Source organism: Paralimibaculum aggregatum, from assembly GCF_030270585.1.
In the GTDB taxonomy this organism is placed as follows: Bacteria; Pseudomonadota; Alphaproteobacteria; order Rhodobacterales; family Rhodobacteraceae; genus Thermohalobaculum; species Thermohalobaculum aggregatum.
Map to the genome: position 1 here is coordinate 1 of NZ_BSYI01000024.1, position 54,775 is coordinate 54,775.

Here is a 54,775-nt window from a genome sequence, read left to right on the forward strand (position 1 = left end):
ACCGGCGGCCCTGCCGTGGCCAGGGGCCGCTGCTTCGGGGCCGGTCGTCTGCAACGGCATCGGGTGGCGGCGGAGGCTTCGGGCGATTCGCCCGGGGTCGGCGCCTCCTGCAGCCGCTGCCCGGATGGCGCGCCACATCTGCGGGGGCGAAGGACGGCGCGGCGGGCGGCTCGCCCTTCGCGCGGGAACCCCGGACGGCGCGAGGGGCGGCGCGAGGCTGCGGGACGGGCTGCGGCCGCCCCGCGATTCACCGTTGCAGCCCGGGGGCAAGGCGCGCTAGGACCGCCTCTCCCGGCAGGAGGAGACACGGCATGGACGAGCGCAGCGAAGAGATCTCCGCATCCGGCACGGCGAACTTCTCCGTCGGCCAGCTCCGCGCGATCATCGAGCGCATCGAGCGGTTGGAGGAGGAGAAGGCCGAGATCGCCGACCAGATCAAGGAGGTCTATGCCGAGGCCAAGGCGCATGGCTTCGACACCAAGATCCTGCGCAAGGTGGTCTCGCTGCGCAAGAAGGACCCCGAGGACCGCGAGGAGGAGGAGATCATGCTCGATACCTATCTCTCGGCGCTCGGCATGGCGCGCGGCGCCTGAGGGCCGCCGGCGGGGCTCAGCGCTCGCCGCAGCGGGCCGGGCCGCGGGCCTCCGCGTCCTCGGCGGCGAGGCCCATCTCGTCGATCTTGCGATACAGCGTGGAGCGCCCGATGCCGAGGCGCCGCGCGGTCTCCGACATTCGTCCGCGGTAGCGCGACAGGGCCCGGCGGATCGCCTCGCTCTCGATCTCGTGCAGCCGGCGGACATGCCCGTCCGGCCCGAAGAAGGCGGCGGCGGGATCGGCCGTAGCCGGCTCGGGCGCGGGCGTGGCGGCCGGCGGCGCATCCGGCCGCGGCTCCGGTGCCGGCGCCGCGGCGCGTGCCGTCGGCGCCCCGGCGGCGATGCCGCGCAGGTCCTCCGGCTGGATCCGCGGCCCCTCGGTCAGCACCACGGCGCGGTGCACGATGTTCTCGAGCTGGCGGACATTGCCCGGCCAGGGCGCATCGCGGATCGCCTCGATGGCGGCCTGGGAGAAGCCCTCGAGCGGGATCTCCTCGGCCGCGGCGAAGCGCGCGAGGAACATCCGGGCCAGTGCGGTGAGATCCTCGCGCCGCTCGCGCAGGGGCGGCAGGGTGAGCGGGAACACCCCGATCCGGTAGAACAGGTCCTCGCGGAAGGCGCCCTCGCCGATCATCGCCGAGAGGTCGCGGTTGGTGGCCGAGACCAGGCGGATATCGACCCGCACCGCCTCCGAGGCGCCGACCGGGTCGACCTCGCCGGTCTGGATCGCGCGCAGCAGCTTGACCTGCGCCTCCGCCGGCAGCTCGCCGACCTCGTCGAGGAAGAGGGTGCCGCCCGAGGCCTCCTGGAACTTGCCGGGGCGGCGGGTGACGGCGCCGGTGAAGGCGCCCTTCTCGTGGCCGAACAGGATCGATTCGACGAGCTGCGCCGGCAATGCGCCGCAGTTGACCGCCACGAAGGGCCCGCCGGAGCGCTCCGAGGAGCCATGGATCGCGCGGGCGAAGACCTCCTTGCCGGTGCCGGATTCGCCGAGGATCAGCACCGGGATGTCGGAGCGCGCGGCGCGGCGGGCCAGCGCGATGGCGCTGCGGGTGGCCGGGGCCTGGGCGATCAGCTCGTCGAAGGAGAGCTCGTTGGTCTCGCTCCTGGCGAGGCGGCGGACCTCGGTGCTCAGCGTCGAGAGGGCGAGTGCATTCCGAATCGATACCGAGAGCCGCTCCGGCCCGATCGGTTTCACCAGGAAATCGGTGGCGCCGGCCTGCATCGCCGCCACCGCGCGGTTCACCGAGCCGTCGGAGGTGAGCACCAGCACCGGCAGGCCGTGCCCGGCGGCGCGCAGGCGCCTGAGCACGGTGATGCCGTCGAGATCCGGCATGTTGAGATCGAGCAACAGCAGGTCCGGCACCGGGCCGCCCGGTGCCAGCAGCCGGTCGAGCGCGGCCTGCCCGCCCGGCGCCTCGATCACCGCATGACCCGAGGCGGTCAGGCTGGCGGTGACGAAACGGCGCTGGGTCGCATCGTCGTCGGCGACGAGGATTGCAGGTTTCATACCACACTCGCAGGTTGATCGAACTCGAATGGGCGAAGCCAAGCATGCGGGTATTGATAAACCGTCAAGTCCACCTAGGAGTCAGCCTGTGGCGCTAGTCGCGGTGCGACTGTTGTGAAAACGCGACTGCGCGGCTAAAGTCGTTGGGCCTCCGGGTTTTCCCGAGACTGCGCATTGTGAATCACGCCTGTTCGTGCCATGGGGTGAGGGCGTGCCGGTGCAGGGGCCGGAAAAAACACTAGATCCGGGTCCGCGAGTTGGGGGGCCCGATACGGAACGGAGAGAGGGATGAAGACTGCTATTCGTCTGGTGCTGGGATTCTCGGCGCTCGCCGTCGCGGGCTGCTCGCAGCTCCCGGGCGCGAATCTGGGCAAGACCTTCTATGCGGAGCCCTACCTGGCGGCCGATCACGGCGGTCCGGGCTTCACCGGCGCTCTGGCGTCCGAATATACCGAGCTGGGCCGTAACCAAGCGAAGATGGTGCGCTGGATGAACGCCACCGCCTTCATCACCAAGGCCGAGCAGGCCGAGGCGGGCGGCGAGCCGCAGCCCTGGACCCCGGACCAGCTGGGTGTCAACGGCGATGCGTCGGCGCTCTATCAGGAGGTCGTGGCCTCGATCGCCGAGAACAAGGCCGAGCGGCCCGTCGAGTGCGCCCGCGCGCAGGCGATGTGGGACCAGTACCTGACCGTGCTGCGTGCCGAGGCCGCCGGCGCCAAGTGCCCGCTGACCTCTGCCGATGCCCGTGCGATGCTGGACGAGGCGGTCGCCGCCTGTGATCCGGCGCTCGGCCCGGCCGACTACGTGGTCTACTTCGGCTTCAACAAGTCCAACCTGACCGATAACGCCCGCGCGGTGATCGACGAGGTCGTGGCGGCCTACGGCTCGATGGGCGCAAGCGCCGTGTCGATCGTCGGCCACACCGACACCGTCGGCAGCGTGCAGTACAACCAGGGTCTGTCCGAGCGCCGCGCGAACCGCGTCGCCCAGGCGCTGGTCGACCTCGGCGTGCCCGGCAGCCAGATCGCGACCGCCGGCCGCTCGGAGCTCGAGCCGGCCCGCGTCACCGGCGACGGTGTCCGCGAGCAGCTGAACCGCCGCGCCGAGATCAGCCTGTCGCAGTAAGCGGCACGGCCCGACCGGAACGAGAGCGCCCCGTGCCCCCGGCACGGGGCGCTCGCCTTTTGAACGCACCGGCTCCTCGCCGCGGAGCCGTCGGCGCGCCGCCCGCGCCCGATGCCGCGTTGTGCATCGGCGCCGGCTGATTATCTCTCTGTCTCGACACCCGATCCGTGCCCCAGACAGAGCCGAGGAGAGCCTCCATGTTCCACCGCCCCCCCTTCGCCCTTCGCCCGCTCCGCGACACCGTGCAGGAAGGGGGCGGGCCGGCGTCGGAACTCGGGCCCCTGCCGGAATGGGACCTCAGCGACCTCTACACCTCGATGGAGGCGCCCGAGCTCGCCGCCGACATGGACTGGTCCGCCGCCCGCAGCAGCGCCTTCGCCGCGGATTACGAGGGCAGGCTGGCAGATCTCTCCGGCGAGGGGCTGGCCGGCGCCATTGCCGCCTATGAGGCGATCGAGAACAAGCTGACCCGGATCATGACCTTTGCCGGGCTGCTCTACAGCCAGAACACCGCCGACCCGGCGCGCGCCAAGTTCGTCGGCGACTGTCAGGTCAGGGTCACCGAGATCACCCAGCCGCTGGTGTTCTTCACGCTCGAGCTCAACCGCATCGACGAGGCGGCGCTGGCGGCGAAGCTGGCCGAGAGCCCGGCGCTCGCCCGCTACCGGCCCTGGCTCGACCGGATCCGCGCGCTGCGGCCCTTCCAGCTTTCGGACGAGCTGGAGAAGTTCCTGCACGACCAGTCGGTGGTCGGCGCCAGCGCCTGGCACCGGCTGTTCGACGAGACCATGGCCTCGCTCGAGTTCGAGGTTGAGGGCGAGGATGCCCCGCTCGGCCTCGAGGCGACGCTGAACCTGCTCTCGGACCACGACCGTGCCCGCCGCCAGGCCGGCGGCGAGGCGCTGGCCCGGACGCTCGGCGAGAACCTCCGCCTCTTCACCCTCGTCACCAACGTGCTGGCCAAGGAGAAGGAGGTCGAGGACCGCTGGCGCAAGCTGCCGGCGCCGGACCATTCGCGTCACCTCGCCAACCAGGTCGAGCCCGAGGTGGTGGACGCGCTGCGCGAGGCGGTCTGGGAGGCCTGCCCCCGGCTCTCGCATCGCTACTACGCGATGAAGGCAAAATGGCTCGGGCTCGACAGGCTCGAATACTGGGACCGCAACGCGCCGCTGCCGGAGTCGGACGACCGCCGCATCGGCTGGGAGGAGGCCCGCGACACCGTGCTCGGGGCCTATGGCGCCTTCAGCCCGAAGATGGCGGAGCTGGCCCAGCCCTTCTTCGAGCGCGGCTGGATCGACGCCGCGGTGAAGCCCGGCAAGGCGCCCGGGGCCTTCGCGCATCCGGCGGCGACGGATGTCCACCCCTTCGTGCTGCTGAACTTCCTCGGCAAGACCCGGGACGTGATGACGCTGGCGCACGAGCTCGGCCACGGCGTGCACCAGCGGCTCGCGGCGAAGCAGGGCGAGCTGCTGAGCCAGACCCCGCTGACCCTGGCCGAGACCGCCAGCGTGTTCGGCGAGATGCTGACCTTCCGCCGGGTGCTCGATGCCGAGACCGACCCCTCCCGGCGCAAGGCGCTGCTGGCCGGCAAGGTCGAGGACATGATCAACACCGTGGTCCGCCAGATCGCCTTCTACGAGTTCGAGCGGCAGGTCCATGCCGAGCGCCGCGGCGGCGAGCTGACCTCCGAGCGGCTCGGCGAGATCTGGCTCGACATCCAGACCCGCAGCCTTGGCCCGGCGCTGAACCCGCGCGAGGGCTACGAGACCTTCTGGGCCTATATCCCGCATTTCATCCACGCGCCGTTCTATGTCTATGCCTATGCCTTCGGCGACGGGCTGGTGAACGCGCTCTATGCGGTCTACGAGGAGGGGCTGGAGGGCTTCGAGCAGAAGTATTTCGACATGCTGGCCGCCGGCGGCACGCTGCACCACAAGGAACTGCTCGCGCCCTTCGGGCTCGACGCCTCCGACCCGGCCTTCTGGCAGAAGGGCCTGGGGCTGATCGAGCGCATGATCGACGAGCTCGAGGCGATGGGCTGAGATGGCGGGCCCGGCGCCGCGTTTCGCACAGGCGCTGCTGGCGGTGCTCGCGCTGCCGGTCAATGTCGCGATCACGGTGCCGGTGCTGATCCTGCTGGCCGCCCGGCCGGCGGGCGCGGCCTTCGCCCTCGCGGGGGCGCCCTGGCTGCTGGCGGCGGGCGCCCTGCTGGCGGCGCTGGGGCTCGGGCTCTTTCTCTGGACCGTGACGGCCTTCTGGCGGATCGGCCGGGGCACGCTCGCGCCCTGGGCGCCGCCGCGGCATCTCGTGCTCGCCGGGCCATACCGGCACAGCCGCCATCCGATGATCACCGGCGTGATCTGCGTCCTGGCCGGCGAGGCGTGCCTGTTCGGCGCCTGGCCGCTCGCCGCCTGGGCGGGGGCCTTCCTCGCGGCCAATGCGGTCTACCTGCCGCTGAAGGAGGAGCCGGATCTCGTGGCCCGGTTCGGCGGCGCCTATGCGCGCTACATGGCAAACGTGCCGCGCTGGCTGCCGCGCCGCAGCCCCTGGGAGGGCACCCCGTGAGCGCGCCGACCCGGCGGCGTTTCCTCTCCGGCGCGGCCGCGCTGGCGCTGCCGGCGGTTGCTCCGGCGCTGCCTGCGGCGGCCGGGCAGCCGATCCGCCGGGTGCTGTTCGTCGGCAATTCCTTCCTGCTCGAACACGGGATGCCGGGGCGCGTCGCGGCGCTGGCCGAGGCCGCGGGCCGGCCGATCGACACCTTCCTGGTGGCGCGTCCGGGCGCGACGCTCGCCGGCCATCTGCGGCAGAAGACCTTCGCGGAGGTGCTCGCCTGGGGCTGGGAGGCGGTGGTGCTGCAGGGCCACAGCCTCGAAGGGCTGACGGAGGCCGGGCGGCGCGCCTCCACCGCCGCGGTCCATGCCATCGCCGACCGCACCGGCAAGGCGGCGCTGGTGCTCGCGGTACCCTGGTCGCGCGCGGCGGGCCACGGGCTCTACGCCGATCCGGACTATGACGTGGACGGCCCCGCCGCGATGACCGCCGCCAACACCGCGCATTACCGCAGGCTGGCGGCCGAGACCGGCGCCCGCCTCGCGCAGATGGCCGCCGCCTTCGATACCGCAAGCGCCGCCGGCCGCCGGGTCCATGCCGCCGACGGCTATCACGCGAGCCCCGCGGGCGCGGATCTCGCAGCCCGCGTCATCTGGGACAGCCTCGCGCCGCTGCTGCCCTGAGCCGCTGCCGCCCAGGCCTCAGCGGGAGGCGGTGGCGATGTCGCGCAGCACGTGGGCTTCCAGCTCCATCTCCTCGAAGCGGTGCTTCACCACGTCGCCGATGCTCACCAGCCCGACCAGCCGCCGCCCGTCGACCACTGGCAGGTGGCGGATGCGGTTCTGCGTCATCAGCCGGGCGATCTGGGCGATGCTGTCCGCCGGTCCGCAGGTGACGACGCGGCTGGTCATCAGGTTCGACACGGCCATGGTCAGGCAGTTGGCGCCGTATTCGGCGAGCCCGCGCACCACGTCGCGCTCGGAGATGATACCGTCCATGCGCGCACCGTCCTCGCTGACGATCATCGCACCGATTCCCGCCATGCGCAGCCGGTGCGCGAAGGTGGCGATCGACTCGGAGGGCCGGACGGTGACCACCTCCTGGCCCTTGGCTTTCAGGATCTCTTCGACCTTCATCGCGGTCCTCCCCTGGCGCGGGGCCGGCGGGCCGCGATGGCCGCGGTCGCGCGCCATTGTCATCTGCCTGACATCATACGCCAGAACCGGCGGAACCGCCATCATCCCGAAACCGCGCGGCGGGCGCCGATCTTGCATTTCGGCGGCCGCGTGGTACCACCCGGCGCGGTAGCGATCTCCGGGAGGCACCGATGCAGGATCTGCAGGATCTCGAGCCCGTCCGGGCGAAATATCTCGCTCAGGTGGCCGAGGCGGCCGACGAGCCGGCGATCGAGGCGGTGCGCATCGCCGCGCTCGGCAAGAAGGGCGAGGTGGCGCTGATGATGCGCGGTCTCGGCAAGATGACGCCGGAGGAGCGCCAGGCCGCGGGCCCCGCGCTCAACGCGCTGAAGGACGAGATCAACGCCGCCATCGCGGCGCGCAAGGCGGCGCTGGCCGAGGCGGCGCTGGAGGCGCGGCTGGCCACCGAGTGGCAGGACATCACCCTGCCGGCGCGGCCGCGCGCCGAGGGCAGCATCCACCCGGTGAGCCAGGTGATGGAGGAGGTCACCGCGATCTTCGCCGACATGGGCTTCGCCGTGGAGGAAGGCCCGCAGATCGAGACCGACTGGTACAATTTCGACGCGCTGAACATCCGCGAGGAGCACCCGGCGCGCACCGAGATGGACACCTTCTACATGCACCGCGCGGAGGGCGACGAACGCCCGCCGCATGTGCTGCGCACCCATACCTCGCCGGTGCAGATCCGCGGCATGACGGCGCGCGGCGCGCCCTGCCGCTTCATCTGCCCGGGCCGCGTCTACCGCGCCGACTATGACCAGACCCACACCCCGATGTTCCACCAGGTCGAGGGGCTGGCGATCGACACCGACATCTCGATGGCCAACCTGAAATGGGTGCTCGAGGAGTTCTGCCGCGCCTTCTTCGAGGTCGAGGGGGTGGAGCTGCGCTTCCGCGCCAGCCATTTCCCCTTCACCGAGCCGAGCGCCGAGGTCGATATCCGCTGCTCCTGGGAGGGCGGCGCGCTGAAGCTCGGCGAGGGCGACGACTGGATGGAGATCCTCGGCAGCGGCATGATCCACCCGCAGGTGCTGGCCAACTGCAACATCGACCCGGAGGTCTATCAGGGCTTCGCCTTCGGCATCGGGATCGACCGGCTGGCGATGCTGAAATACGGCATCCCGGACCTGCGCGCCTTCTTCGACTCGGATCTGCGCTGGCTGCGCCATTACGGCTTCGCCGCGCTCGACATCCCGACCCTGCACGCCGGCCTCAGCCGCTGAGGGGGCCGGGCGCCCGCGGGGCGCCCGGTCGGCGCGGGGACTACTCGGCGTAGCGCCCGGTCGGCTCGGCCAGCCAGAACTGCTCCGGCGCGTCGTCGTCGCAGGGCTCGAGGATCAGCAGCCCGTCGAAACGGCCGCCCTCGGAGAAGCTGAGGCACATGGTGCCGCCGCGATGGCGGTTGTGCACCCAGGCAAAGCCGTCGCCCTTCTCGAGCACCGTCCATTGCTGGCTCGCATCGCCGGTGCAGGGGTTCATCGCCGGCATGTTGTTGAGCTCGCCATGCAGCCAGAGATCGAGGCACTGGTCGGGCCCGGTGAACTCCGAGCTCAGCGCGAAATAGCCGGGCACGCCGATATCGCGCATCAGCCAGAACTGGCCGCTGTAGTTGCCGCGCTGGGCAAGCGTCAGCATGCCGCCGAACTCGCCGCCATTGACCACGTCGATCACCACGTCGGTGCCGAACATGGCGTTGCTGAGGCGGGCGAATTCGAGATCCTGCGCCGCGGCGCCCGTGGCGAGGCAGGCGGCGGCAATGGCAGCCGGGACAGTCCGTTTCATGTAGCGATTCCCCACTTTGTTTACGCAACGTCAGAATTGCGCGCGGGGGGGCGGGTGTCCAGCGCCGGCGTCAGGCTTTCGTCAACCATGCCGGTGAACCGCGTCTTGAGGGGCGGCGGGCCAGGTTACGTCAGGTGCGGTACGGATTCGCGGTTCCCTGGCCGGGTTCCGCACCGTCCGGCCGGGATCGGGTGACGCGGATGAGCTTCTGGAGGCGAGTGCGGGACGGACTGGGCAGCTTCCTCGCGGCGGAGGAGGGGGCGGCCTCGCTGGAATTCGTCGTGACGCTGCCGCTGCTGCTCGGCCCGCTCGTCATCACCGCGGAATACGGCCAGGCGCTGGCGCAGCGCGAGCGGCTCGACATGAGCCTTGCCGATGCCGCGCAGATGCTGAGCCAGGCCCCCGCGATGCCGGGGCTGACAGCCGAGGACGCGCCGCTGCCCTACAGCCATTTCGTCGACAAGGCGCGCGATATGGTGCGCGCCAATCTCGGGCCGGACGCGACGCTCGCGAGCTTCGCGGTGTCGATCTCCGGCGATCTCTCGCAGGGGATGCTGTCGCGGCCGTTCTACCGGGTCCGGCTGCGCGCCGAGGTGGCGCTGGACCTGCGGCTGCTCTCCTTCGTCAACGCCTTCACCGCCGAGCGCGACGTGCCGCGGATGCTGACGCTGACCGCCCATGACGAGATCCGCTATGCGCCCGCGGTGCCACCGATCGACAACATCGACTGCGGCTGGGACGATCTCTACGAATGCGCCGACCAGATCATGGCGGCGACGCCCGAGCTGCCCTGGGCCGATGCGCGCAGCGGCGTCGGGCTGACGATCTGCCTGCCCGGCGATCTCGCCTGCATCGACTAGCCGCCGCGGACCTCGACGCCCTCCCAGCCGAGCGCCTTGCGCACCGCCCAGATGTACCAGCGGTTCGGCAGCAGCCCGATCAGCCGCAGCATCGCCGCGAACTGCCAGGGGAAGCGGATCTCGAAGCCCGGCCGCTGCAGCCCGGCGACGATCTTCGTCGCTGCCGCCTCGGGCTGCATCAGCATCGGCATCTCGAACGCGTTGACGCTGGTCGCCTCGGTCTCGACGAAGCCCGGATTGATCACCGAGATCCGCACGCCGAGATCCACGAGGTCCATCGCCAGCGCCTCGGCCATGGCGATCAGCCCGGCCTTGGTGGCGGAATAGGCCGCCGCATCGGGCAGCCCGCGATAGCCCGCGACCGATGCGGTGAGCGCGATATGCCCGGTGCCGCGGGCGCTCATGTGGGCGAGCAGCGGCTCGAGCCCGTTGGCGACCCCGGCGAGATTGACGTCGAAGGTCTGGCGCGCCCTGGCGGCGGAGAAGGTCTGCGCCCGCATCGGGTGGTAGACCCCGGCATTGAGCACCGCGAGCGCGAGGGGGCGCTCGGCGGCGATGCTCTCCACCGCCCGGGTCATCGCCGCGGCATCGGTGACGTCGCCGGGCAGGGGGCGGATCTCGCCCGGGCCCTCCGCCTCCGCCGCCAGCGCCTCGAGCCTGTCGGCGCTGCGCGCGGTGGCATGGACGCACCAGCCCTCGGCCGCCAGCGCGAGGCAGAGCGCCCGGCCGATCCCGCCCGAGGCGCCGGTCACCCAGGCGGCGCCGTCGGCGGGCCGCATCACCTTGGAAAACACGCTCATGCGCTCACGACCCGCGCCAGAGCGGCACGATGCGGCCCGACTGCGCCACCAGCTCGTAGGAAGCGGTCTCGCCGCCGGCATCGAACTCCGAACCCATCCACTCGCCCCGCCCGTCATAGAAGAGCGTGGTGTCGAGCTCGCCCGAAACCGCCCAGCGGCCCGGCCCGGCGGGTGCGACTTTGACGGCCAGGGGCGTGCCGCTCTGCGTCGAGATCCAGATCCGGCGGTCGAGGAACTCCGGCACGAAATAGCTCGTGGTGGCGGCATCGAGCGGGACCCGGCCGGTATGGCCCGAGCCCTCCACCGCCAGCGCATCGGCCTCTCGGCGGATGCGGGCGAAGTTCTCGGTGCCGTCGTCATTGGTGGCGGCGTCGAGCTCGACGAGCCGGCCGCCGGCCCAGCGCTCGCGGTTGCGGAGCCGGTAGCGATAGGCCGCGATGCCGAGCACGCGGACCACGATGTCGATCTCGATCTCGATCTCGAAGCCGTCCGGGCCGGCGCGGGCGGCGAGGCTGTGGCTGCCGATCTCCGAGCCGTCGCGCAGGATGCGGAAGCTGCGGCTCGCGCTGCCCGCGGCCAGGGCCGGACCTGAGGGATAGAGCGGCAGGGCGCAGGCCGCGAGGCCCGCGATGAGATGGCGTCTGTTCATGACAAGCTCCGGTATTCTGTCGCCAGAAGGCTCGGTCAGAGATAGTTGAGCGCGCGCGAGAAAAGGCCGGTGAAGCGGAGCGAGCCGGACAGCACGACGAGGCAGTAGCAGATCTCGTCGCCGACGATTCGCGGGCGGTGGTCGTGGCGCTCGTCGGTCAGCGAGAGATCGCCGCGACGATAGATCGCGCCGCCGTCCTCCATGGCGCCGGTGATCACGAGCGTCGCCTCCTCGCCCTCATGGGTGTGCTGGGGCAGGGCGCAACCGGGCCTGGCGCGCATCAGGCTGACCTCCTCCGGCCCGTAGCCGGGGATCTCGTGCACCGAGAGGCCGGGCAGGCGGAAGCGCCAGGGGATCGACGCGAAGTCGCAGCCCGCCGCGATCGCCACGCGCTGCGGCAACGGGCCGGGATCGGGTGGCGGCGGCGATGCGGCAACCGGCGCATCCAGCGCCGAGAGCACCCGGTCGAGCGCACCGGCCGACATCTCTGCCGCCGGGGCGGCACGCAGCAGCGCGCCTCCGGCCGCCTCGAAATCCGCCACGACGGCGCGGCCCTCCTCGGCAATGTCGAGCTGCGCGCCCACAAGAAGTGCCAGCCCCGGGGACGCCGAACCCGTCGCATATCGCCGCAACAGCGGTTCGGGTACTGGGAACTCCGTCATGTCGTCCTTTCTCGTGTGTCTCGGCCAGTTTACGCATGGCGGACGCTTGCGGATCACCCGAACCTTGTAGGCCACTTTATTTTTTTGGTGCGGCACGCGAAACGTTTAAGGGAATGGCGCTGCCCGGCGGTCTGGCAGCGCAGTTCGCAGGGAGGGCCGGATGCTGCCGATATTCTTCTATGGATCGCTGCGAGACCGCGAGCTGATCGAGATCGTGCTCGGCCGCGCGGTGGCGCCGGCGGATCTCGCACCGGCCCGTGCCGCGGGCTTCGCCACCCGCCGGGCGCGGGGGGAGGACTACCCGATGCTGGTGCCCGAGGCCGGCGCGGTGGCCGAAGGGGTGCTGCTGAGCGGGTTGTCGGCGGCGGATCTCGAGCGCCTCGCCTATTTCGAGGAGGCGGAATACGCGCTCGCCCCGATCACGGTGGAAACCGCCGGCGGCACGCTGGAGGCCCGCCATTTCCGCCCCACCGGCAAGCGCCCGGCGGTTGCGGAGCTCTGGAACTTCGCGGACTGGCAGCGCGAGCACCGGCCGGTGGCGCATGAGGCGGCCTGCGAGCTGATGGCGCTGCATGGCGAGGTTCCGGTGGAGCGGATCGACGATCACTGGCCGGCGATCCTGGTCCGGGCGCGGCAGCGGGCGCGGGCGCTCTCCGAGCCGGGGCCGATGGCCGGCGGCATCCGCAGCCGCTTCGGCCCCTCGGATGTCGAGGTGGCGGCGCGCCGCCGGGTCTATCGCGGCTTCGTCGCGGTGGACGAGATGCGGCTCCGGCACAAGCGCTTCGACGGCAGCTGGTCTGCGGAGATGGGGCGCACCGCGGTGCTCTGGGGCGATGCGGTGACCGTGCTGCCCTATGACGCGCGGCGCGACCGGGTCTTGCTGATCGAGCAGTTCCGCCCGGCGCCGATGGCCCGTGGCGACCGCTGCCCTTGGTGCATCGAGGTGATCGCCGGGCGCGTCGATGCCGACGAGGACGCCGTGGACACCGCCCGGCGCGAGGCGCGCGAGGAGGCCGGGCTCGAGCTCGGCTGCCTGGTGGAGACCGGGCTCTACTACACCACGCCGGGCCTTTCGGCCGAGGCGCTCCGCGGCTTTGTCGGCGAGGCCGACCTGCCCCATGCCGGCGGGCTCTACGGGCTCGACGGCGAGCATGAGGACATCCGCGCCTTCGTGCTGGATTTCGACGTGGCGATGGCGGCGGTTGGCCGCGGCGAGGTCAACACCGGGCCGGCGCTGGTGGCGCTGCTCTGGCTCGCCGCCAATCGCGGCGGGCTGCGCCGCGCCTGGGCCGGGCAGGAGGCGGATACCGGTTCCTGAGCCGGGCCGGCCCTTGCAACCGGGCGGCGCCTGGGGCCGCGTGGCCCTTGAGGCCGGGTGGTCTACGGCTTAGGTGTGCAACAGCACATTATCCAGCGAAGGATCGTGGTTCATGAAAATCTACGAAGACGTTCCGGCCGCGGTCGGCAACACCCCGCTCATCCGCCTGCGCAAGGCGTCCGAGCTGACCGGCTGCGAGATCCTCGGCAAGGCGGAGTTCATGAACCCCGGCCAGTCGGTGAAGGACCGGGCGGCGCTCTGGATCATCCGCGACGCGGTCGCCCGCGGCGCGCTGCAGCCGGGCGGCACCATCGTCGAGGGCACCGCCGGCAACACCGGCATCGGGCTTTCGGTGGTCGGTGCCGCGATGGGCTTCCGCACCGTGATCGTGATCCCCGAGACACAGTCGGAGGAGAAGAAGGACGCGCTCCGGCTCAGCGGCGCCAAGCTCGTCGAGGTGCCGGCGGTGCCCTACAAGAACCCGAACAACTACGTGAAATACTCCGGCCGGCTCGCCGAGGCGATCGCCAGGGACGATCCGAACGGCGCGATCTGGGCCAACCAGTTCGACAACGTGGCCAACCGCCAGGCGCATATCGACGCCACCGGCCCGGAGATCTGGGAGCAGACCGGCGGCAAGGTCGACGGTTTCATCTCGGCGGTGGGCTCGGGCGGCACGCTGGCGGGTTGTGCCATGGCGCTGCGCGAGCGCAACCCGGACATCAAGATCGGGCTCGCCGATCCGCGCGGCGCGGCGCTCTACGAATACTACGCCAACGGCACGCTCAAGGCCGAGGGCAGCTCGATCTCCGAGGGTATCGGGCAGGGCCGCATCACCGCCAATCTCGAGGGGCTGGAGGTGGATTTCCCCTATCTGATCCCCGACGAGGAGGGGCTGCCGGTGGTCTTCGATCTGCTGCGCGAGGAAGGGCTCTGCATGGGCCTCTCGACCGGCATCAACGTCGCCGGCGCGATTCGGCTGGCCCGCGATCTCGGCCCCGGACACACCATCGTGACCATGCTCTGCGATTATGGCACGCGCTACCAGAGCAAGGTCTTCAACCCGGCATTCCTGCGCGAGAAGAACCTGCCGGTGCCGGACTGGCTGCTGCCGGAAAACCAGCGCCAGGTGCCGACGGTGTTCGAGCAGGCCTGAGGCGGCTTGGCCGCGCGGCGGGGCTGAGTTAGGAGGGATCCCATGTGGATCCTTCGGCTTCTCACGGCGCTCGCCGTGCTTCTCCCCGTGCTCGCCGCCGCCCAGGGCGGCGAGGAAAGTCTCGGTGCCCGGCTCGACCGCTGGGACGCCGAGGCGCGCACCATCGAGCGCCGGCTGGAATTCGACCCGCCGAGCTCGGAAGAGGTCGACACCTATCTGGGGCAGCTCGGCCAGCAGCTCGGGCAGGTGCCCGCCACCCGCGAGCGGCTGCAGTCCCAGCTGGCGCCGCTGCGCAGCCAGCGCGAGGCACTCGGCGATGCGCCGGAGGATGCCTCGGCCGAGGCGCCGCAGATCGGCGTCGAGCGCAAGCGCCTCGACGGCGAGATCGGCACGCTGGACGCCTTCGCCAAGCGGGTCGATCAGGCCGAGGCGCGGGCCAAGGGGCTCGAGGGCCAGCTCACCCAGCTCCGCCGCGACCGCTTCGCCGAGGCGCTGCTCGAGAAGGGGCCGAGCCTTCTCGACCCGAAGACATCGGTGCGCGGGCTCGCGGCCATCGAGCGGCTGCTCAGCAGCATCGTGCTCGAGACCAGCACGCGGATCTCCGAGCTCAGCCTCGACGCGGCCACGATCACCCGGCTGGTGCTGCCCTTGCTGCTGCTGGGCGGCGGCATCGCCGTGGTGCTCAAGCTGCGCGCCTTCGCGCTGCGCAACCTGATCGGCAAGGTCACGCCCGAGCTGGACCTCTCGCACCGCGTCGCGGTGGGCGCGGGGCTGACGCTGGTGCGCCTGCTGCTGCCGTTCTGGGCCGTGGGCATGATGATCGCGGGCATCATCCTCACCGGGCTGCTCGGGCCGCGCGGCGAGAGCCTGGTGCAGGCCCTCGGCAACGGCGCGCTCTTCGTGATCGGCGCCTATGCGCTGGGCGGTGCCTTCTATTCCCCCTCGGCGCCTTCGCTCCGGCTCTCGCGGCTCGGCGGCGGCGATGCCCGCGGCGCGCATCGCTGGCTGGTCCTGCTGGCGCTGGCGGTCGGCATCGACCGGGTGGCGGTGTCGGAGGCGCAGGAGCTCGGCCTTGCGGTGGAGGGGCTGGCGCTGCTCAACGCCGCGGTGCTGATCTGGGGGGGCGTCGCGCTCTGGGGCTATGCGCGCTATCTCCGGCGCCCGCGGGCCGAGCCCGAGGCGGACAAGGCGGACGAGGCTCCCGCCGCCACCACGGCCGAGGACGACGAGGCGGCGGAGGCGGCGAACTCGGCCCGGCAGGCCAACCGTGTCGCCCTCTCGGCGGCCAAGATCTTCGCCCGCGTCGCCGCGGTGGCGGCGCCGGTGCTGGCCTGTCTTGGCTACTATGCCGCCTCGCGCTATGCCTTCTATCCGCCGGTGTTCTCGGGCGCGATGATCTGCCTCGGGCTGCTGCTGTTCCACGTGGTGCAGTCGGTGGTCGGCCGGGTCACCGGCGAGGACGGCGGCGCGATGGAGCGGCTGAAGCTCGTGCCGATCCTGCTCGGCCTGCTGCTCTCCTGTGCCGCGGTTCCGGTGCTGGCGCTGATCTGGGGTGTCGCGCCCTCGGATCTCGAGGTCGCCTGGCGCCGCGTGCTGCAGGGCTTCACCATCGGCGACGTGACGATCTCGCCGGTGGATTTCCTGCTGTTCATCATCTTCGTGGTGATCGGCTTCATCGTCACCAGCCGGGCCAAGCGCTTCCTGCGCAGGCAGATCCTGCCGCTGACCGGGCTCGATACCGGCGGCTCCGACGCGATCGCGGCGGGGGCCGGCTATCTCGGCTTCGCGGTGACGGTGCTGGTGGCGATCGCGGCCACCGGGGTGGACCTCTCCAACCTCGCCATCGTCGCCGGTGCGCTCTCGGTCGGCATCGGCTTCGGGCTGCAGAACATCGTCAACAACTTCGTCTCCGGCGTGATCCTGCTGATCGAGCGGCCGATCAAGGCGGGGGACTGGATCGAGCTGCCCTCGGGCATGGGCTATGTGAAGAACATCAACGTGCGCTCCACCGAGGTCGAGACCTTCGACCGCGCCTCGCTCTTCGTGCCCAACTCCCAGCTGATCTCGGAGAACGTGATCAACTGGACGCATTCCAACCTGCACGGGCGGATCATCTGCAAGGTGGGCGTCGAATATGGCACCGATCCGCGCAAGGTCGAGCGCATCCTGATCGACATCGCCCGCGCGCATCCGCTGATGCTGCGCCGGCCGGCACCCTATGTGCTGTTCCGCGGCTTCGGCTCCGACAGCCTGGATTTCGAGATCCGCGGCATCCTGCGCGACGTGAACTGGCTGCTCAACGTGCAGTCCGACCTCAACTACGAGATCGCCCGGCGCTTCACCGAGGAGGGCATCGGCATCCCCTTCCGCCAGGCCGACATCTCGATCAAGAATGTCGAGGAGATCGGCAAGGCGCTGCGCGGGGTCATCGTGCCCGCCCCGAACGAGCGGAAGGGGGCGCCGGCGAGCGAGCCGAAACGGCTGCACGACGAGGCCGCCGGCGATGCCGAGGCCGACGGGCCGGGAGAGCACTGAGCGGAGGGGCTTGGCGGCATGGGCGAGGCGGCGGCGGCGATGCGGGATGCGCGGCGGGCGGGGTTCGTCCGCCGGATGCTGGCCGGGCTGGTCGCGCTGGTGCTGCTGCTGCCGGCCGCCGCGGCGGCGGATGCCGGGCCGAACCCGCTGGCGGTTGCCCGCGATCTGCGCCGCGGGGCGGAGCTGATGCGCGACGCGGTGGCCCTCGAATTCGCCCTCACCGAGGCCTCGCGCTGGTTCGACGACGTGCTCGCCACCGGCATCGATGGCGGCGAGGCGGCGATGAACGCCCGCGCGGTGCAGCAGCGCGCGCTGCCTGCCATCGCCGATCTCGAGGCACGGCTCCGGGTCTATGCGCCGGGGCTGAAGCCGCGCCCGCCGCTCTACCCCCTGCGGGGGCAGTCGCTGCGGCTGCTGGCCGACTACCCGGCCTATCTGCGCCGGCTCTCGGGCATTCTCGCGGTGCAGGCCGAGGCCGCCGGCAGCGCCGATACCAAGGCGCTCGAGTCGCTGGCTGAGAGCTGGCTGGCGACATCCGAGGTCTGGTTCGACCGCTTCTACCACGTGATCAACGCCGAGCTGGCGCAGATGCCCACCGACAGCCCGGAGCATTTCGCGCTGCGCATCGCGGCGGAGGATTTTCGCGTCGCCCGCGCCGAGCGGCGCCTGGTCGAGGCGCTCGACCCGGTGACCGCCCGCGCCCGGCTGATCACGCTGGGCGAGGCGCAGGAGCGCTTCGGCCTGCGCGTCGCCGCCGCCCGTGCCGCCGCCGAGGCGCTGATGCCGGCCTATCGCGACGGTCTGGCGCGCCTCTTCGCGCCGCTCGTCGGCGAGACCGAGGCCGCCGCCCGCGCCGATGCCGCCATGTCCGTGCTGCGCGCGCAGTTCGCGCTCTATGACGAGAGCGTCGCGATCTCCCGCGCCCGGCTCGGGCTCTTCTTCCTCTGGACCCAGGACCCGCAGGACCCCGGCCTGCCGCGCCGCTGGGCCGAGATTTCGGCCCGCATCGCCGCGCTGAGCGCCCGGCTCGGCGCCGCCCAGGTCGCCTATTTCACCGCCCTTGCCCCCCCGGAGGAGGATCCATGACCACCGAGCCGCTGTTTCGCGACGACGCCTATCTCGCCGACTGCACCGCCACCGTCACCGCCAGCGGGCCGGAGGGCGTGGTGCTCGACCGCACGGTGTTCTACGCGGCCGGCGGCGGCCAGCCGGGCGATACCGGGCAGCTCGCCTGGGAGGGCGGCGAGATGGCGGTGGCGGACACGCGCAAGGGCGAGGACGGCGCGATCCTGCACGTTCCGGCCGAGGGCGCGGCGATGCCGCCGCCGGGCACGGCGCTGACCGCGCGGCTCGACTGGGAGACCCGCCACCGCCACATGCGCGTGCACACCGCGCTGCATCTCCTCTCGGTGGTGATCCCGCTGCCGGTGACCGGCGGCTCGATCGGCGCGGAGAAAGGCCGGCTCGATTTCGACATGCCCGAGGCGCCGGCGGACAAGGCGGCGCTCGAGGCGCGGCTGAACGCGCTGATCGCCGAGGATCATCCGGTGAGCACCGAATGGATCTCCGATGCCGAGCTCGAGGCGAATCCGGGGCTGGTCAAGACCATGGCGGTGAAGCCGCCGATGGGGCAGGGCCGCGTGCGGCTGGTGCGGATCGGCGCGGGCGAGACGCCGGTCGACCTCCAGCCCTGCGGCGGCACGCATGTGGCGCGCACCGGCGAGATCGGCCCCGTGACCCTCGGCAAGATCGAGAAGAAGGGCAAGCAGAACCGACGCGTCTCGATTCTGCTTGCGTGAGCCGGGGTTGCAGCGGCTCAGAAGCTCTGGCGCACCTCGAGCACGCGGAGCGCATCCTGCCCGAGCTGCAGGTAGAAATGCCCGGTGCCGCCATAGGCCGTGAGGAAATTCTGCCAGCCCTCGATGCTGTTGGCCTGCCGGGCCGCCTGGAAGGCCTCTTCGATCGGCGGCAGGGGCTCGGTCCGGCGCTCCGGCGCAGCGGCCTCCGGCGCCTCCGCAGCCGTGGCGGCGGTGCGGGTGCCCGGCTCGTCGGGCACGGCGGCGCCCGCGGGTGCAGGGGCGGCATCGACGGCCGCGGCAGGTTCGGCGGCGGGCGGTCCGGCCTCTGCCGGAACCTCCGGCGCCCCGCGCACCAGCGCGAAATTGCCGATCATCTCGTCGTAATAGGCCGGGCGCTGGCGATGGCCGACCTGCTGGGAGAGCGCACGCACCTCGGTCCGCAGGCGCCGCGCGAGTTCCGGCAGCGGCAGGTCCGGCTCCTCCATCAGCGGCAGCAGCTTGCGCGTGAAGACCGAGTTGGGGTCGGCGTCCTCGTCGCTCAGCCGGTCGAGCGCCACCTGCCCGGCGCCGGCGGAATAGATGATGAAGCTGCCTTCGGGGGGCACGGTCATCGCCAGCCCCTTGCGCCCGCCGATACTGCGGCCATAGGCGGTCTCGAAGGGGTTGTCGCGGCAGGCGTCGATCACCGCGATGGTCAGCGCCGCGCCGCTTTCCCGGAGCTCGGCGAGGATCCCCGAGAGCGGCAGCGACTCGCGCTTGATGAGGGCCTGGTCCTCTGCCGTCGCCTCGGGCACATCGACCGGCAGCAGGAAGTTCTCACCGTCGATCTCGACCCCGTGACCGGCATAGAAGAAGAAGGCGGTGTCGCCGGGCGCCAGGCTGCGGGCAAAGGCCGAGATCGCCAGCGTCGCCTCGCGCTCGCCGAGATCGGCATGGGTGCTCACGGCGAAGCCGAGGCGCTCGAGCTTGTCGCTGACGGCGAGGGCGTCGTTGACCGCCTTTTCGAGCCGGGGCAGCGTGCGATATGCGTCGTTGCCGATCACCAGCGCGCGGCGCGTCTCGGCGCGTGCATCGGGTGCGACGGCGGGCGAGACGAGGACGGATGCGGTCAGGACGGCGGACAGAACTGCGAAGATGCGTCGGGCATGCATAGCGGTCTCCCTTCCCTCGCCTTACCTCTCAGATAGCACGGACAGGCGGGAAATGGCATTGCAGGAACGGGCGGATGACGGCGCGGCGCGGCGGCTCTCGGCGGAGCCGGACTGGATCTATCTGCTGACGGAGATCTACGAACTCTACCGCAATTCGGGGGCCGGGGGCTCGACCAAGATCCGCAGTCACCAGCGCGCGGTGCGCGAGGCGATCCGCCGGGTGCAGGCGGCGGCGCCCAGCCTGCGCTTTCCCGAGCCGGCGGCGAAGCCGGTGACCGCACATCTCAGGCGCGCGTTCGACCGCGGCCGGCTGACCCACATGGCGCCGCTGGTCCGGGCGATCGAGAACGTGTCCGGCCGGCTGGCCTGGCTGCACGGCTACGACCGGATGCCGCGCGGGCTCGCCGAGCGCTACGCCTTCGCGGAGTTCACCGGCCCCTCGGGCCCGGTGGAGACCCGCGAGATCATCCTCGGGCTGGTGCTCTTCGCGCCAGGCTGCACCTATCCCGCCCATGCCCATGACGGGATCACCGAGAGCTACTATGTGCTCTCCGGCACCGTCTCGGAGAACGACGACGGCGTCTATGCCCCCGGCTCGATGATCTTCAACCCGCCCGGGAGGATGCATCGCATCACGGTCGGCGCGCGCGATCCGGCGCTGCTCGTCTATGCCTGGGCGGGCTCGCAGGAGCGGCTCGCCGGGCAGAAGATGACCTTCTCGCGCAAGCCGCGGGCCGGCTGAGCATGGGTGATCTCATGGCGCTGGCGCTGCCGGCGACGCTGGCCTTCCTGCTGGCCGGAACCATCAAGGGCACGGTCGGGATCGGGCTCCCGACCGCGTCGGTCGGCATCCTGTCGCAGATCGTCAGCCCGCACGAGGCGATCGCGCTGGTCTGCCTGCCGATGGTGGTGGCCAATGCCTGGCAGGTCTGGCGCATGGGCGACGTGATGGGCGCAGCGCGGCGCTATGCGCTGTTCGGCGCGGTGCTGGTGACGGTTCTCTGGTTCACCACCTCTCTGACGGCGACCGTTTCCGAGCGCGTGCTGGTCGGCGGCATCGGCGGGGTGGTTGCGGTGTTCTCGCTGTTGAACCTGTTCTTCGTGCCGGTGGCGATCGCGGCCCGGCACGACCGGGCGGCGCAGGTCGGGTTCGGGGTGCTGGCAGGCGGGCTCGGCGGGCTCACCGGGATCTGGGCGGCGCCGCTGGTGGCCTATCTGCTGGGGCGCGGGGTGGACAAGGACGAGTTCGTCCGCGCCACCGGGCTGCTGATCTTCCTCGGCGCGCTGCCGCTGGCTGCCGGCTTCTGGTGGGAGGGGCTGCTGACGCCGCCGCTGGCCGGTCTCTCGGCGGCGATGGTCCTGCCGACGCTGGCCGGCTTCGCGCTCGGCGAGGCGCTGCGCGCGCGGCTGCCGGCGGAGCGTTTCCGCAAGGTGGTGCTGCTGGTCTTCCTCGCCATGGGGCTCAATCTGATCCGCCGCGCCCTGTTCTGAACGCCGGCGCAGGCAGGGAGTTGATTATCGCCCGCACTGCCCCTAGGACGGGGGAAAGCCGAGAGGAGCGAAATGCCGACGAGCGATCCCACCCTTCTGGTCTCGACCGACTGGCTGGCCGAGCGCCTCGGCGGCCCCGACATCCGCATCCTCGACGGGAGCTGGCACCTGCCGGATACCGGCCGCGACGCGCGCGCCGAGTATGCCGCGGGCCATATCCCGGGTGCGCGCTTCTTCGACATCGACGCGATCTCCGACCGGAAATCGGCGCTGCCGCACATGCTGCCTCCGGTGGAGCAGTTCGTCTCGGCGGTGCGCCGGCTCGGCATCGGCGACGGGCACCGGGTGGTGGTCTACGACCAGGCCGGGCTGTTCTCCGCCGCGCGGGTCTGGTGGATGTTCCGCGTCTTCGGGCACGAGGATGTGGCGGTGCTCGACGGCGGGCTGCCGAAATGGGTCGCCGAGGACCGTCCGCTCGAGGACATGGAACCGGATATCCGCGAGCGCCACTACACCGCACGGCGCGATGCCTCGCTGGTGCGCGACGTCACCCAGGTCGCCGGCGCGGTGAAGCTCGGCAGCGAGCAGATCGTCGATGCCCGCTCGCCCGGCCGGTTCGCCGGCGAGGAGCCGGAGCCGCGCGCCGGGCTGCGCGCGGGCCATATCCCCGGCGCGATGAACGTGCACTACCGGAGCCTGCTGGCGGCGGATGGCACGATGCGCCCGCCCGAGGAACTGAAGGCCGTCTTCGAGGCGGCCGGGGTCGATCTGGAGCGGCCGGTCGCCACCACCTGCGGCTCCGGCGTGACCGCCTGCATCCTCAGCCTGGCGCTGCATCGCATCGGACACGGGCGCAACGCGGTCTATGACGGTTCCTGGTCCGAATGGGGCGCCTATCCCGACCTCGCGATCGAGACCGGGCCGGCAGGCGGCGGGCAGGACTGAGCCGCGATGGAGGCCGGGCAGGGCACGCCTGCGGAGGTCATCGTCACCTATCTCGAGATGACCGCGCGCCCGGCCGAGCCGCCGCGGCCGCTACCCGTGGGCCAGCGCCTGGCCCTCGTTGCCGCCGAGGCGCCGCCGGTGCACTGGTTCCTCTATCTCTACCGCGCCGTCGGGGCGGACTGGCACTGGACCGACTGGCTCGAGCGGCCGGAGGCCGAGCTTGCCGGGTTCGTGCGCGACCCGAGGGTGACCATTCACACGCTGCTGACCGATGGCTGGCCCGGCGGCTTCTTCATGCTCGACACCCGCGAGGCCGGGGTCTGCGATCTCGCCTATTTCGGCCTGGTGCCGGAGGCGATCGGGCGCGGCCTCGGCAACTGGCTGCTGGACACTGCGGTGCGCAGCGCCTGGGACCGGCCGGGCGTGGAGCGGGTCACGGTCAACACCTGCACGCTCGACCATCCGCGCGCGCTCGGGCTCTACCAGCGGGCGGGCTTCGTGCCGGTGCGCCGCGAGACGGTGACGCGCCAGCTCGGCGGCTGAACCGCCGTTTCGCCTCACTTCCCGCGGGATTGCCCTGCCTGATCGCGCTATCATGCGCCTCGCGGGGGCAACGCGTGAGGTTGCGATGACAGAGACCGCAAAGACCGCAGGAACCGCCGGCGCCGAACAGACCGAGTTCGTGAGATTCTGGAACGAGATCCTCGTCCCGAAATTCGTGACGTACAAGCATGTGCTGGTGGGCGGGCTGAGCCGGCATTCCGACGCGATCCTGCCCGGGCTCGACGTGGTGCCCGGCATGCGGGTGCTCGATGCCGGCTGCGGCTTCGGCGACACCGCCTGCTGGCTCGCCGAGCAGGTCGGCCCCTCGGGCGAGGTCGTCGGCATCGACTGCTGCGACGGGTTCCTCGACTATGGCCGGCGCGAGGCCGCGGCGCGCGGGCTCGGCAACATTGTCTTTGCCGAGGCGGATGTGGAGAGCCACCCCTTCGAGGGCGATTTCGACATGGTGTTCTCCCGCTTCGGCACGATGTTCTTCTCGAACCCGGTCGCGGCGCTCAGGAACATGCGCCGGGCGCTGAAACCGGGCGGGAAGCTCACCCATATCGTCTGGCGCAACCGGGCCGACAATCCCTGGCTCTCCGCCGCGCGCGACGTGGTTCTGCGCCATCTGCCTCCGCCGGGGGAGGATGCGCAGACCTGCGGGCCGGGCCCCTTCTCGATGGCCGACCAGGAGACCGTCACCGGGCAGATGCACGCCGCCGGCTATTCGGAGATCGTCTTCGAGCGGGTCGATGCCATGGTGCGCATGGGCGACGATATCGAGGACGCCATCGGCTTCCAGATCGCGCTCGGCCCCGCCGGCGAGGTCTATCGCGAGGCCGGCGACCTGGCGCTGGCGAAGGAGGCGGAGATCAAGGCCGATCTCGCGGCGCTGCTGCGCCCGCATGTCACCAGCGACGGGATCTGGATGGGCTCCTCCTCCTGGGTGATCTCTGCGCGCAACGCGGCGTGAGTGGCGCAGCAGGCCGGGATGCGCTAAGGCCTCCGGAAGCGACTCCGGAGGCCCCATGTTCGACCCCGCCCGGCCCTACAGCTTCCACATCGAGCTGACCGACAAGTGCAATGCCGGCTGCCCGATGTGCCCGCGCACCCTGCATCTCGACCGCTGCCGTACCGACCGCTCGGTGGTCTCGAATGTCGAGCTGGGGCTGGCGGATTTCCAGCGCCACTTCACCCCGGATCTGTCGGCGCGCACCGCCGAGGTGATCTTCGGCGGCGCCTATGGCGACCCGCTGGCGGCCACCGAGCTGCTGGAGGTCGTCGAGCATCTCACCGATCACGGCGTGCGCGTCGCCATCGCCACCAATGGCAGCCTGCGCAAGCCCGACTGGTGGGCCCGGATGGGCCGGGCCATGGCGCGCACCGGCTCGCGGCTCGAGCTGCATATCGACGGGCTCGAGGACACCAACGGGCTCTACCGGGTCGGCACCTTCTACGACAAGATCGTGGAGAACGCCGCCGCCTATATCGAGACCGGCGCCCGGGCCGAATGGCATTTCATCATCTTCCGCCACAACGAGCACCAGATCGAGGAGGCGTTCCGCCGTTCCCGCGCGCTCGGCTTCGAGGGCTTCACGCTGATCGACACGGTGCGCTTCGGGCCGGAGGGGCGTTTCCCCTACCAGATGCCCGATGGCAAGATGCGCGAGCTCGAAGCGCCCACGCGGAAATCGGCGGATTTCCGGCTCGATGGTGGCGAGATCCGGCTCGCGAGCCGGGAGGACGCGGCAGAGGCCGCGGCCCCGCCGGTGCGCCCCATCGAGGGCATCGACTGCAAGTCGGCGGCGCGCAACTCGCCCTATATCTCGGCGCACGGGCAGGTCTCGGCCTGCTGCTGGGTGGCGGGCTCCGGCGAGGAGAGCAGCTTCTTTGCCGGCCACCGGCTGGGTCCCGAGCGCTACAACCTGCGCAGCCGCCCGCTCGAGGAGATCATGCTCGACGAGCCCTTCGCCAGCCTCTATGCCGCGGCCTGGAAGGCGGACAGCCTCGCCACCTGCCGGCACAAATGCGGGCGGATGCGGCGCAACCGGCGCAACGCGCTCTGAGCGCGGCCGGGCGGGGTTGCATCCGGCGGCCGGGCCTGCGAGCCTTGGCCTTCCGTGGCGGCCGCGACGATCCGGCCGCAGAGATGGACCGCAGGCGGCGCCCGGAAGGGCATCCCCGGTCCGAACACCGGCTCGGAAAGCCAGATCCCATGAAACTCTCGACCGACCAGATCGCGGCCGCCAAGGCCGTGCTCGGCGCCGACCCCCTGCCGCAGGATCACCCGGTGATCGCCGAACTCGAGCAGGCCTTCGGGCCCAACACCTTCTATCTCGACCAGAACGGGCTGCTGATCTTCCAGGCTGCGGCGGAATGCGACGCCGATGGCGGCGAGGCCCGGCTGGTGCTCGTCGCCGCCTGGTCCGACGAGCAGAAGAGCGCGCTCGGCCGGATCGAGCCCGTGGACACCGGCATCACCGTGGCGCTCGGCGCGCCTACCGACAGCGCGGCGCCGGACACCCCCGACACCACCGCGTGAACCGCACCGCCCGGGCACCGCTTGCCGGTGCCCGGGCGGCGCCTCGCCTCAGCGGCGCATCAGCCCGTCGAGCACGTCGTCGAGCACCGAGCCGTCGCCGTCCTGGTCGAGCATCGAGAGCAGCGGGCCGAGGCCGACGTCCTGGCCCTCAGCCTGGTCCTTGCCGCCGCCGGTGAGCATGCCCATCACGGCACCCATCAGGCCGCCGCCGATGCCACCCCCGATCGCGCCCTTGTCGGCACCGGAGCCGCCGCCGGCGATGGCGTCCATCATGCCCTGAAGGGTGTTGTCCGGCATCTGGCGCTGCATGCCGCCCTGCAGCATCGCTGCGATTGCCGGCAGGAACTGCTCCACGATCCCCGGCGAGACGCCGCTGCGCCCGGCCGCCTCGGCCGCGAGATCCTGCGTTGCCTGCGGCGAGCCGAGGATGTTCTCGAGAAAGCGCTGGCCCTGGGCCTGGCCCTCCGGCTCGGCGGCGCGGGCGGCGTCGTCGAAGAAGCCCGCCTCGCGCTCGCCCATCAACTGGCCGGCGACGGCGTCGAGCCCGCCGGCCTCGGCGCGCTTGCGGGTCGCCGAGGCGATGGTCGGCGCCAGCATGCCCGCCAGTTCGCCCGCCTCGGTCTCCTCGATCCCGAAGCGCTTCGCCAGCGTCGCAAGCCCCCGGCCATCCTGGGCCTCGTTGAGAAGACGTAGAAGCGACATCGCTCCCCTCCGTTCGCCGATTTTCCCTGTCGGCGAACCATGCCACAGCCAGCGCCAGCTGTCCGTTGCGGAAAGGCACGTGCCCCGCGGCAAAGCCTCTCGCCGCACTCTCACTGCGCGTTGTAGGCCCGCGCTACCTCGGCGAGCGATCGGCGGTTGGCGGCTTTCGGGGCGGCTCGCGCCGCGCCCGCAGCGCCGGCGGATGCCTCGGCAAGCCTGGCGGCGCATCGCTCGACGGCGGCCACGGCATGCTGGCCGTCGCCGCGCATCGGCGCGCGCACCACGGCCCGGTGCCTGTCCTCGGCCTCGGCGGAAAAATAGGCGATGGCGCCGAAAATCGTGCCTGTCAGCCCGCTGGTGGCGGTGATCTGCACCTCGGCGCGTTGCTCGGCGGGCAGCTCGATCATCTGCACCTGAGGCTGGATGCTGTCGTCGCTGCGCCGGATCTCGATCACCGTGCAGGCCGCGGCATCGCCATAGCGGCCGGCCATCACGCGGTCGAACATCGGCGGCGTGGCGTCGACATTGGACCGGTCGAGCCCGAACGTGCAGCCACCGAGCAGGGCGAAAGGAAGAAGGGCGTGCAGTTTCATAATGTGATCCTCCCGTTGAAATGGGAGGATCCCGGCGGCGCCCGGCGGCCTTGGCAATGCGCCTGCCGCGTGCCTCAGCGCCCGGTGATGACGTCGATGGCGCGGCGCGGCAGGTCGAGATCCCAGAGCGCGTTGTGCAGGTCCTGCTCGATGTCGGTGGTGGGCCGGAACAGGCTGCCGAGCGAGAGGAAATCTCCCGAGCGGGGCAGTGCGAGGTAGAACCAGTCGCCCTCGAAGGCGGCGGCGATATAGCTGCGCTTGGCCTCGTTGCGGGCGAGCGTCTTCAGCCCCTCGATCACGCCCGGGCCGATATAGTCGCGCGCCGCGGCGATATCGTCGGAATAGACCTCGTAGGTCGCCTCGAACTCCTCGTCGGGGATCTCCAGCTTCTCCATGCCCTTGCGGGTGCCGGAGAAGGTCTCCGAGACCCAGTTGAACATCGAGCCGCGGTCCTTGGCGAAATAGATCCGCGGCGCCGGCTGCACCACCGCGATCTGGAAGACCAGCCCGCGGAACACGGTCGTGGTCTTGGTGCGGCCCTTGCTGTCGCGGGTGCGGGATTTCAGATGCGCCTCCGCCAGCGCCCAGTCGAGCCCCTTGTGGTTGCCGGCGACATGGTCCTCGGTGCGGGCGCTGTCATGGCCGGGCACCACGCCGAGCCGCTCGAAGGTGCCGATGTTGATTCGCGCGTCGCCATAGCGCATCTCGCCGAGGAACTCGCAGAGGATCGGCAACAGCTCGCTGCCGAGGCCGGATTTCCAGCGCTGCTGGTAGACCGCCCGCGAGGCGAAGGCGCCGATGCCGCCGGCCACCGCCGCGGTGATCGCCACCGGCACGTTCTCGAAGCCCGCCGCGGCGCCGGCGCCGCCGAGCCCGGCGACCCCGGTGCCGCCCATCCACATCTGCGCCTTGCGCTTCAGCGTCAGCCGCTCGGCCTCGTGACGCTCGAGGATCGGCACGATGCGCTCGTGGAACACCGCCTCGAAACCCTCCTCGAGCGGCGACTGCTCGGTAAAGCTGTATTCTCCCATGCCGGCCTCCAGTTGTCCCCTCGGCTCCTATAAGGCCCCCTCGGGTAACGTTCCGCAACCCTGAGGGGCGGGTGATCTTGCGTGGCCGGGCGCAGGGTGTAGTGTCGCGCCGGCCTACCCCCACCCCCGGAGCCTCCGATGGATCTGCGCGCCCTCCTGCTTGGCCTCGCCTTCGCGGCGATGTGGTCCTCGGCCTTCGCTTCGGCGCGGATCATCGTGGCCGCGGCGCCGCCGGTCTCGGCACTGGCGCTGCGGTTCCTGATCTCGGGGCTGCTGGCGGTGGCGATCGCGCGCGCGATGGGCCAGAGCTGGCGGCTGACCGGAGCACAGTGGCGGGCGACGGCGGTTTTCGGGATCTGCCAGAACGCGCTCTATCTCGGGCTGAACTTCGTGGCGATGCAGTCGGTAGAGGCGTCGCTGGCGGCGATCATCGCCTCGACGATGCCGCTCCTGGTGGCGCTGGCGGGGCTGGTGCTCGGCACCGAGCGGGTGGGTCTGCGGGCCGCCGCCGGGCTGGCCGCGGGGCTCGCGGGTGTCGGGCTCATCATGGGCGCGCGGCTCGAGGGCGGGGCCGACCCGGCGGGAATCGGGCTCTGCGTGCTCGGCGTGATCGCGCTGGCGGCGGCGACGCTGTCGATGCGGGGGGCCTCCTCCGGTGGCAATCTGGTGATGGTGGTCGGGCTGCAGATGCTGGTCGGCGCGGCGGTGCTGGCGCCGGTGGCGGCGGCGACGGAGCTGGCGGCGCCGGTGGCGGTCGACTGGTCTTGGGCGCTGCTCGCGGCCTTCGCCTACACCACGCTGGTGCCGGGGCTGGCGGCGACGCTGGTCTGGTTCGTGCTGGTGCGCCGCATCGGCACGGTGCGGGCCTCGGTCTTCCACTTCCTCAACCCGGTGCTCGGGGTCGGCTTCGCGGCGGTGCTGCTCGGCGAATCGCTCGGCCCGCTCGACATGGTGGGGGTGGCCATCGTCACCGCGGCGATCCTGGTGGTGCAGCTCGCGAAGCAGGCCGGGCCGGTTGCCGCCCCCAGCCGTGTCTGAGCGCGGGCGGGGCTGGCTCAGTCGGGGTGGATGTCGCGCGGCGTGCAGCTCGCCTCGAGCAGGATCGCCGGCCAGTAGAAGCCCGGATCGATGCCGAGTTCGCCGAGCCAGCGCGCCTGCAGCCGGTAGGCCTCCCATTCCTGCGCATTCTCGCAATACCAGTGCCGCGCTTCTGTCTGCCGGTGATGCACCAGCTCGTGCAGCAGCGCCGAGACGTCGCGCGGATCGCGCGGAGACCAGGGCCGCACCAGATAGATCGTGGCGCCGGTCGCGGCATAGAGCCCGCGCAGCCGCCCGTCGAGGCGCCCGGCGCGCCGGTGCATCGCCCGCGCCTCGGCCGCATCGATGAAGACGATGGCCGGCGCCTCCATCGGCCGGGGATAGGGCGCGGCCCGGTCGAGCCAGCGCTCCAGCCCCTTCACGACGGAGCGCAGCGCGGCCCGGTCGGGGTCCGCAGCGGCGGCGGCGGACGCCGCGAGCAGGACGAGCACGGCCAGCCCGGCCCGCAGCGGGCCGGAGACGAGGGTGAGCGGCATGACAGCCTCCGCAGGTTCGGATTACCGTTCCGTCATGCTAGGATCGTCGGGCCGACTCGGACAAAAGACGCCTTTTCACCCGAGGTTGAGCGGAGATCACCGATGCGCCGTCGCCTGCCGCCGCTGCCCGCGATCCGCGCCTTCGAGGCCGCGGCGCGGCTGCTGAGCTTTCGCGAGGCGGCGGCGGAGCTTTGCGTCACGCCCTCGGCGGTCAGCCATCAGGTGCGCGCGCTGGAGGATCATCTCGGCCGCAGCCTGTTCCGGCGCGCGGGCAATCGCATTGCACTGACCGAGACCGGCCGGGCCTACCGCACCGAGCTTTCGCGGATCCTCGACGCGCTCGACGCCGTCACCCGCCAGGTCGCCGATACTCCGGATGCCAGCCCGATCACCGTGCATTGCACGCCGGGCTTCGCGTCGCGCTGGCTGGTGCCGCGCCTCGGCCGCGCGCCCTATGGCGACCGGATCGAGATCACGGTCTCGCAGGGCGCGCCCAGCACCGATTTCGCGACCAACGGGGCCGAGATCGTGATCCAGTGGACCGTCGGCCCGGTGCCCGGCGCGATCAGCGAGCCGCTCATGGAATCGGCGCGCTACCCGGTGGCCGCACCCGAGCTGCTCGAGCGGGAGGGCATCGCCCGGCCGGCGGATCTGCTGCGCCAGACGCTGCTGCACGACGAGGTTCTCGATGCCTGGGCGAAATGGTTCCGCCTCGCCGGGGTCGCCGGGGGCGATGCCGAGCGCGGGCCGAGGCTGCCGCATTGCGAGATGGCGCTGACGGCGGCGGAGCAGGGCCAGGGCGTCGCGCTCGCCTATGACGCGATGGCACGGACCGGGCTCGCCAGCGGCCGGCTGGTGCGGCCGTTCGAGATCGAGGTGCCGCCGATCACGATCTACTCGGTGGCCTATGCCGAGCGGCACCGGCGCTGTCCGCAGGTCCGGGCATTCCGCGACTGGATCTTCGAGGAGGTGCGCGCCGAGGGCACGCTGGACCGGCAGAGCCGGCTCGAGCCCGCCGGCTAGGCGCGGGGGGCGCGCCGGGTGGTCCTGGTGCTGCGCGGGCGGCCCGAAGGCCGCCCGGCGTGATGTCACTCGGTGGCCTCGGCCTCCTCGCGGGTGATCTCCTTGCCGGTCTTCTGATCGACGATCTTCATCGACAGGCGGACCTTGCCGCGGTCGTCGAAGCCGAGCAGCTTGACCTTGACCTCCTGGCCTTCCTTGACGAGATCCTTCGGGTTCTGGCCCCGCTCCCACGACATCTGGGAGACATGCACCAGCCCGTCGCGCTTGCCGAAGAAGTTCACGAAGGCGCCGAAATCCATGATCTTGACGACCTTGCCGGTGTAGATCCGGCCGATCTCGGGCTCGGCGACGATCGAGTTGATCAGCTCGCGCGCCTTCTCGATGCAGGCACCGTCCGGCGAGGCGATCTTGATGATGCCGTCGTCGTTGATGTCGATCTTGGCGCCCGATTCCTCGACGATGCCGCGGATCACCTTGCCGCCCGAGCCGATCACTTCGCGGATCTTGTCCGGGTTGATCTGCATGGTCTCGATGCGCGGCGCGTGGATCGAGAACTCGCCCGCCGTGGTCAGCGCCTTGGCCATCTCGCCGAGGATGTGCAGCCGGCCGTCCTTCGCCTGGGCGAGGGCCTGCCGCATGATCTCCGGGGTGATGCCGGCGACCTTGATGTCCATCTGCAGCGAGGTGATGCCGGCCTCGGTGCCGGCGACCTTGAAGTCCATGTCGCCGAGATGGTCCTCGTCGCCGAGGATGTCGGTGAGCACGGCGAACTCGCCGCTCTCCTCGAGGATCAGGCCCATGGCGACGCCCGCCACCGGCGATTTCAGCGGCACGCCCGCGTTCATCATCGAGAGCGAGGCACCGCAGACGGTCGCCATCGAGGACGAGCCGTTGGACTCGGTGATCTCAGAGACGATGCGGATCGTGTAGGGGAAGTCGGTCGGCGCCGGCAGCACCGCCTGCAGCGCCCGCCAGGCGAGCTTGCCGTGGCCGATCTCACGCCGCCCCGGAGGGCCCATGCGGCGCGCTTCGCCCACCGAGAACGGCGGGAAGTTGTAGTGCAGCATGAACCGCGCGCGGCTCTCGCCCTCGAGCGCGTCGATGATCTGCTCGTCGTCGCCGGTACCGAGCGTGGTGACCACCAGCGCCTGGGTCTCGCCGCGGGTGAACAGCGCCGAGCCGTGCGTGCGGGGCAGGATGCCGGCCTCGCTGGCGATCGGGCGCACGGTGGTCAGGTCGCGGCCGTCGATGCGCTTGCCGGTCTTGATCACGTCGCCGCGCAGCACTTCCGCTTCCAGCGCCTTGAAACAGGCGTCGACGGCGTTGCCGTTCTCGCGCTCCTCCTCGGTGAGGCCGGCGAGCAGCGCGTCCTTGGCGGCGGAGATCTTGGCGGTGCGAGCCTGCTTGTCGAGCGTCGCGAAGGCGTCGCGCAGCGGCGCCTCGACAAGGCCGCGCACCCGCGCCATCAGAACCGCGTTGTCCGGCGGGCTGTAGTCGAAGGGCTCCTTCGCGGCCTCCTCGGCGAGGCGGATGATCGCGTCGAGCACCGGCTTCAGCGCGTCATGGCCGAAGGTGACGGCGCCGAGCATCTCGTCCTCGGAGAGCTCGGAGGCCTCGGACTCGACCATCATCACCGCGTTGCGGGTGCCGGCGACGATCAGATCGAGGCGCATGTCCTCCATCGCGTCGACCTTGGGGTTGAGCACGTAGTTGCCCTGGTGGTCGAAACCCACGCGGCAGCCCGCGATCGGGCCCATGAAGGGCGCACCGGACAGCACCAGCGCGGCCGAGGCGGCGATCATCGCAACGATGTCGGGATCGTTCTCGAGATCGTGGCTCAGCACGGTGCAGACGACCTGCACCTCGTTCTTGAAGCCGGGCACGAAGAGCGGGCGGATCGGCCGGTCGATCAGCCGGGAGGTCAGCACCTCCTTCTCCGTCGGTTTCGCCTCTCGCTTGAAGAAGCCGCCGGGGATCTTGCCCGCGGCGTAGTACTTCTCAAGGTAGTTCACGGTGAGGGGGAAGAAGTCCATCCCCTCGCGCTGCTTCTTCTCGTAGCAGACGGTGGCGAGCACGGTGGTCTCGCCATAGGTCGCCAGCACCGATCCGTCGGCCTGGCGGGCCATCTTGCCGGTCTCGAGGGTCAGCGTCTCGCCGCCCCATTCGATCGACTGGCGTGAAATCTCGAACATGATGTTTCCCTTCGTCGGCGCCCGGGCCCTGCCCGGACGGTCCCCCCGCGGGGGACGGCCCCTCATATGAAACCAGCGGCGCACCCCCGGGGCGTGAGGGGCCGGCGCACGAACGGCTGGCGGCCCGCCCCGGGGTCGGGACGGGCCGCGTCTCAGGTTAGCGGCGGATGCCGAGACGTTCGATGATGCTGCGGTAGCGCGGCTCGTCGCGCACCTTCACATAGTCGAGCAGCTTGCGGCGCTGGCTGACCATCTTGAGCAGCCCGCGGCGCGAATGATTGTCTTTCTTGTGCGACTTGAAGTGCTCGGTGAGGTTGGTGATCCGCTCGGTGAGGATCGCGATCTGCACCTCGGGCGAGCCGGTGTCGCCGTCCTTCGTGGCATAGTCCTTGATGAGCGCTTCCTTGCGCTCGGGCGTGATCGACATCGTGTGCTCCTTGACTTGGGGGTTGTCTCGCCGTCCGCGGCCAGGGCCGGGATGTCGTCCAGCACGGTCGGGGATCGGCGGTTGCCGTCACTTGAACGGCAGCGGGCTCTATGCACGCTTCCGGAGCGAAATGCTAGTGCGAATCTGCGCCCTTTCCGGGTTACTGCACCGCCTCGTCGATGGCGGCGCGGCCTTCCCCGCCGATCGTGGTCGCGACATAGCCGATCAGGGTTCCGACGAGTGCCCCCTCGAGCACGAACCAGAAGGGCGAGGTGAAGCCGCTGTCGGCCCCCATAAGCGCCTCGAGGAACGCCCGCATCTGCACATGGGCGAAGAAGACGAGCACCAGGTTCAGCCAGGCGCCCAGAAACGGCGCGCGGATCCACCATGGCAGCGGCAGGCGCAGCACCGGGTGAAAGGTGAACACGCCGAACACCCCGATGAGCGCGCCGAAGGTGAGATACCAGAGCAGGATGCCCCAGCGCAGCATGGGGTCGACCTCGGGCCAGAGCACGGGCAGCAGGAAGTACCCGGCGGCGCCGATCGCGAGGCCGATCAGCTTGCCGATGGCGATGCGTTTGGTGAGCGATGGTCCGGACGTCATGGAAAATGCCTTTCAGCGGTCAATACCGCTGCCACTTTGCCTCATTCTCCCTGATCGGGGAAGCGGGTCTGCCCGGCGCCGTCGCCTGCCGCGGCGGCCCCGTCCGCCGCGACCGGCGTGTCGGGCAGGATCACGCGGGCGGGGCGCAGGCGGGCGCCATCCGCCTTGCAGATCGCCACCGGCGTGCCGGCGCAGGACGCCCAGACGGTCTCGCCCTCCGCCGCGCGGCCGGGTGCCAGCGGCACCGCTTGGCCGACGCGCAGCTGCGCGGCCATGACCGGCGGCAGCGGGATCTCCACCAGCCCCCGGAGCCCGGCCGCCACCGGCAGCAGCGGCGCCTCCGCCCGACCTTCGCGCACCGCGTCGAGCCGGTCGAAGGGCAGCGCGTCCTCGATCCGGAAGCCGCCGCTCGCCAGCCGGCGCAGCGCGGTTACATGGGCGTGGCAGCCGAGCACCCGGCCGATGTCCCGCGCGATCGAGCGGACATAGCCGCCCTTGCCGCAGTCGAGCTCCAGCTCGGCATGGTCCGCATCGGGCCGCGCGACCAGCTCGAGCCGCGCGACATGGAGGGGCCGGGGCGCGAGCTCCGGGATCTCGCCGGCGCGGGCGAGGTCATAGGCACGCGCTCCGTCCTGCTTCACCGCGGAAAAGATCGGCGGCACCTGCATGATGTCGCCCCGGAACGGGGCCAGCGCGGCCGCCAGCGCCGCGTCGTCCGGCCGCTCGGGGCTCTCGGCGACGATCTTTCCCTCGGCGTCGTCGGTGGCGGTGGCCTGGCCGAGCCGGATGGTGAAACGATAGGTCTTCTGCCCATCCTGCGCGGCAGCGACGGTCTTGGTGGCCTCGCCGAATGCGATGGCCAGGACGCCCGTGGCGAGCGGGTCGAGCGTGCCGGCATGGCCCGCCTTCTGCGCCTGCAGCGCCCAGCGCGCCTTGGCCATCGCCTGGGTCGAGGTGATGCCGATGGGCTTGTCGATCACGAGCCAGCCATTGAGCGGCCGGCCTCGGCGTCGCCTGGCCATGGGAGCCTCCGTGCTTCGGGCGTGCGGTTGCGGGCGGGCTCTCTAGCGCAGGCCGCGGCCCGCGGAAAGGGGGCTCAGCGCCCCTCCCGCCGCCAGGCCGCGAGGAACAGGAGCCCGGTGGCCAGCGCCGCCGCCCAGGCCGGCAGGAGCGGCGTCAGCTCGATTCCGGTCACGCGATAGGCGTCGCGCCGCTCCAGCCCGAACCAGCCGCGGCCATGCGCGCGGCGGCCCTCGGCGACGCTGCGCAGGTCCGGCAGGCCATCGGAGAGCCAGGCGATGCGCCCGCCGGTGGCGTCCACCAGCGGCTCCACCGGGGTCTCGCTGGCGATCGGGTTGCGATATTCCATCGGCGCGGGCGGCCCGACCGCGGCCACCGCCATGCGCTCGCCGTCTGAGAAGCGCCAGAGCCCCTCCTCGGCGCCGTCGAGCACCGCGCGCCAGCGCCCGGGCCCGGCAGGCGCATAGGCCAGAGCGCGGGTCTCGGGCTCCGCCGCGCCATCGGGGGGCGTTGCCAGCAGCTCCTCCGGCGGGCGCTCGGCCAGGGTGCGACGCTCGATCACCACGCGCCGCCCCTCGACGCGGGTGAACATCGCTTCTTCCTCGAGCTCGGGCTCGCGCATCAGCCAGTGCGCGGTGCGGCGCAGCAGGTCGGCCTGCGGGCCGCCGCCCTCGTGGCCGCGGGTCCAGAGCCAGGCATGGTCGGAGGCGAGCAGCGCCACCCGCCCCTTGCCGACCCGGTCGAGGATCAGCAGCGGGCGGTCCTCGATGCCGGACATCACGATGCTGCCCGAGCGCGGCTCGACGGTGATCTGGCGCATCCAGCTGCCCCATTGCGGACCGTCCGGTCCGATCCCGGCGGCCTCGGCGAGCCCGGCGGTCACCGGATGGCGGGCGCCCAGATCGGTGATCTGCGGGCGGAACGGGCGCTCAATCACCTCGAGGCTCGGCAGCGCCGGCAGGATCGCCGCGAGCGGCGTGCGCGCCAGGCTGTCGGCCCCGGCGAAGGCGGGCCCGGAGGCCAGCAGCACCGCGCCGCCCTCGCGCACATAGGTGCCGATGCGCGCCAGATAGGCCGGCAGCAGCACCCGGCGATACCGGTAGCGATCAAAGATGATCAGGTCGAAGCCGTCGATCTTCTCGAGGAACAGCTCGCGGGTGGGGAAGGCGATCAGCGAGAGCTCGGAAACCGGGGTGCCGTCCTGCTTTGCCGGCGGGCGCAGGATGGTGAAATGGATCAGGTCCACCGCCGGGTCGGATTTCAGCAGGTCGCGCCAGGTGCGCCCCCCGGGATGCGGCTCGCCGGAGACCAGCAGCACCCGCAGCCGGTCGCGCACGCCATTCACCTCGGCGATCACCCGGTTGTTGCGCGCGGTGAGCTCGCCCTCGCGTTCGGGGATGCGGATGTCCACCACCGTCGGCCCGGCATGCTCGATGGGCACGGGAACAAGCGTCTCGGAGCCGAGCGACAGCAGCACCGGGCGCGGCGCGCCGCCGTCGATCGCCACCAGTGCCGGCACCCTGGGCCCGATCTCCCCCGGTGCGGCGCCGAGCACGCGCACCCGCAGGCCGAAGCTCACCTGCCCGCCGACGATGCCGAAGCCGGGTGCGGTGACGAGGTCGAGCGCCACGTCGAAGGCGTCCCGCTCCCCGGCGATCAGGCCATGCACCGGAGCGGGGAAGCCCTCCAGCCGCTCGGCGTCGTGGACCTGCCCGTCGGAGAGCAGGATGGCGCCGGCGATCTGTTCGGGTGGGGTGCGCGCCGCGGCCTCGTCGAGCGCGGTGAGGAGCCTTGTGCCGGCGTCGCGGCCCTCCGGGTCCTGCCCGGTCTCGACGATCTCGAGTTCTAGCGGCGCATCCGGCGAGGAAAGCGCACGGATCGATTCCGCCAGCGCCTCGGCGGCATCCTCGATCTGGCCGGCGCGGTCCTCCAGCGTCGTGCTCTCCGAGCGGTCGACCACCAGATAGGCGACCGAGGGCAGCCCCTCGCGCGCCTCCTCGCGGAGCTGCGGCCCGGCCAGCGAGAGCACCAGCAGCCCGAGCCCCAGCGCGCGCAGCCACCAGCCCGGCAGCCCCCGCCAGAGCGCGAAGCCGACGAACCCCGCCGAGGCCAGGCCGAGCGCCGTGATCGCCGCCCAGGGCAGGAGGGGCGCGAAGCTCAGGGTCACCGCCATGCTCTCTCCTTGCGTCTCATGGGCTCACTGGCCAAGCCGGTGCAGCACCTCGGGCGCGTGCACCTGGTCGGACTTGTAGTTCCCGGTCAGCGCATACATCACGAGATTGACGCCGAAGCGGATGGCCATCTCGCGCTGCCGGTCGCCGGTGCGGCCCACCGGGAACAGATAACGCCCGCGCGGATCCACCGCCCATGCCGAAGCCCAGTCGGCCGAGCCGACCACCACCGGCGAGACGTTGTCGTCCACCCGGTCGAAGCTCGGCAGGTCGGAGGCCCGCGGCGCACCGGGGCGCACCGGCGGCGGCGCCTCGGCCCAGACCCGCCCGCCGCGCCAGCGCCCGGGAAAGCGGTCGAGCAGGTAGAAGGTGCGGGTCAGCACGTGATCCGCGTCCACCGGGGCGAGCGGCGGCAGGTTCAGCGCCCGGGCGATGCGGCGCATCTCCACCTCGGAGGCCCCGGAGAAGCCGGAGGCGCCGTTCTGCGTGTCGATCACCAGCAGCCCGCCGCCGGTGAGATAGCCGGCGAGCCGCGACAGCGCCGCCTCCGAGGGCAGGTTCTGGGCATTGAGAGGCCAGTAGAGCACCGGGTAGAAGCTGAGCTCGTCGCGCGCCGGGTCGAGCCCCATCGGCGGGCCCGGCTCCACCGCAGTGCGGTTGGTCAGCGCCATGCCGAGGCCGACCATGGCCCGCTCGGAGACCTCGTCGATGCGCGGGTCGCCGGTGCGGATATAGCCGAGTGTCGTCTCGGCGGTGGCGTTCACCGCGCGGGCCTCGGCGCTGGTGCTCTGCTGCGCCTCCGCCGGGGTCGGGCCGAGGCCGAGCCCGAGCGCTGCGGCCAGCGCCAGCCCGGCTGCGGCGGCCGGTCGACGCAGCCGCGAAAGCCGGCCCGAGACGATCAGCGTGGCGACGATGTCGGCCAGGGCCAGCAGCACCGCGACGGTCAGGAACAGCGCGGCGAAGGGTTGCGCCTCGGCGCCGCCAAGGGTCTCCTCCACTGCGCCGGCAGGCGCGGCGGGGAAGGGCGCCAGCCGGTCCTCCGCCGCGTGCAGATTGAGGATCAGCTCGGTCGGCGAGCCGGCGGGGCGGGCGCCGCGGTCGGCCCGCGCATAGAGCCCCGGCGCGAGGCCGGCGCCGGCGCGCAGCTCCGCCATGCGCTCGCCCGGCACGGGATCTTCCGCGCCGGTGGCCGGACGCGGCGTGCCGTCCGGCCCGAGCAGCAGTTCCGGCCGCCACAGCGTGCCGCCGAGCGCCTCCGGCTCGGGGGCGGCGGCGGACTGTCCGGGCGCCAGCGCCATCAGCCGGCCCAGCATCTCCACGAAGAGCCCGGAAAGCGGCAGCGAGGACCATTCCGCGTCGGCCGAGACATGGAACAGCACCACATGGCCCGCGCCCATCTTCCGTGCGGTGACGAGCGGCGTGCCGTCCTCGAGGGTCGCCCAGACGCGGCCCTGCAGCTCCGGCCCGGGCTCCGCCAGCACCTGCGTGCGCACCGCCACCTCGCCCGGCGCCTCCAGCCGGCGGAACACGCCGTCCGGGTCGAAGGGGCCGAGACGCCGCGGGCTCGACCAGGCGAGCGCGCCGCCCAGCACCCGGCCGCCGCGGCGCAGGCGCACCGGCAACAGCGCGTCCTCCTGCCCGATTCGCTCGCCGATGGCGGCGGCGAGCCGCGGCCCGGCGAAGCGAACAAGGAGCCCGCCCCGTTCTTCGACGAAGGCCGTCAGGCGCTCTCGTTCCGTCTCGGCGATCGCGCCGTAATCCGCCAGCACGATGGCCGCCGGCTCGCGCTCGAGAACCTCATCGAGGCTGCCCTCGCGGATGTCGGCCACCGGGCTCAGCGCCTTGGTCAGATAGTGCCGCGCCGAGGTGAGCGAGACCACCGTGGCCTCGCTGCCGGGGTCCACGAGCCCCACTGCGACGCGCCGGATCGCCCCGGTGGCCAGCGCCGCGCCGCCGGCGCTCGGCCGATCGGCCAGCACGAGGCGCGAGACGCGCCGGATCAGCTCCGGCGGCAGGTCGAACACGGCCGCGGCGCGGGTCTCGCCCTCGGCGAAGGCGGCATCGGCCACCGCGATGCGCCGCTCGGCGCCGTTGGCATCCTCGGCAAAGGCGACGACGCGGATCTCCTCGGCAGGCCCGCCGGCACGCAGGAGATCGGCGGCCAGGAGCCCGTCCTCGAGCCGCGGCGGGGCCAGCGCCAGTGCGGGCCGGGGCGGCCCGATCAGCCGCAGCGGCCCGGCATCGGCCAGCTGCGCGGCCAGCGCAGTCGTATCCGGCCCGTCGAGCCCGTCATGCAGCCAGATGGTCTGGCCGGGGGCGGGCAGGGCGCCGCCCGCCAGCGCCGTCAGCGCCGCCGTCCGGTCCGGCCCCCAGGGCGCGGGCACAAGCCCCTCGAGCGCCGGGCGCACCGCCTCGGCCGCTGCCACCGGGGGCGGCGCGCTCTCCGCCAGCGGCCAGAAAATCACGCCCCGGCCAGCTTCCCGCGCCTCGTCGAGCGCCGCCGCGGCGGCCGCCTGCCGGGCCGCCCAGTCCGGCGCCGAGGCCCAGCCCTGGTCCATCAGCAGCAGGAGCGGCCCGTCGCGGTCCTCGACCAGCCGCTCGGCCGGGTTCAGCACCGGCTGGGCGAAGCCGAGAACCGCCGCCGCCACGGCCAGCGCGCGCAGCAGCAGAAGCCACCACGGCGTCTTCTCCGATTCGCGGTCCTTGTCCTCCAGGCCGAGCAGCAGCCGCACCGCCGCGAAGGGCTGGCGCCGCGGGCTCGGCGGGATCGCGCGCAGCAGCCACCAGAGGATCGGCAGCACGGCAAGCCCGGCCAGCAGCCAGGGGTTGAGGAAGGCGAGCGGTCCGAGGCTCAGCATCATGCGCCTCCCAGGCTCTTGTAGAGCGCGATGAGCGCCTTGCGCGGGCTCTCGTCGGTTCGGTGCGGGATCAGCCGCCAGCCGCGGGCGACCTGCGCCAGCCGCTCGCGCCGTTCGGCCAGCCGGTCGCGATAGGGCCGGGCCAGCGAGGCGGCCTGCTCGCTGTCATAGCGGATGCTTCGGCCCATGCTCTCGAACCGGGTGCGCCCGGCGAAGGGGAACTCCTCCTCGGCGGGATCGAGGATCTGCACCAGCACGCCGCCGATGCCGCGCGCCGCCGCCTGCCGGATCGCCGGGAGAATCGTCTCCTCGGGCCCGAGAAAATCGGAGAGGAAGACCGCCCGGCCGACCCGCGGCGTGTGGATCAGCGGCGCATGGCCGAAATCGGGCGGGCTCTCGGGCTCGGCCGCGAGGATCGCCGCCATCCGCAGCAGCTGGCTCTGCCCGGCGCGCGGCGGCTCGGCCTCGGTGCCGAGCAGGCCAACGCGCTCGTCGCCGCGGGTCAGCAGCACCGCGAGCGCCAGCGCCAGCAGCCCGGCGCGCTCGGCCTTGCTGCGGCTCGCGAGCTCGGAGCGGTAGCCCATGGCGGCCGAGCGGTCGGCCCAGACCATCACCGTCTCCGCCGCCTCCCACTCCATCTCGCGCACGAAGAGCCGGTCCGATCGCCCGGAGCGCCGCCAGTCGATCTGCGCCAGCGTGTCGCCGGGATGCGCGGGGCGATACTGCCAGAAGGTCTCGCCCGGGCCCGGGCGGCGCCGGCCATGGGCCCCCGGCACCAGCGAGCGGGCGATGCGCTCGGCCTGCACCAGCAGCGGCGGCAGGCTGCCGGAGATCCGCTCGGCATCGCGGCGCAGCCAGGCCGCGCGCGAGGTGGCGGGGGGGGCGAGACGGCTCATCCGGTGACCTCAGTGCGGGAAACGGTTGTCTCTCCGCCGGCGACGCGGCGCGCGAAGGTTCTCCGCTTGGCGCCGGAGGCAAGGCAATGCCGGCCGGGTGCCCCTGTCCAGAAGCCCTTCGCGCTGTTGCCGCGACCGGAGCCGTCCGGCACCACCTGCGCGCCGGCCAGCGCCGGCACTGGAATGCCGAGCCGCGCGACCATCGCGGCGAAGGGGCGATGGCTCCGCAACGGCTGCGCCGCCGCGCAGAAGCGCGAGATGCCGCCGGGCGCCTTATCAACGATGACGACGTCTTCGACGGGGGTGCCGGACCGCCGATGCGCGGCTTTGCTCCCCCTTCTCTCGGGCGCTGCTGCGGCGAGCCTGGCTGCCGCGAGGACCGCCGGGGCGCTGGCGAGGTCCGGCAGCGCGTCGCGGAAGTGTTCCCGGGAACCTGCGTCGTCCGCCCCTGAGGGTGGCGTGCCAAGGGGCGCCGCCAGACCCGCGCGGCGCAGAGCAACGAGTGCTCCCCCGGCGCCGCCGGGGGCCGGACGATTCGCGTGCCCGGTTCGCCTCACGCGGCGGCCTCGAGGGCCTGGTCGGCAAGAATCTCGTCGATCACCGAGCGGATCGTCGCGCCCTCGGCCCGGGCGGCGAAGGTGAGCGCCATGCGGTGCTCCATCGCCGCCGGGGCCAGCGCCGCAACATCCTCGACCGAGGGCGCCAGGCGGCCGGCGAGCAGCGCCCGCGCCCGCACCGCCAGCATCAGCGCCTGCGCCGCGCGCGGGCCAGGGCCGAAGGCGAGGCGCTCTGCGGCGGCGGCATGCGCCTCCGGCCCGTCCGGACGGGCCGAGCGCACCAGCGTCAGGATCGCCTCGACCACGCGCTCGCCCACCGGCATCTGGCGTACCAGCTGCTGCAGCTCGATCAGCTCCGCCGCGGAGAACACCGCCGCAGCCTCCGCCTCCTCTGCGCCGGTGGTGGCGAGCAGGATCTCGCGCTCCTCGTCGCGGGAGGGATAGTCGACGTCGATCTGCAGCAGGAAGCGGTCGAGCTGCGCCTCGGGCAGGGGATAGGTGCCCTCCTGCTCGATCGGGTTCTGGGTGGCGAGCACGTGGAAAGGCCGCGCGAGGTCGCGATGCTGGCCGGCCACGGTGACCGCGGTTTCCTGCATCGCCTGCAGCAGCGCCGACTGGGTGCGGGGGCTGGCACGGTTGATCTCGTCGGCCATCAGCAGGCGCGTGAAGATCGGCCCCTCGATGAACTTGAAGGCGCGCGAGCCGTCCGCCCCGGTCTCCAGCACCTCGGAGCCGAGGATGTCCGCCGGCATCAGGTCCGGGGTGAACTGGATGCGGTTGTTGTCGAGCCCGAGCACGGTGCCGAGCGTGGAGACCAGGCGCGTCTTGGCCAGCCCCGGCACGCCGACCAGCAGCGCATGGCCGCCGGAGAGGATGGTGGTCAGCGCCAGCGCCACCACCTCCTCCTGGCCGACGATGCGCTTGCCGATCTCGGCGCGGGCCTCGGCCAGCCTCAGGCCGGCGGCTTCGATGCGGGCGACGGGATCGGGGCTCTCGGACATGCGCGCTCTCGGCTTGTGGACAATGATCGATCCATAAATACGTAATGGGAGTCGGCAAAAGACAACAGGGGCCACACATGACATCTCCGGAAAAAGCGCGGCCCGGGGCCGAGGCGTCCGGCGCGGGGCTCGGGGATCCGGGCAAGGCGGACGATCTGGCCCGCGCCGTGAAGCGGGCGCAGACCGAGCGCGGCCTGCCGCCGGTGCATCTCTGGAACCCGCCCTATTGCGGCGATCTCGACATCCGCATCGCGCGCAACGGGCAGTGGTGGTATCTCGGCACGCCGATCGGCCGGGTCGAGCTGGTGAAGCTTTTCGCCTCGGTGCTGAAGCTCGAGGACGGCAAACACTTCCTCGTGACGCCGGTGGAGAAGATCGGCATCACGGTGGACGATGCCCCCTTCGTGGCGGTGGATTTCCGCGTCGAGGCGCCGGGGCCGGAACAGCGGATCGTCTTCACCACCAATGTCGGCGACGAGACCGAGGCGGGCGAGGAGAACCCGATCCGCGTGGAGCGCGACCCCGAGACCGGCGAGCCGGCACCCTATGTGCATGTGCGGCGCGGGCTCGAGGCGCTGATCGACCGCAAGAGCTACTACCGGCTGGTGGAGATCGGCGAGACCGAGGCGGTGGACGGGACCGACTGGTTCGGCCTGCGCTCCGGCGGGCGGTTCTTCCCGGTGATCCCGCAGGCCGAGCTCGAGGCGGGCTGACGGCGCGGCCGGCCGGCTCAGTGCAGCTTGCGGTGATCCGTCGGCAGCACCTCGAGCTGAGCCAGGCCGGGACGCGAGCCGCCGCCGAGATGCAGCTTGTAATGCGTCCGCCGCTCGCCCTTGACCTCGACGAGGGTGCCGTCGCGGATCGCATCGCCATAGGCCATCAGGTAGCCGACCGCGCCGAACAGGATGCGGATCGGTTCGATCTTGTCGACCACCTCGAAGGGCGGCACCTCGATCTCGAAGCCGAGATAATCCGCCGCCCCCATCGTCTGCACGCCGACCACCGGGCGCTCGCCGGGCCGGTCGGTGCCGTAGAATACGTAGCCGAGCCACAGATCCACCGGCCAGAGATGGCGCGAGAGTTCGCCGGTGGCGCGCTGCAGCCGGTCCGGCGAGGCCATCGCCTTGGTGCCGAGCCAGTGCACGCCGCTGGCCGGTGTCACCTCCGCGATCGCCGCGGCCAGCCGTGTCAGCGCCACCGCCTGGGCGCGCACCAGCCCGTGCACGAGGTGGCGCTCGACACCGCAGATCGCGACCCGTGCGCGGTGCCGGGCCATGGCATCCGCCGCCTCGGGCCAGAACAGGTTGCCGACCACGGCCTCCTGGTATTCCGTCTCGGGAATGCGCTCTCCGATGGCATGGACGGCGAAACGCTGGCCGTCGACTTCCACGATCAGCGCGGTTTCCGAGGGTGCGGCACGGCGGCGCTCGATGGTGATCGAGGAGCGCGGCGCCACCATCTGCATTGCCCGGCGCAGCGCGAAGAGGTCGATCCCGGTGTTGTCGTCGAGGGCGATGAGGCACATCAGGCCGAGATCGCGCATGCGTTGCCCCTCCGCTGTCGGGTCGGTTCATTGTCGTCCTACCCGCCGGCGCGGGGCGGGGCAAGCGCGCGGGCACGCCGGGGGCGCCCGGAAAGGGGCCTCCGGAACCGTGCACGGCAGACTTGTGAAAACCTTTCGACTTGCGTCCGGTCCCCATGTCAAGCCACTCTCGCCCTTGTGCGCGGGGCCTCGCTGGCAACTCGCGGGGAGGCCACGGGGGAGGCGAAGACGTGCGGCCGCTCTTGACTGTGGAGGATCTCAGCATTGCCTTCGGCGATGTCGGGCCACCCGTGGTCGAGGGCGTGAGCTTCGCGCTCGATGCCGGGGAGACGCTGGCGCTCGTCGGCGAGTCGGGCTCGGGCAAGACGCTGTCGGCCAAGGCGCTGATCGGGCTCCTGCCGCGGGCCGCGCAGCTGCGCGCCGGCCGCGCGATCTTCCGGGCGCCCGGCGGCGAGGTAGACCTGCTGCGGCTGCCGGCGCCGGCGCTGCGCCGCCTGCGCGGGCAGACCATCTCGATGGTGTTCCAGGAACCGATGAGCGCGCTCTCGCCGCTGCACCGGGTCGGCGCGCAGGTCGGCGAGGTGCTGCGCGTGCACGGCTACGAGGGCTCGGTCGAGGACCGGGTGCTCGAGGTGCTCGACGAGGTCGGGTTCCCCGATCCGCGCCGGGCGCATGACGCCTTTCCGTTCGAGCTTTCGGGCGGACTGCGCCAGCGCGCGGTGATCGCCATGGCGATGGTCGGCAACCCGAAGCTGGTGATCGCCGACGAGCCGACCACGGCGCTCGACGTCACGACCCAGGCCACGGTGCTGGAACTGTTGCGCCGACTCGGGCGCGACCATGCGCTGGCGGTGATCCTGATCACCCACGATCTCGGCGTCGTCGCCAACATGGCTGACCGGGTGGTGGTTCTGAACCGTGGGCGGATCATGGAGGCCGGCGGCTGCAGCCGGGTGCTTTCGGCGCCGGGGCATCCCTATACCCGGGCGCTGGTCGCCGCCGCGCCTCGCCCGCCCTCGCCACTGGCGAGCTGCGGTGCGGCGGCGGAGGGGACGGCGATCCTCTCGGTCTCCGGGCTCTCCAAGACCTATCCCGGCCGCACGCGGACCTTCGGGCCGCCGGCGCCGCCGGTGCGGGCGGTCGCCGATTTCGCGCTCTGCCTCGAGCGGGGCCGGACGGTGGCGGTGGTCGGCGAATCCGGCTCGGGCAAATCCACCGTGGCCAAGCTGATCACCCGGGCCGAGCGGCCGGACCCCGGCGCGCGCATGGTGTTCCGCCCCGAGGCCGGCGGCGAGGAGGACATCTCGACGCTGTCCGGGGCCGGGCTCAAGGCCTATCGCCGGGAGTGCCAGATGGTGTTCCAGGACCCCTATGCCGCGCTCTCGCCGCGCCTCTCGGTGCAGGACATCCTGACCGAACCGCTGGAGATCCATGGCATCGGCAACCGCGCCGAGCGCCGTGCGCGGGCGGCGGCGCTGATGGAGCGGGTGGGGCTCTCGGCCGGCCATCTCGGGCGTTTCCCGCATGCCTTCTCGGGCGGGCAGCGCCAGCGTATCGCGATCGCGCGGGCGCTGGCGCTCGAGCCGGAGCTGCTGATCTGCGACGAGCCGACCTCGGCGCTCGACGTCTCGGTGCAGGCGGAGGTGCTGGCGATGCTCGAGGAGCTGCAGGCGGAGCTCGGCCTCTCGATGGTGTTCATTAGCCATGACCTCACGGTGGTGAGCCATATCGCCGACCGGATCCTGGTGATGCGCCGCGGGCGGGTGGTGGAGGAGGGCGATCCGGCCTGCGTCTTCGGCAAGCCGCGGCATCCCTATACCCGCGCGCTGATCGCCGCGAGCCCGGAGCCGGACACCGAGCGCCGGCTCGATCTCAAGCTGGTGGCAGCGGGGGCCGGCGAGCCGGAGGACTGGCCGGCGCCCTATGGCTATGTCGAGGGCGACGCGCCGGGGCTTGTGGAGATCGCGCCCGGCCATCTGGTGAGGGCGGCGGCATGAGGGTGCGGGGGCTCGTTTCGCTCGCGGGGGGGCTTCTCGCTGCGCTCCTTGCCGCGGCCGTGCCGGCCCGGGCCGTGGAGCCCGTCGAGACGCCGTGGTTCGCGCATCAGGTGATCGAGGGCCTGCTGCCGCCGGTCTCCGAGCGCCTGCCTGCGGAGCCTGCGCTGGCCGATCTCGCCGCCCGTGGCCGGGTGCCGGGGGTCCACGGCGGGCTGCTCCGGATGTTCATCAAGCGCGCCAAGGACGTCCGCTACATGTCCGCCTATGGCTATGCGCGGCTGGTCGGCTACGATGCCGAGTATCGGCTGAAGCCGGACATCCTGCGCGACGTCACCGTGTCGGAGGACGGCCGCGAGGTGACGCTGCACCTGCGTCGCGGGCACCGGTGGTCCGACGGTCATCCCTTCACCACCGAGGATCTGCGCTACTGGTGGGAGGACGTGGCCAACCATCCCGCGCTCTCGCCCAAGGGCCCGCCGGTGGAGATGCTGGTGGAGGGACGCCCGCCCGTTGTCGAGGTGGTGGACGACGTCACCATCCGCTACCGCTGGCACGCGCCCAACCCGCGCTTCCTGCCGGCGCTGGCCCGGGCCCGACCGGTCTATATCTATCGCCCGGCACACTACATGAAGCGCTGCCACGTGAACTATGCCGATCCGGCGGCGCTGGCCGGGCTGGTGGCCCGGGCCAAGGCGCGGGACTGGGCGCAGCTGCACAACCGGATCGACAACCTCTACAAGTTCGACAACCCGGACCTGCCGGTGCTGCAGCCCTGGGTCAACGCTTCCCAGAAGAACAGCCAGCGCTACGTGCTGGTGCGCAACCCCTTCTTCCACCGGGTCGACACCAACGGCCGGCAGCTGCCCTATATCGACCGGATCGAGCTGGAGATCGCCGCGGTCGGGCTGATCCCGCTCAAGGTCAGCCTCGGCGAGGCGGGCCTGCAGCCGCGCTATCTCACCTTCACCGACGCACCGGTGCTGAAGAAGGCGCAGGCCGAGGGCGGCTATGTCACGCTGCTCTGGCGCTCGGGCGCGGCCTCGGAGGTGGCGCTCTATCCGAACCTCACCTTCGCCGACCCGGAATGGCAGACCCTCTTCCGCGACCGGCGCTTCCGCCGCGCGCTCAGCCTCGGGATCAGCCGCAAGGCGATCAACAAGGTGCTCTATTTCGGCCTCGCCGCCGAGCGTGCGGTGGCGGCGCTGGAGGAAAGCCCGTATTTCGACCCCGCCCATGCCACCGCCTATGCGCGCTTCGACCCCGAAGAGGCCAACCGCCTGCTCGATGCGGTGGGCCTCGATCGGCGCGACGCCGCCGGCACCCGCCTGCTTCCGGATGGCCGGCCTGCCGAGATCATCGTCGAGACTGCCGGTGAGCGCCAGGAGGTGGCCGACACGCTCGAGCTGGTGAAGGCGACCTGGGCCAAGCTCGGCCTGCGCCTGCTGATCCGCCCGCTCGACCGTGACATCCTGCGCGACCGGGCCTTTTCCGGCCGCTCGATGATGGTGGCCTGGTATGGCTGGAACAACGGCATCCCGACCGCAGAGGCCGAGCCCAACGAGCTCGCGCCGGTGGAGCAGGCCAATTTCTCCTGGCCCGCCTGGGGGCAGCACTACCAGACCAGGGGCGCCGCCGGCCGGGCGGTGAACCTGCCGGAAGCCGCGCGCCTGATGCGTCTCTACCGCGACTGGATGGCCGCACCCGACGATGCCGCGCGCGGCGAGATCTGGCGCGAGATGCTCGCCATCCATGCGCGCGAGATCTTCGTCATCGGCACCGTGGCGCGCGCGCCGATCCCGATCGTGGCGGATGCCCGGCTGCGCAATTTCCCGGCCGAGGCGCTCTATGCCTGGGACCCCGGCGCGCAGATCGGCATGCAGCGCATCGACGAGCTCTGGCTCGAGCCTGCCAGTGGCGGGGCCGGGACCGGGGATGCGGAGCAGCGGGCTGCGGCGGAATGATCGGCTATCTGATCCAGCGGCTGGGGACCATGGCGGTCACCCTTCTGGCGATCTCGGCGCTGGTCTTCGTGATCATCAACCTGCCGCCGGGCAACTACATGTCGAACCGGATCGCGGAGATGCAGGCCTCGGGCGAGGCCGCCGGCATCCAGCGCGCCGAGGAGATGATGGCGGAGTACTCGCTCGACAAGCCGGTCTGGCAGCAATACCTGATCTGGATCGGCGCGCTGCCGGGTCCGACCGGCTTCTCGGGGCTGCTGCAGGGGGATTTCGGCTGGTCCTTCGAGCTCGAGCGCCCGGTGATCGACATCGTGGGCGAGACCGCGGCGCTGACCGCCATCGTCAACCTCGCGGCGCTGGTCTTCGTCTATGTCGTCGCGCTGCCGCTCGGGGCGATCGCCGCGGTGCGGGCCGGCAGCTGGATCGACTATCTCGCCTCCTTCATCGGCTATATCGGGCTGGCCACGCCCAACTTCCTGCTGGCGCTGATCCTGCTCACCTATGGCGCGCGCTATTTCGACATCCCCGCCGGCGGGCTGATGCATCGGGAGTTCGAGGGCGAGCCGATGTCCTGGGCCAAGCTCGGCTCGATCCTCACCCATCTCATCGTGCCGACGATCGTGATCGGCACCTCCGCCGCGGCCGCCGTGATGCGCCGCCTGCGCGCCAACCTGATGGACGAGCTGCACAAGCCCTATGTCGAGACCGCGCGGGCGAAGGGTGTGCCGCCGGTGATGCGCACCATCCGGTATCCGCTGCGAATGGCGCTCAACCCCTTCGTCGCGGATATCGGCAACCTCGCGCCGCAGCTCGTCTCGGGCTCGGTGATGGTCTCGGTGGTGATGAGCCTGCCGACCCTCGGCCCGGTGCTGCTGCACAGCCTGAAGAGCCAGGACATCTTCATGTCCGGCTTCGTGCTGCTCTTCGTCTCGGTGCTGACGCTGGTGGGCATGCTGATCTCCGACATCCTGCTGGTGTTGCTCGACCCCCGGATCCGCCTGAAATCGAAACGGCGGGGGGCCTGAATTGGGCGCGCACGACCATTTCCACGGGCACGCGCAGGGCGGTGGCCACAGCCATGCCGCGCATGCCGGCGCGGGCGAGCGGCGCCTGCTGATTGCGGCGGCGCTCACCGGCATCTTCATGCTGGCCGAGGTCGTGGGCGGCCTGCTGTCCGGCTCGCTTGCGCTGATCGCCGATGCCGGGCACATGCTGACCGACTTCGCCGGGCTGGCGCTGGCCTGGTACGGGCTGCGCCTCGCCCGCCGCCCCGCCGACTGGCGGCGTACCTTCGGCTATGACCGCTTCACCGTCCTGGTTGCCTTCGCCAACGGGCTGGCGCTCTTCGCCATCACCGGCTGGATCGCGGTGGAGGCGGTCAGCCGGCTGGCGGCGCCGGCGCCGGTGCTCGCCGGGCCGATGCTCTGGATCGCGCTGGCCGGGCTTGCGGTCAACATCGCGGCCTTCGCGGTGCTGTCCGGCGGCGAGCGCAACCTCAACATGCGTGCGGCGCTGCTGCATGTGATCGGCGATCTGCTCGGTTCGGTCGCCGCCATCGCCGCGGCGCTGGTCATCCTGTTCACCGGCTGGACCGCGGCCGACCCGATCCTCTCGCTCGCCGTCGCGGCGCTGATCCTGCGCTCGGCCTGGCGCGTGGTGGCGGAAAGCGGGCACATCCTGCTCGAGGGCACGCCGGAGGGGCTCGACCCGCGCGTCGTGGCGGAGGACCTCGCCGGCGTGCCAGGGGTCGCCCGCATCGGGCACCTGCATCTCTGGTCGATCAGCGAGGGCCGTCCGATGGCCACCCTCGAGGCGACGCCCGCCGCGCCGGACCGTGCCGAGGCCGCGGTGCGCGCGATCAAGGACCGTCTCGCCGAACGCCACGCGATCCACCACGCCACGGTGGAAATCGTCGCGGCCGCGAAGGCAGGGGAAAGCGCCGATGGATAGGCCGGAGCACTACATCTCCGAGGCGCCATACGATGCCGCGACCGACCGGCAGGTGCTGGAGCGGGCAGATCTCGACGCGCCGACCTGGGTGCTGATCTGGCGCCGCTATCGCCGGCACCGGCTCGGGGTGGTCTGCCTCGCCTTCCTCGCCATCGGCTACCTGCTGCTGCCCTTCGTCGAGATCTTCGCGCCCTATCTCCCGAACAGTTTCGACGAGGACAACATCTATGCCCCGCCTCAGAGCCTCTACCTCTTCCACGAGGGGGAGTATGTCGGCCTCCACACCTATCCCACCGCCACCGTCTACAATGTCCATACGGGGCTGGTGGAGCGGGTGACCGACTGGGATCGCCCACTGCCGGTGCCGGTGCTCACCACATGCGGCGAGCCGTATACCGACGATCTGATGGTCAACCCGGTGCTTGGGCTGTTCGACTGGAACTTCCGGGTGATCTGTCCACCGGATGAGGGCGAGCTCTTCCTGCTCGGCTCCGACCGCCTCGGGCGCGACATCCTCTCGCGCATCGTCTACGGCGCGAGGCTCTCGATGACCATCGGGCTGATCGGCGTCGCGGTGAGCTTCGGCATCGGCCTCGTGCTCGGCGGCATGGCGGGCTATTTCGGTGGCTGGATCGACGCCGCGGTGAGCCGGGCGATCGAGGTCTTCCGTTCGCTGCCGGAGTTGCCGATCTGGCTTGCGCTTTCCGCTGCCGTGCCGATCTCGTGGGGGCCGATCACGGTCTTCCTGATGATCTCGGTCATCCTGGGTCTGCTCGACTGGCCGGGGCTGGCGCGCGCGGTGCGGTCGAAGTTCCTGGCGCTGCGCGAGGAGGACTATGTGCGCGCTGCCGAGCTGATGGGCGCCTCGCCGGCGCGGGTGATCGGGCGGCACATGATGCCCAACTTCATGAGCCATCTGATCGCCTCTGCCTCGCTCTCGATCCCGGCGATGATCCTCGGCGAGACGGCGCTGTCCTTCCTCGGGCTCGGGCTGCGTCCGCCGGCAGTGAGCTGGGGGATGATGCTGAACGATGCGCTCAACCTCACCGCGGTGGAGATCTATCCTTGGCTGCTCTGGCCGATGGTGCCGGTGATTCTCGGCGTGCTGGCCTTCTCCTTCGTGGGCGATGCGCTGCGCGACGCGATGGACCCTTACTCCTGAAGACCGGGGCGCAGCGTGAAAATGCTGCGCATGAATTTCACGGCTTTCCGGCACTGCGACAGCTTCGGACTTGCCGGCCGGGCAGGCCGGCGGCACACTCCCTGCGCGAGGGGCTGGCAGCGGGCTCGCCTGTCGCGCGGCAGATTTCATGGAGACCAGAATGATCCGTCCCCTTTCCCGTTCACTGGCCCTCGCGGGTCTCCTCGGTGTGCTGTCGCTCGGTGCGGGCGGGGCGCTGGCCGATAGCGCCTCGGATCTCGAAGCGGCCGAGCAGGCGGCGGCGGATGCCGCGGTGGCCGCCGCAAAGGCCGACGAGGCCGCCGCCGCCGAGAGCATTGCCGCAGATGAAGCACGCGAACAGGCCGAGGAGGCCGCGACGCGCCGCGCCGCCGAAACCGCTGGCGATCTCGGCGACATCGATGCCGAGCTGAAGGAGGCAGAGGAGGAGGCCGATGCCGCCAAGAAGGAGGCTGCCACGGCCACGAGCGGCGAAACCTCGCTCGAGAAGTTCGCGACCGAGTCCCCCGCTGCCGAAGGCAGCACCGACTGAGCCTTGGTGACCAGGGCCGGCGCGGGACAGACCAGCGCCGGCCTCGGATCAGAGGATCTGGCTGAGGAATTCTCGCGTGCGCGGGTCGCGGGCCTCGGTGAAGAAGGTCTCCGGCGGCCCGTGCTCGACGATCACGCCGCGGTCGGTGAAGTAGATGTGGTCTGCCACCTCTCGGGCAAAGCCCATCTCGTGGGTCACCAGCAGGCAGGTCATCCCCTCCGCCGCGAGATCCTTGATGGTGACCAGCACTTCCTTGACCGTCTCGGGGTCGAGCGCCGCGGTCACCTCGTCGAAGAGCATCACGTCCGGGTTCATTGCGAGGCTGCGTGCGATCGCCACGCGCTGCTGCTGACCGCCGGAGAGCTCGCCCGGATACTGGTGCTCCTTGCCCTCGAGCCGCACCTTCGCCATCAGCTTGCGGGCACGTGCCTCGACCTCGGCCTTCGGCTGCTTCAGCACCAGCACCGGCGCCATCATCACGTTCTCCAGCGCCGTCTTGTGCGGGAAGAGATTGTACTGCTGGAACACCATGCCGACCTTGCGCCGCAGTGCCAGCTTGTCGAGGGCGGGGTCATGCACTTCCTGGCCCTCGACCTTGATCGAGCCCTCGTCGATCTCGTTGAGCCCGTTGATGCAGCGGATCAGGGTGGACTTGCCCGAGCCCGAGGGGCCGATGATGCAGATCACCTCGCCCTTCATCACGTCGAAGCCGACGCCCTTGAGCACCTCGTTGTCACCGAAGCTCTTGCGCACGCCCTTGACGCTGACGATGGGCTGGTCGGGGGTCCATCCGGGCTCGGCAGTCATCGGCGCACCTCAGAGTTTGACGGCATAGCGGCGCTCCAGCGCGACGGTCAGCCGTGCGATCGGGTAGCAATAGGCGAAGAAGAGGCAGAGCGCGAAGCTGTAGAACGGCACCAGCAGCTCCGGGTGGTTGTCCTCGCCCTCCATCGCCTGGCGGGTCAGGGTGATGATCTCCTCGACACCGAGCAGCGAGCAGAGCGGCGTCGCCATGGTCAGGATCGCGTACCAGTTCATCCAGGGCGGCAGCATCCGCTTGTAGCACTGCGGCAGGATGATCTGCCACATGGTCTGGCGCCGGGAGAAGGCGAGGCTTTCCGCCGCCTCCCATTGCGCCGAGGGGACCGAGCGCACCGCCCCGCGCACGATCTCGGAGATGTTGGCCATGATCGGCAGCGAGAGGCCGATCACCGCCTTCACCCAGTCCGGCACCGGAATGACGGTCCCGGCAATCGTCACCTGAAAGGGGAAGGCCAGCAGCACGATGAAGAGCAGCACGAGCCAGGGCGAGTTGCGGAAGAGCTGCGTCACGGCCCAGGCGAAGGCGCGCATCGGCCGCGACTGCGAGACCTGCGCCAGCCCGAGCGCCGCGCCGAGCACGGTGCCGACCGCCATGGCGAGGAACGAGATCAGCACGTTGAAGAAGAAGCCCGACCAGACGAGGAAGGGCAACCACCGCCAGAGCGCGTCGATCGCCTCCACCGTGCCGTAGCGCCCCTGGGCATGGGCGAGCGCCGGCCAGAGCAGCGCCAGCGCGAGGATCGCGAGCGGTGTCCAGGCCGGCAGCCCGGCGAGCCAGCGCACCGCGATGAAGGGGTCCGGGCCGGTGGTGGCGGGGCGGAACGGCAGCAGCACCGCGAGATCGGTGCGCGCCTGCGCCCCGAGCCCGGGGATCGCGCGCGAACGGGGGCGGCGGCGCTCAGCGGCCATAGCCGGGGATCCGCATGGCATGCTCCCATTTCGTCATGCCGAAGACCAGCACGGCAACGAGCAGGATATAGATAACGAATAGCAGCAGCATGGTGGGATACTGCGCGCTCGGATAGTCGTTCCAGATGCTGACCGACTGGTAGAGCAGCTCCGGAACCGCGATGGCGAAGGCCTGGGTCGTCGTCTTGACGAGGTTGACGAGATTGTTGTTGAGCGACGGCAGGCAGACCCGGAAGGCCAGCGGCAGCACCACGTAGAGATAGATCTGGAGCCGGGTGAAGCCGAGGCTCTCGGCCGCCTCCTGCGTGCTCTCCGGCACCGCCTCGATGCCGGCGCGGAAGATCTCGACGTTGAAGGCGCCGGCGAAGAAGCTGAGCGAGATGATCGCCCAGCCGACATTCGAGATGATCGGCACCTCGAGCCAGCCGTCCGGCGAATGGGTCGGGGTGAACTGGCCGAGCGCGAAATAGAAGAACAGCAGCTGCACGAAGGGCGGCGTGTTGCGGAAGAACTGGATATAGGCCTGCACGATGGCCCGCACGATGCGCGAGCGCGCGCCCTGCATCCAGGCGCCGACCAGCCCGATCACCACCGAGAAGGCGACGCAGGCCACCGAGAGCTGCACGGTCATCCAGAGGCCAGACAGGATCTTGCCCTGCTGGCGCTCGTCATACATCCAGATGAAGTTCCAGCGCGGCGCGATCTCGGCGAGCTCGCGGAAATACTCGGCTACGGCGTCCATCATCCCCCCTGTCGGACCCCAGTCGTTCATGCTGCGCAGGAATGCGGACGGTTGTCCAGCCCTTGCTGCACCGCAACGACGGCAGGCGCCGCCCTGTCGGGGGCGGCGCGCGGATCAGCGGGGCAGGGTCACTCGGCGAGCCAGTCGGCGAAGCGCTCCTTGGCATTCTGGAGGAAATTGGTCGGCTTGATGCCCCATTTCTCCTCGAGCTCGATCAGGTAGCCGTTGGCCAGCCAGTTGTACTGCACGCCGGACATGAAGTTGCCGAAGATGCAGTCCTTCTCGGCCAGCGGCACCGCGAGGCCCCAGGGGTTGTCGTCCTCCGAGACCAGGGGCATCTCGTAGTCGTCGTAGTTGCCGGAGGCGAGGTCCGAGCCGATCGAGCTGTCGTCATAGACCCAGGCGACGCATTTCTTGTCGCGCAGCGCCTGTTTCGCCTCGGCATTGCCGGTAAAGGCGACGATCTGCACGCCGTAGCGCTCCTCGACGATCTTGTTGTAGAAGGCGCCCTGCTTGCCGCAGACCGGCTTGCCGCGCAGATCTTCCCACTCGGTGAAGCCGAGCGCCTTCGGCGCCATCACGTTGGTGCCGGAGGTGTAGTAGTTGGGGCCCGGAATGCCGACGATCTTGCGCCGGTCGGCGCGGTCCGACATCGTCGCGATCATCAGGTCGATCTTGCCCTGTTCGAGGAACTGCATGCGGTTCGAGCTCTGCACCGGCACCAGTTCGACCTCGACGCCCATGATCTCGCCAACCTTGCGGGCCATGTCGATTTCCATGCCGACGATCTCGCCGCTGTCGTTCCGGAAGCCCCAGGGCTTGTAGTCCGCCTTGACGCCGACCGACATCTTGCCGGCGGCCATCACCTTGTTCCAGACCTCGTTGGTGCATTCGGCGGCGGAGGCGGCGGCACCGAGGCCGAGCGCGCCGATCAACCCGAGGGCTGCGATATTGCGATACATGGCTTGCTTTCCCTGCTGTTGTATTGGACGAGATGAACTCTACCTGCGACGGGTCGCTGCCCGTCGGGTCGAGTGAAGCATCGCCTGCTGCCCGGGGTCAACGCCGGGCTGGGCGGTGCCGCGGCCTCTCCGGGCGGCGGCACACGTAACCACACGTTCATGAGGCTGTGCTATTTCGGTGCATCGTGGAGCAGACTTGGACAGATGCCCGATCGGGTGCTCTAGATGTTGCCGTTCCTGTGACCTGTGTTAGCATATCTGGGAATCGGACGGGGTGAAATGGAAATGGATGGGGATGCGCAGGTTGAGGCGGCCGGGGTG

The 54,775-nt window shown here is 71.1% G+C and carries 54 protein-coding genes (1 of these 54 cut by a window edge); 29 read left to right on the forward strand and 25 right to left on the reverse strand.

What is annotated here, in order from left to right; all coding sequences use genetic code 11:
* Positions 1–311: 311 nt before the first annotated feature.
* Positions 312–593 (forward strand): DUF2312 domain-containing protein, encoded by a 282-nt coding sequence (locus tag QSJ97_RS14730; protein ID WP_285672552.1) that lies wholly within the window; start codon positions 312–314, stop codon positions 591–593.
* 16 nt (positions 594–609) lie between these two features.
* On the opposite strand, the gene QSJ97_RS14735 is transcribed toward QSJ97_RS14730, so the two are convergent.
* Entirely contained in the window at positions 610–2,103 is a 1,494-nt protein-coding gene (locus QSJ97_RS14735; protein ID WP_285672553.1) for a sigma-54-dependent transcriptional regulator, read from the reverse strand.
* Between the two features lie 288 nt (positions 2,104–2,391).
* Here QSJ97_RS14735 and QSJ97_RS14740 point away from each other — a divergent pair, with 288 nt between their 5' ends.
* The 4 genes from QSJ97_RS14740 (at position 2,392) to QSJ97_RS14755 (ending at position 6,461) form a co-directional block, all read left to right on the forward strand.
* Complete coding sequence (locus QSJ97_RS14740; protein ID WP_285672554.1) at positions 2,392–3,228, forward strand: OmpA family protein; 837 nt, start codon at positions 2,392–2,394, stop codon at positions 3,226–3,228.
* Between the two features lie 197 nt (positions 3,229–3,425).
* Positions 3,426–5,270, forward strand: a complete 1,845-nt coding sequence (locus tag QSJ97_RS14745) for a M3 family oligoendopeptidase (RefSeq protein WP_285672555.1) — start codon at positions 3,426–3,428, stop codon at positions 5,268–5,270.
* A gap of 1 nt (position 5,271) precedes the next feature.
* Positions 5,272–5,793 carry a methyltransferase family protein gene (locus QSJ97_RS14750; protein WP_285672556.1) on the forward strand — a complete coding sequence of 174 codons (522 nt, stop codon included), beginning with the start codon at positions 5,272–5,274 and terminating at the stop codon, positions 5,791–5,793.
* A complete protein-coding gene (locus QSJ97_RS14755) occupies positions 5,790–6,461 on the forward strand; it encodes an SGNH/GDSL hydrolase family protein (RefSeq protein ID WP_285672557.1) in 672 nt (223 codons plus the stop codon). Before QSJ97_RS14750 ends, QSJ97_RS14755 begins: the two co-directional genes overlap by 4 nt.
* An 18-nt stretch (positions 6,462–6,479) precedes the next feature.
* On the opposite strand, the gene QSJ97_RS14760 is transcribed toward QSJ97_RS14755, so the two are convergent.
* Positions 6,480–6,914, reverse strand: coding sequence for a CBS domain-containing protein (locus tag QSJ97_RS14760; RefSeq protein ID WP_285672558.1), 435 nt, complete (start codon positions 6,912–6,914; stop codon positions 6,480–6,482).
* 191 nt (positions 6,915–7,105) lie between these two features.
* Here QSJ97_RS14760 and pheS point away from each other — a divergent pair, with 191 nt between their 5' ends.
* On the forward strand, positions 7,106–8,197 hold the full coding sequence (pheS, locus tag QSJ97_RS14765) for a phenylalanine--tRNA ligase subunit alpha (RefSeq protein ID WP_285672559.1): 1,092 nt from the start codon (positions 7,106–7,108) through the stop codon (positions 8,195–8,197).
* 40 nt (positions 8,198–8,237) lie between these two features.
* Here pheS and QSJ97_RS14770 read toward each other — a convergent pair whose 3' ends face one another.
* Positions 8,238–8,756, reverse strand: a complete 519-nt coding sequence (locus tag QSJ97_RS14770; RefSeq protein WP_285672560.1) for an RICIN domain-containing protein — start codon at positions 8,754–8,756, stop codon at positions 8,238–8,240.
* Positions 8,757–8,974: 218 nt separating this feature from the next.
* Between QSJ97_RS14770 and QSJ97_RS14775 the strand changes: the two genes are divergently transcribed.
* Positions 8,975–9,616, forward strand: coding sequence for a TadE/TadG family type IV pilus assembly protein (locus QSJ97_RS14775; protein WP_285672561.1), 642 nt, complete (start codon positions 8,975–8,977; stop codon positions 9,614–9,616).
* On the opposite strand, the gene QSJ97_RS14780 is transcribed toward QSJ97_RS14775, so the two are convergent.
* From QSJ97_RS14780 to QSJ97_RS14790, 3 genes are read right to left on the reverse strand one after another with little or no spacing between them, the layout of a single operon-like run.
* On the reverse strand, positions 9,613–10,416 hold the full coding sequence (locus QSJ97_RS14780; protein ID WP_285672562.1) for an SDR family NAD(P)-dependent oxidoreductase: 804 nt from the start codon (positions 10,414–10,416) through the stop codon (positions 9,613–9,615). The two genes, QSJ97_RS14775 and QSJ97_RS14780, sit on opposite strands and share 4 nt — an antisense overlap.
* Positions 10,417–10,420: 4 nt before the next feature.
* Positions 10,421–11,065 carry a DUF6134 family protein gene (locus tag QSJ97_RS14785; RefSeq protein WP_285672565.1) on the reverse strand — a complete coding sequence of 215 codons (645 nt, stop codon included), beginning with the start codon at positions 11,063–11,065 and terminating at the stop codon, positions 10,421–10,423.
* A 35-nt stretch (positions 11,066–11,100) separates the two neighbouring features.
* Positions 11,101–11,727, reverse strand: coding sequence for a cupin domain-containing protein (locus tag QSJ97_RS14790; protein WP_285672566.1), 627 nt, complete (start codon positions 11,725–11,727; stop codon positions 11,101–11,103).
* A 160-nt stretch (positions 11,728–11,887) separates the two neighbouring features.
* Here QSJ97_RS14790 and QSJ97_RS14795 point away from each other — a divergent pair, with 160 nt between their 5' ends.
* From QSJ97_RS14795 to QSJ97_RS14815, 5 genes are all read left to right on the forward strand, one after another.
* A complete protein-coding gene (locus tag QSJ97_RS14795) occupies positions 11,888–13,045 on the forward strand; it encodes a gamma-glutamylcyclotransferase (protein WP_285672567.1) in 1,158 nt (385 codons plus the stop codon).
* 112 nt (positions 13,046–13,157) lie between these two features.
* Positions 13,158–14,201, forward strand: coding sequence for a cysteine synthase A (locus QSJ97_RS14800; RefSeq protein WP_285672568.1), 1,044 nt, complete (start codon positions 13,158–13,160; stop codon positions 14,199–14,201).
* Between the two features lie 42 nt (positions 14,202–14,243).
* On the forward strand, positions 14,244–16,736 hold the full coding sequence (locus QSJ97_RS14805) for a DUF3772 domain-containing protein (RefSeq protein ID WP_285672569.1): 2,493 nt from the start codon (positions 14,244–14,246) through the stop codon (positions 16,734–16,736).
* Positions 16,737–16,754: 18 nt separating this feature from the next.
* Positions 16,755–17,822 (forward strand): hypothetical protein, encoded by a 1,068-nt coding sequence (locus QSJ97_RS14810; RefSeq protein ID WP_285672570.1) that lies wholly within the window; start codon positions 16,755–16,757, stop codon positions 17,820–17,822.
* Positions 17,819–18,535, forward strand: a complete 717-nt coding sequence (locus tag QSJ97_RS14815) for an alanyl-tRNA editing protein (protein ID WP_285672571.1) — start codon at positions 17,819–17,821, stop codon at positions 18,533–18,535. Before QSJ97_RS14810 ends, QSJ97_RS14815 begins: the two co-directional genes overlap by 4 nt.
* Positions 18,536–18,552: 17 nt before the next feature.
* Here the strand turns inward: QSJ97_RS14815 and QSJ97_RS14820 are convergent, their stop codons facing one another.
* Positions 18,553–19,686 (reverse strand): caspase family protein, encoded by a 1,134-nt coding sequence (locus QSJ97_RS14820; RefSeq protein ID WP_285672572.1) that lies wholly within the window; start codon positions 19,684–19,686, stop codon positions 18,553–18,555.
* A 52-nt stretch (positions 19,687–19,738) separates the two neighbouring features.
* Here QSJ97_RS14820 and QSJ97_RS14825 point away from each other — a divergent pair, with 52 nt between their 5' ends.
* From QSJ97_RS14825 to QSJ97_RS14855, 7 genes are all read left to right on the forward strand, one after another.
* Complete coding sequence (locus QSJ97_RS14825) at positions 19,739–20,428, forward strand: dimethylsulfonioproprionate lyase family protein (protein WP_285672574.1); 690 nt, start codon at positions 19,739–19,741, stop codon at positions 20,426–20,428.
* A gap of 2 nt (positions 20,429–20,430) precedes the next feature.
* On the forward strand, positions 20,431–21,177 hold the full coding sequence (locus tag QSJ97_RS14830; protein ID WP_285672575.1) for a sulfite exporter TauE/SafE family protein: 747 nt from the start codon (positions 20,431–20,433) through the stop codon (positions 21,175–21,177).
* Positions 21,178–21,249: 72 nt separating this feature from the next.
* Complete coding sequence (gene sseA / locus QSJ97_RS14835) at positions 21,250–22,122, forward strand: 3-mercaptopyruvate sulfurtransferase (RefSeq protein ID WP_285672577.1); 873 nt, start codon at positions 21,250–21,252, stop codon at positions 22,120–22,122.
* A 6-nt stretch (positions 22,123–22,128) separates the two neighbouring features.
* Positions 22,129–22,665, forward strand: coding sequence for a GNAT family N-acetyltransferase (locus tag QSJ97_RS14840; protein ID WP_285672578.1), 537 nt, complete (start codon positions 22,129–22,131; stop codon positions 22,663–22,665).
* 85 nt (positions 22,666–22,750) lie between these two features.
* Entirely contained in the window at positions 22,751–23,638 is an 888-nt protein-coding gene (locus QSJ97_RS14845; protein ID WP_285672579.1) for a class I SAM-dependent methyltransferase, read from the forward strand.
* Positions 23,639–23,693: 55 nt separating this feature from the next.
* On the forward strand, positions 23,694–24,731 hold the full coding sequence (locus QSJ97_RS14850; protein ID WP_285672580.1) for a radical SAM protein: 1,038 nt from the start codon (positions 23,694–23,696) through the stop codon (positions 24,729–24,731).
* A gap of 149 nt (positions 24,732–24,880) precedes the next feature.
* Positions 24,881–25,207 carry a hypothetical protein gene (locus QSJ97_RS14855; RefSeq protein WP_285672581.1) on the forward strand — a complete coding sequence of 109 codons (327 nt, stop codon included), beginning with the start codon at positions 24,881–24,883 and terminating at the stop codon, positions 25,205–25,207.
* 48 nt (positions 25,208–25,255) lie between these two features.
* On the opposite strand, the gene QSJ97_RS14860 is transcribed toward QSJ97_RS14855, so the two are convergent.
* From QSJ97_RS14860 to QSJ97_RS14870, 3 genes are all read right to left on the reverse strand, one after another.
* Positions 25,256–25,909 (reverse strand): DUF937 domain-containing protein, encoded by a 654-nt coding sequence (locus QSJ97_RS14860; protein WP_285672582.1) that lies wholly within the window; start codon positions 25,907–25,909, stop codon positions 25,256–25,258.
* Between the two features lie 110 nt (positions 25,910–26,019).
* Positions 26,020–26,502 (reverse strand): hypothetical protein, encoded by a 483-nt coding sequence (locus tag QSJ97_RS14865; protein ID WP_285672583.1) that lies wholly within the window; start codon positions 26,500–26,502, stop codon positions 26,020–26,022.
* Positions 26,503–26,576: 74 nt separating this feature from the next.
* Positions 26,577–27,533 (reverse strand): DUF3137 domain-containing protein, encoded by a 957-nt coding sequence (locus tag QSJ97_RS14870; protein ID WP_285672584.1) that lies wholly within the window; start codon positions 27,531–27,533, stop codon positions 26,577–26,579.
* A 138-nt stretch (positions 27,534–27,671) separates the two neighbouring features.
* Here QSJ97_RS14870 and QSJ97_RS14875 point away from each other — a divergent pair, with 138 nt between their 5' ends.
* Complete coding sequence (locus QSJ97_RS14875; RefSeq protein ID WP_285672586.1) at positions 27,672–28,571, forward strand: DMT family transporter; 900 nt, start codon at positions 27,672–27,674, stop codon at positions 28,569–28,571.
* Between the two features lie 17 nt (positions 28,572–28,588).
* Here the strand turns inward: QSJ97_RS14875 and QSJ97_RS14880 are convergent, their stop codons facing one another.
* Positions 28,589–29,107 carry a DUF6647 family protein gene (locus tag QSJ97_RS14880; protein WP_285672587.1) on the reverse strand — a complete coding sequence of 173 codons (519 nt, stop codon included), beginning with the start codon at positions 29,105–29,107 and terminating at the stop codon, positions 28,589–28,591.
* Positions 29,108–29,209: 102 nt separating this feature from the next.
* On the opposite strand from QSJ97_RS14880, the gene QSJ97_RS14885 reads away from it, so the two are divergent.
* Positions 29,210–30,130 (forward strand): LysR substrate-binding domain-containing protein, encoded by a 921-nt coding sequence (locus tag QSJ97_RS14885; protein ID WP_285672595.1) that lies wholly within the window; start codon positions 29,210–29,212, stop codon positions 30,128–30,130.
* 65 nt (positions 30,131–30,195) lie between these two features.
* On the opposite strand, the gene pnp is transcribed toward QSJ97_RS14885, so the two are convergent.
* From pnp to QSJ97_RS14930, 9 genes are all read right to left on the reverse strand, one after another.
* Entirely contained in the window at positions 30,196–32,322 is a 2,127-nt protein-coding gene (gene pnp, locus QSJ97_RS14890; protein ID WP_285672596.1) for a polyribonucleotide nucleotidyltransferase, read from the reverse strand.
* Between the two features lie 157 nt (positions 32,323–32,479).
* The gene (gene rpsO, locus QSJ97_RS14895; RefSeq protein ID WP_285672597.1) at positions 32,480–32,749 is read right to left on the reverse strand and encodes a 30S ribosomal protein S15; all 270 of its coding nucleotides are present in this window, start codon (positions 32,747–32,749) and stop codon (positions 32,480–32,482) included.
* A 160-nt stretch (positions 32,750–32,909) separates the two neighbouring features.
* The gene (locus QSJ97_RS14900; protein WP_285672598.1) at positions 32,910–33,353 is read right to left on the reverse strand and encodes a hypothetical protein; all 444 of its coding nucleotides are present in this window, start codon (positions 33,351–33,353) and stop codon (positions 32,910–32,912) included.
* 41 nt (positions 33,354–33,394) lie between these two features.
* The gene (truB, locus tag QSJ97_RS14905) at positions 33,395–34,375 is read right to left on the reverse strand and encodes a tRNA pseudouridine(55) synthase TruB (RefSeq protein ID WP_285672599.1); all 981 of its coding nucleotides are present in this window, start codon (positions 34,373–34,375) and stop codon (positions 33,395–33,397) included.
* Positions 34,376–34,449: 74 nt separating this feature from the next.
* Positions 34,450–36,546 carry a glutamine amidotransferase gene (locus QSJ97_RS14910; protein ID WP_285672600.1) on the reverse strand — a complete coding sequence of 699 codons (2,097 nt, stop codon included), beginning with the start codon at positions 36,544–36,546 and terminating at the stop codon, positions 34,450–34,452.
* 24 nt (positions 36,547–36,570) lie between these two features.
* Positions 36,571–39,402 carry a DUF4159 domain-containing protein gene (locus tag QSJ97_RS14915; protein ID WP_285672601.1) on the reverse strand — a complete coding sequence of 944 codons (2,832 nt, stop codon included), beginning with the start codon at positions 39,400–39,402 and terminating at the stop codon, positions 36,571–36,573.
* Positions 39,402–40,298 (reverse strand): DUF58 domain-containing protein, encoded by an 897-nt coding sequence (locus QSJ97_RS14920; protein WP_285672602.1) that lies wholly within the window; start codon positions 40,296–40,298, stop codon positions 39,402–39,404. Before QSJ97_RS14920 ends, QSJ97_RS14915 begins: the two co-directional genes overlap by 1 nt.
* A complete protein-coding gene (locus QSJ97_RS14925; RefSeq protein ID WP_285672603.1) occupies positions 40,295–40,855 on the reverse strand; it encodes a hypothetical protein in 561 nt (186 codons plus the stop codon). Before QSJ97_RS14925 ends, QSJ97_RS14920 begins: the two co-directional genes overlap by 4 nt.
* A complete protein-coding gene (locus QSJ97_RS14930) occupies positions 40,852–41,856 on the reverse strand; it encodes an AAA family ATPase (RefSeq protein ID WP_285672604.1) in 1,005 nt (334 codons plus the stop codon). The genes QSJ97_RS14925 and QSJ97_RS14930 overlap by 4 nt, the downstream gene beginning before the upstream one ends.
* 77 nt (positions 41,857–41,933) lie before the next feature.
* On the opposite strand from QSJ97_RS14930, the gene QSJ97_RS14935 reads away from it, so the two are divergent.
* Complete coding sequence (locus QSJ97_RS14935) at positions 41,934–42,569, forward strand: DUF1285 domain-containing protein (protein ID WP_285672605.1); 636 nt, start codon at positions 41,934–41,936, stop codon at positions 42,567–42,569.
* A gap of 17 nt (positions 42,570–42,586) precedes the next feature.
* Here QSJ97_RS14935 and QSJ97_RS14940 read toward each other — a convergent pair whose 3' ends face one another.
* Positions 42,587–43,399, reverse strand: a complete 813-nt coding sequence (locus tag QSJ97_RS14940; RefSeq protein WP_285672606.1) for a hypothetical protein — start codon at positions 43,397–43,399, stop codon at positions 42,587–42,589.
* A gap of 230 nt (positions 43,400–43,629) precedes the next feature.
* Between QSJ97_RS14940 and QSJ97_RS14945 the strand changes: the two genes are divergently transcribed.
* The 6 genes from QSJ97_RS14945 to QSJ97_RS14970 all read left to right on the forward strand — a co-directional run bounded on the left by QSJ97_RS14945 (position 43,630) and on the right by QSJ97_RS14970 (position 51,019).
* Positions 43,630–45,396, forward strand: coding sequence for a dipeptide ABC transporter ATP-binding protein (locus QSJ97_RS14945; RefSeq protein WP_285672607.1), 1,767 nt, complete (start codon positions 43,630–43,632; stop codon positions 45,394–45,396).
* Complete coding sequence (locus QSJ97_RS14950) at positions 45,393–47,357, forward strand: ABC transporter substrate-binding protein (protein WP_285672608.1); 1,965 nt, start codon at positions 45,393–45,395, stop codon at positions 47,355–47,357. The genes QSJ97_RS14945 and QSJ97_RS14950 overlap by 4 nt, the downstream gene beginning before the upstream one ends.
* Positions 47,354–48,382: an ABC transporter permease gene (locus QSJ97_RS14955; RefSeq protein WP_285672609.1), complete on the forward strand. Its 1,029-nt coding sequence runs from the start codon at positions 47,354–47,356 to the stop codon at positions 48,380–48,382. Before QSJ97_RS14950 ends, QSJ97_RS14955 begins: the two co-directional genes overlap by 4 nt.
* Position 48,383: 1 nt before the next feature.
* Positions 48,384–49,307, forward strand: a complete 924-nt coding sequence (locus tag QSJ97_RS14960; protein WP_285672610.1) for a cation diffusion facilitator family transporter — start codon at positions 48,384–48,386, stop codon at positions 49,305–49,307.
* Positions 49,300–50,469 carry an ABC transporter permease gene (locus QSJ97_RS14965; RefSeq protein ID WP_285672611.1) on the forward strand — a complete coding sequence of 390 codons (1,170 nt, stop codon included), beginning with the start codon at positions 49,300–49,302 and terminating at the stop codon, positions 50,467–50,469. Before QSJ97_RS14960 ends, QSJ97_RS14965 begins: the two co-directional genes overlap by 8 nt.
* A 160-nt stretch (positions 50,470–50,629) precedes the next feature.
* Positions 50,630–51,019 (forward strand): hypothetical protein, encoded by a 390-nt coding sequence (locus QSJ97_RS14970; protein WP_285672612.1) that lies wholly within the window; start codon positions 50,630–50,632, stop codon positions 51,017–51,019.
* A 48-nt stretch (positions 51,020–51,067) separates the two neighbouring features.
* Here QSJ97_RS14970 and QSJ97_RS14975 read toward each other — a convergent pair whose 3' ends face one another.
* The 4 genes from QSJ97_RS14975 to QSJ97_RS14990 form a co-directional block, all read right to left on the reverse strand.
* Positions 51,068–51,826, reverse strand: coding sequence for an amino acid ABC transporter ATP-binding protein (locus QSJ97_RS14975; protein ID WP_285672613.1), 759 nt, complete (start codon positions 51,824–51,826; stop codon positions 51,068–51,070).
* A gap of 9 nt (positions 51,827–51,835) precedes the next feature.
* Positions 51,836–52,750 carry an amino acid ABC transporter permease gene (locus QSJ97_RS14980; RefSeq protein WP_285672614.1) on the reverse strand — a complete coding sequence of 305 codons (915 nt, stop codon included), beginning with the start codon at positions 52,748–52,750 and terminating at the stop codon, positions 51,836–51,838.
* The gene (locus tag QSJ97_RS14985; RefSeq protein WP_285672615.1) at positions 52,740–53,495 is read right to left on the reverse strand and encodes an amino acid ABC transporter permease; all 756 of its coding nucleotides are present in this window, start codon (positions 53,493–53,495) and stop codon (positions 52,740–52,742) included. Before QSJ97_RS14985 ends, QSJ97_RS14980 begins: the two co-directional genes overlap by 11 nt.
* Positions 53,496–53,620: 125 nt before the next feature.
* Entirely contained in the window at positions 53,621–54,454 is an 834-nt protein-coding gene (locus tag QSJ97_RS14990) for a transporter substrate-binding domain-containing protein (RefSeq protein WP_285672616.1), read from the reverse strand.
* A 285-nt stretch (positions 54,455–54,739) separates the two neighbouring features.
* On the opposite strand from QSJ97_RS14990, the gene QSJ97_RS14995 reads away from it, so the two are divergent.
* Positions 54,740–54,775 carry the start of a hypothetical protein gene (locus QSJ97_RS14995; RefSeq protein ID WP_285672617.1) on the forward strand. Its footprint extends 453 nt past the window's final position, so 36 of the gene's 489 nt are visible here — the first part of the coding sequence; its start codon is at positions 54,740–54,742; its stop codon lies beyond the right edge, outside the window.

Bases quoted from the DNA above. Each gene is read 5' to 3' on its own strand.
- QSJ97_RS14730 (WP_285672552.1), top strand. From the start codon at position 312: ATGGACGAGCGCAGCGAAGAGATCTCCGCATCCGGCACGGCGAACTTC.
- QSJ97_RS14735 (WP_285672553.1), bottom strand. From the start codon at position 2,103: ATGAAACCTGCAATCCTCGTCGCCGACGACGATGCGACCCAGCGCCGT.
- QSJ97_RS14740 (WP_285672554.1), top strand. From the start codon at position 2,392: ATGAAGACTGCTATTCGTCTGGTGCTGGGATTCTCGGCGCTCGCCGTC.
- QSJ97_RS14745 (WP_285672555.1), top strand. From the start codon at position 3,426: ATGTTCCACCGCCCCCCCTTCGCCCTTCGCCCGCTCCGCGACACCGTG.
- QSJ97_RS14750 (WP_285672556.1), top strand. From the start codon at position 5,272: ATGGCGGGCCCGGCGCCGCGTTTCGCACAGGCGCTGCTGGCGGTGCTC.
- QSJ97_RS14760 (WP_285672558.1), bottom strand. From the start codon at position 6,914: ATGAAGGTCGAAGAGATCCTGAAAGCCAAGGGCCAGGAGGTGGTCACC.
- pheS (WP_285672559.1), top strand. From the start codon at position 7,106: ATGCAGGATCTGCAGGATCTCGAGCCCGTCCGGGCGAAATATCTCGCT.
- QSJ97_RS14770 (WP_285672560.1), bottom strand. From the start codon at position 8,756: ATGAAACGGACTGTCCCGGCTGCCATTGCCGCCGCCTGCCTCGCCACG.
- QSJ97_RS14780 (WP_285672562.1), bottom strand. From the start codon at position 10,416: ATGAGCGTGTTTTCCAAGGTGATGCGGCCCGCCGACGGCGCCGCCTGG.
- QSJ97_RS14785 (WP_285672565.1), bottom strand. From the start codon at position 11,065: ATGAACAGACGCCATCTCATCGCGGGCCTCGCGGCCTGCGCCCTGCCG.
- QSJ97_RS14790 (WP_285672566.1), bottom strand. From the start codon at position 11,727: ATGACGGAGTTCCCAGTACCCGAACCGCTGTTGCGGCGATATGCGACG.
- QSJ97_RS14795 (WP_285672567.1), top strand. From the start codon at position 11,888: ATGCTGCCGATATTCTTCTATGGATCGCTGCGAGACCGCGAGCTGATC.
- QSJ97_RS14800 (WP_285672568.1), top strand. From the start codon at position 13,158: ATGAAAATCTACGAAGACGTTCCGGCCGCGGTCGGCAACACCCCGCTC.
- QSJ97_RS14805 (WP_285672569.1), top strand. From the start codon at position 14,244: ATGTGGATCCTTCGGCTTCTCACGGCGCTCGCCGTGCTTCTCCCCGTG.
- QSJ97_RS14810 (WP_285672570.1), top strand. From the start codon at position 16,755: ATGGGCGAGGCGGCGGCGGCGATGCGGGATGCGCGGCGGGCGGGGTTC.
- QSJ97_RS14815 (WP_285672571.1), top strand. From the start codon at position 17,819: ATGACCACCGAGCCGCTGTTTCGCGACGACGCCTATCTCGCCGACTGC.
- QSJ97_RS14820 (WP_285672572.1), bottom strand. From the start codon at position 19,686: ATGCATGCCCGACGCATCTTCGCAGTTCTGTCCGCCGTCCTGACCGCA.
- QSJ97_RS14825 (WP_285672574.1), top strand. From the start codon at position 19,739: ATGGCATTGCAGGAACGGGCGGATGACGGCGCGGCGCGGCGGCTCTCG.
- QSJ97_RS14830 (WP_285672575.1), top strand. From the start codon at position 20,431: ATGGGTGATCTCATGGCGCTGGCGCTGCCGGCGACGCTGGCCTTCCTG.
- sseA (WP_285672577.1), top strand. From the start codon at position 21,250: ATGCCGACGAGCGATCCCACCCTTCTGGTCTCGACCGACTGGCTGGCC.
- QSJ97_RS14840 (WP_285672578.1), top strand. From the start codon at position 22,129: ATGGAGGCCGGGCAGGGCACGCCTGCGGAGGTCATCGTCACCTATCTC.
- QSJ97_RS14845 (WP_285672579.1), top strand. From the start codon at position 22,751: ATGACAGAGACCGCAAAGACCGCAGGAACCGCCGGCGCCGAACAGACC.
- QSJ97_RS14850 (WP_285672580.1), top strand. From the start codon at position 23,694: ATGTTCGACCCCGCCCGGCCCTACAGCTTCCACATCGAGCTGACCGAC.
- QSJ97_RS14855 (WP_285672581.1), top strand. From the start codon at position 24,881: ATGAAACTCTCGACCGACCAGATCGCGGCCGCCAAGGCCGTGCTCGGC.
- QSJ97_RS14860 (WP_285672582.1), bottom strand. From the start codon at position 25,909: ATGTCGCTTCTACGTCTTCTCAACGAGGCCCAGGATGGCCGGGGGCTT.
- QSJ97_RS14865 (WP_285672583.1), bottom strand. From the start codon at position 26,502: ATGAAACTGCACGCCCTTCTTCCTTTCGCCCTGCTCGGTGGCTGCACG.
- QSJ97_RS14870 (WP_285672584.1), bottom strand. From the start codon at position 27,533: ATGGGAGAATACAGCTTTACCGAGCAGTCGCCGCTCGAGGAGGGTTTC.
- QSJ97_RS14875 (WP_285672586.1), top strand. From the start codon at position 27,672: ATGGATCTGCGCGCCCTCCTGCTTGGCCTCGCCTTCGCGGCGATGTGG.
- QSJ97_RS14880 (WP_285672587.1), bottom strand. From the start codon at position 29,107: ATGCCGCTCACCCTCGTCTCCGGCCCGCTGCGGGCCGGGCTGGCCGTG.
- QSJ97_RS14885 (WP_285672595.1), top strand. From the start codon at position 29,210: ATGCGCCGTCGCCTGCCGCCGCTGCCCGCGATCCGCGCCTTCGAGGCC.
- pnp (WP_285672596.1), bottom strand. From the start codon at position 32,322: ATGTTCGAGATTTCACGCCAGTCGATCGAATGGGGCGGCGAGACGCTG.
- rpsO (WP_285672597.1), bottom strand. From the start codon at position 32,749: ATGTCGATCACGCCCGAGCGCAAGGAAGCGCTCATCAAGGACTATGCC.
- QSJ97_RS14900 (WP_285672598.1), bottom strand. From the start codon at position 33,353: ATGACGTCCGGACCATCGCTCACCAAACGCATCGCCATCGGCAAGCTG.
- truB (WP_285672599.1), bottom strand. From the start codon at position 34,375: ATGGCCAGGCGACGCCGAGGCCGGCCGCTCAATGGCTGGCTCGTGATC.
- QSJ97_RS14910 (WP_285672600.1), bottom strand. From the start codon at position 36,546: ATGGCGGTGACCCTGAGCTTCGCGCCCCTCCTGCCCTGGGCGGCGATC.
- QSJ97_RS14915 (WP_285672601.1), bottom strand. From the start codon at position 39,402: ATGCTGAGCCTCGGACCGCTCGCCTTCCTCAACCCCTGGCTGCTGGCC.
- QSJ97_RS14920 (WP_285672602.1), bottom strand. From the start codon at position 40,298: ATGAGCCGTCTCGCCCCCCCCGCCACCTCGCGCGCGGCCTGGCTGCGC.
- QSJ97_RS14930 (WP_285672604.1), bottom strand. From the start codon at position 41,856: ATGTCCGAGAGCCCCGATCCCGTCGCCCGCATCGAAGCCGCCGGCCTG.
- QSJ97_RS14935 (WP_285672605.1), top strand. From the start codon at position 41,934: ATGACATCTCCGGAAAAAGCGCGGCCCGGGGCCGAGGCGTCCGGCGCG.
- QSJ97_RS14940 (WP_285672606.1), bottom strand. From the start codon at position 43,399: ATGCGCGATCTCGGCCTGATGTGCCTCATCGCCCTCGACGACAACACC.
- QSJ97_RS14950 (WP_285672608.1), top strand. From the start codon at position 45,393: ATGAGGGTGCGGGGGCTCGTTTCGCTCGCGGGGGGGCTTCTCGCTGCG.
- QSJ97_RS14955 (WP_285672609.1), top strand. From the start codon at position 47,354: ATGATCGGCTATCTGATCCAGCGGCTGGGGACCATGGCGGTCACCCTT.
- QSJ97_RS14965 (WP_285672611.1), top strand. From the start codon at position 49,300: ATGGATAGGCCGGAGCACTACATCTCCGAGGCGCCATACGATGCCGCG.
- QSJ97_RS14970 (WP_285672612.1), top strand. From the start codon at position 50,630: ATGATCCGTCCCCTTTCCCGTTCACTGGCCCTCGCGGGTCTCCTCGGT.
- QSJ97_RS14975 (WP_285672613.1), bottom strand. From the start codon at position 51,826: ATGACTGCCGAGCCCGGATGGACCCCCGACCAGCCCATCGTCAGCGTC.
- QSJ97_RS14980 (WP_285672614.1), bottom strand. From the start codon at position 52,750: ATGGCCGCTGAGCGCCGCCGCCCCCGTTCGCGCGCGATCCCCGGGCTC.
- QSJ97_RS14985 (WP_285672615.1), bottom strand. From the start codon at position 53,495: ATGATGGACGCCGTAGCCGAGTATTTCCGCGAGCTCGCCGAGATCGCG.
- QSJ97_RS14990 (WP_285672616.1), bottom strand. From the start codon at position 54,454: ATGTATCGCAATATCGCAGCCCTCGGGTTGATCGGCGCGCTCGGCCTC.